Source organism: Buttiauxella sp. AC142, from assembly GCF_979253435.1.
Window position 1 is genome coordinate 3,567,455 of record NZ_CEEDCH010000001.1, and the last position, 57,671, is coordinate 3,625,125.

Consider the following 57,671-nt stretch of genomic DNA (forward strand, 5'->3'; position numbering starts at 1 on the left):
CATCGCGCTGTGGCTAAAGATTGGACCTTGCTGCACATTAATATGGCTCACCCCCAGCTGGCGCGTGTAGGTTTGCCAGTCACGACGAGACGCATCATGCAATAAAGTATGATGCGCTAAATCTTCAGGTGTTTTAATCGGTTTCTCGCCGGTCAAGAGCATTGGTGAGCAGACCGGTAGCAAGTATTCTGCGTATAATTTTTCCACACGCAAGCCAGGCCAGTTACCTCGCCCGTAAAAAATTGCGACGTCGACATCATCCGAAAGTTTATCTTCCTGACGGTCAACCGCCTGAATTCGGACATCAATTCCCGGATAAGCTGTATTAAAGCTAGTAAGACGAGGGACGAGCCAATGAATGGCAAAACTAGGCAACAGGCTGACCGTTAAGGCGCCCTTTGCACTACGCGCCTGTAGCTTACGCGTGGCTTCGGTGAGCTGCGAAAAAATCTCTTTGATGTCCAGATAGTAACTCTGCCCCTCTTCCGTCAACAGCAAAGAGCGGTTGCGGCGGCGGAACAATTTAAGGCCGAGGAAATCTTCCAGGGACTTAATCTGGTGGCTGACGGCGGCCTGAGTCACGAACAGTTCATCGGCCGCTTTAGTAAAACTCAGGTGACGAGCAGCGGCGTCAAATACACGTAAGGCATTTAAAGGGGGCAAACGCTTGGACATAGTTGATTGGCTTAAATGTTAAAGTCTATTAACAAACAGGTGAACTTAGTTAACCTATTAGTTTTTTTTATCTGAGCCATTATAAATTGTCCGTTGAGGATGCACCAGCAAATACCTATAGTGGCGTCACTTCCTGAGCCGGAACGAAAAGTTATCTGAAATGCGTGTTTCGGAGGGCTTTTGGCTTACGGTTGTGATGTTGTGTTGTTGTGTTTGCAATTGGTCTGGCATTCCAGACCCCGGTAGCTAAGCTACCCCTTTTTCACTTCCTGTACATTTACCCTGTCTGTCCATAGTGATTAATGTAGCACCGCAAATTGCGGTGCTTTTTTTTGCTCTAAATTTACTTATCTAACTCAACCATCTCTTTCACGTCAGTACGGTTAATCTGCTGTTTATTCCCATTAGCGTCTTTGTACTGAATCATCCCTGTATCTTCATCGGTTTGCGGTTTGCCATCGGAAACGATAGTCCGACCATCGTTAGTGTGCATCACGTAATTAGGGCCTGAACACGCTGAAAGACCAAAAACCATAACACCTGCTAATACTGCTGCGGCTGCCTTGTTCATATTCTTCTCCTTAGTAGCGTTTAATGCTGATTTGTACTTCAAAATAAACACGGTGAAAGATTCACCTAACATTAATTAGCATAACCGTCTTTTCTGACTTTGCCAGATTAAGCAGACTATTCCGAAGGTTACGTATTCCTTGTGCGATTAAGACAAATGCGCGACGATCGGCGGCATTGGATACGAGGAAAATCATGAAATCATTTAATCCAGCCGAATTTCGCAGCCAGTTTCCGGCTCTGGCTGATGCCGGTGTCTATCTCGACAGCGCAGCAACCACACTTAAACCTCTCGCGGTGATTGAAGCCACCAGGCAGTTTTATAGCCTGAGCGCCGGGAATGTTCATCGCAGTCAATTTGCCGAAGCCCAACGCCTGACAGAACGATATGAAGCCGCTCGCGATAGCGTGGCTGGTTTGCTTAACGCGCCATGTGCTAAAGATATTGTCTGGACGCGTGGCACCACCGAAGCTATTAACCTCGTGGCGCAATGTTATGCCCGTCCGCGTCTACAGCCCGGCGATGAAATCATCGTTAGCGAAGCAGAACATCACGCAAACTTTGTGCCGTGGTTAATGGTCGCAGAGCAGACTGGCGCGAAGATTGTAAAATTGCCGCTGGGCAAAGATTACCTCGCAGATTTAAGCCAACTCCCTGAGCTTCTTAACGCACGCACAAAAATTCTGGCGTTAGGCCAAATGTCTAACGTCACAGGCGGCTGCCCGAACCTGGAAAAAGCGATTACGCTTGCTCATGCAGCGGGCGCGGTGGTTATGGTTGATGGTGCACAAGGTGTGGTCCATTGCCCACCGGATGTACAAGCGCTGGATATTGATTTTTACGCCTTCTCGGCGCACAAACTTTACGGCCCCACCGGCATCGGTGCGCTGTACGGTAAAACTGAGTTGCTCGAAGAGATGTCGCCATGGCTTGGCGGCGGCAAGATGATCACTCATGTCTCATTTGAAGGATTCAAAACTCAGCCAGTGCCGTATCGTTTTGAAGCTGGCACGCCAAACGTCGCGGGTGTGATTGGTCTGAGTGCCGCTCTTGAGTGGCTGGAATCTGTTGATTTACAAGAAGCTGAAGCTTATAGCCGTGGGCTTGCAACACTTGCAGAAGCCGAGCTGGCGAAACGCCCTGGTTTTCGTAGTTTCCGCTGCCAGGACTCAAGCCTGTTAGCATTCGATTTCGCCAATATTCACCATAACGATATGGTGACGTTGCTGGCCGAAGCCGGAATATCCCTACGCGCTGGCCAGCATTGTGCGCAACCGTTGCTCGCCGCGTTAGGTGTCAGCGGCACATTGCGTGCTTCATTTGCGCCGTACAACACACAAAGCGACGTCGATGCCCTGATTAAAGCCATCGACAATGCACTGGAAATTCTGGGGGATTAAATGACAAGTGGATTTTTAGCCGGTCACCCTTTTGGCACTTCAATTACCGCCGATAACCTGCGATCGACGTTTGCGCCATTGCAGCAATGGGAAGATAAATACCGTCAGTTGATCCTGTTAGGAAAGCAGCTTCCGGCACTGCCTGCTGACTTAAAGCAGGAAGATATCGAAATTGCCGGGTGTGAAAACCGCGTCTGGTTGGGGCATTCTCTTCAGGCGAATGGCACGCTGCATTTTTATGGTGACAGCGAAGGGCGAATCGTTCGGGGTTTGCTGGCGGTGTTGCTCACCGCCATTGAAGGGAAAACAGCTGAACAGTTGCTGAATGAAGACCCACTCGCACTGTTTGACGATTTAGGGCTGCGTAATCAATTAAGTGCGTCGCGCAGCAGCGGGCTTGCAGCATTAGCGCAAGCCGTGCAGATTGCGGCTCAGGCAGTCTGAGTTCGCGCCGCTTTCGCCATCATTTTCTTTAAAACATGGGATACCGCCACAAAACCAAAGCTGGCGGTGACCATGGTTGCCGCACCAAATCCAGATGCACAATCCATACGCTTCGGGCCATCAGCCGTACTTTTCATTGCGCAGACCGAACCATCAGCCTGAGGGTAAACCAGCGCTTCGGTGGAAAACACACAATCGATCCCCAGCTTGCCTTTACTGTTCTTCACCACGCCAAAATCGCTTTTTAATCTTTCACGCAGTTTTGCCGCCAGCGGATCCTGAATCGTTTTCGCCAGATCGGAAACCTGAATTTGCGTAGGATCGATCTGCCCGCCCGCCCCACCGGTTGTCACTAATGGGATCTTATAACGACGGCAATACGCGATCAGTGCGGCTTTAGGGCGCACGCTGTCGATGGCGTCAATCACATAACTAAAACCCTGATTAAGCAACTGGGCGGTGTTTTCAGCAGTGATAAAATCATCCACCACCGTGACGCGGCATTCCGGGTTAATTTCACGAATGCGCGCAGCCATCACTTCGGTTTTGGCCTGGCCGACAGTGTCCCGCAAAGCATGAATCTGGCGGTTGGTGTTAGTGACACACACATCATCCATGTCGATAAGCGTAATCGCGCCGATACCGGTACGAGCCAACGCCTCTGCGGCCCATGAGCCAACGCCCCCAATGCCAATCACGCAAACATGCGCATCAGCAAACAATTGCAGAGCATCACGGCCATACAAACGTGCCGTGCCGCCAAAGCGTTGCAGCCAGGCATCGGTCAAAACTACAGACATTACGTTATCCTCGGAAAATCTTTGCGGGTGTTATTGCAGATATAGATGACGGGCTGATTATACAGCCCGTGCGCGGGAAGATTAACCCGTGAATACGCTGTTGGTCGTTCCCGGCGCATTTTTCAGCACCCAAACACGTCCATAATGGTTGTACCAACCTGCGCGATGCCCGGCGTCAGCCCCGATGCCCTGGTAAATATCAAAGTGCTGACCTTTAATCGCACCGCCAACATCCAGCGCCACCATCACGCGTAATTCATATTGCCCACTGAATTTACCGTTGTTATCAAGTAACGGCACTTCCGCAAGAATAGTGGTGCCCGCAGGAATAATTGAACGATCAGACGCAACCGACGCACGTCCAATTAACGGCACCGCACTCGCCCCTTTCACCGGCGCGAAGCTTGCAGGTTTAAAGAAGACGAACGACGGATTCTGTTCGAGCAGCTCCTGCACTTCAGCCTGGCTGTGCGTTTCACCCCAATGGCGAATCGCCTGCATCGACATATCTTCTTTCTTCACTTCACCACGATCGATAAGTACTTTGCCGATACTGCGGTAAGCGTGGCCATTTTTGCCCGAATAGCCGAAGAAGGTTAATGGCTGCCCGTCGCCGAAATCTATATAGCCGCTGCCCTGCACATCCATAATGAAGTTATCCATTAAGGAATTGCTGTAAGCAATAATGTAGCTGTCGCTCAACCCACCCCGGTAAATCTCCGCACGGGACGGCAGGCGACCGCGTTTTGGTGGCATACGGTAGATTGGATACTGGAACTCGCCCTGGCGGGTATAACGCGCCTGTACAACTGGCGTGTAGTAGCCGGTGAATTGCACGTTGCCGTAGTTGTCAGCACCTTCCATTTGCCAGGCATCAAGACCGTACTGGCTCAGCTTGCTGGTATCGCCACCGGCACGCAGCCACTGTTGAACGGCACCGTAAACATCGCTCTTGCTATTATAGAGGCGAGGAGAAGCAGAACGAATCTGGTTAACTTGCTCAGCAAAGTCACCACCGTTTATTGGTGCTCCCACCGCATCCGGTTGGTTTACGAGGGAAAAAGGCTGGGTAAACTTCCCGTCTTTATATTGCTGACCTTTATCTGTCGGTTTTGAGGAGCAGCCCGCCAGAATGGCAACCACTACCCCAGTTACAATGTACTTCGTCCAACGTCCTATCATTACTTCCTCGCCCGGTTACGCCGCTTTATCCCACGCGAAGATAGCAAACACGCTGCAAGATTTAAACGTGTTGCGCCTCGCACAGCCCAGATGTGTTCGTTATTTGTACTTAAATTAAATTATTATCAGTTAGATGAGACAAATCGGGTATTTTTTAAAAAAAGGGTTGCATCAAAAGCCGAGCAGAGTATAGTGCGCTTCCACGGACGCGGGGTGGAGCAGCCTGGTAGCTCGTCGGGCTCATAACCCGAAGGTCGTCAGTTCAAATCTGGCCCCCGCAACCAATTAAAAAGTCGCTGAGTTTAGCGCGGTGATGAAAATCACTAGTAGTGAGTAGTAAATAGTTATACGGACGCGGGGTGGAGCAGCCTGGTAGCTCGTCGGGCTCATAACCCGAAGGTCGTCAGTTCAAATCTGGCCCCCGCAACCAACTAAGTCGCTGAGTATTCGCGCAATGATGAAAATCATTTGGGTAACAAAGAAGTTTACGGACGCGGGGTGGAGCAGCCTGGTAGCTCGTCGGGCTCATAACCCGAAGGTCGTCAGTTCAAATCTGGCCCCCGCAACCAACATTTAAAGCACTCTCAGGAGTGCTTTTTTTGTATCTGAAATTTGGGTTATTTGGTGGATGACGCTTACGCTTATCCCCCTACGAAATGCCGTTGTAGGTCTGATAAGCGTAAGCGTCATCCGACAAAGTATTAGCCGCGCCGCGCTAATCGCGAGCTATCCGCAAAATACGCCTTAATCCCTGCAAGAATTGATTCCGCCACTTCCTGCTGGAATGTCGCAGTACGCAGCTTGCGCTCTTCCTCAACATTACTCAGAAACGCGGTTTCGACCAGAATGGATGGAATATCCGGGGCTTTCAGCACGGCGAATCCAGCCTGATCGACGCTGTTTTTATGCAGCTTGTTCACTTTGCCTAATCTGGCCAGCACTTCTTTACCGAATTTAAGACTGTCGTTAATCGTCAGCGATTGCACCATATCGAACATCGTATGGTCGAGATATCTGTCGCCACTCTTACTCACCCCACCAATTAAGTCGGCGGCGTTCTGCGTTTGGGCAAGGAATTTTGCTGCCGTACTGGTGGCACCTTTGGTTGAGAGTGCAAATACTGACGATCCGCGAGCGGCTCCGGACGTAAACGCATCCGCATGAATGGAAACAAAAAGATCCGCACGCTGCTTCTGCGCTTTTGCCACCCTGACTTTTAACGGGATAAACACATCCTCGTTGCGCGTCATGTAGGCTTTCATATTCGCTTCTTTATCAATCAACGCTTTCAGGCGGCGCGCAATTTTGAGCACGATGTCTTTTTCACGCGTTTTGTTCGGCCCAATGGCTCCGGGATCTTCCCCGCCGTGGCCGGGATCGAGCATGATAACAATTGGCCTGTCACGCCCTGCCTTGCCGGGTTGCGGCCCTTGCTCCGGAGACGGAGGAGTATCTTTATCCAGCTTGCCGTTATTGTAATCTTCGAGCAGCGCCAACAGAGGATCCTGCTCGCTGTTCATATTGGCCGGATATAAATCCATTACCAGGCGTTCTTTAAATTCAGCAACCGGTGCCAGCGCAAAAAGATGCGGGGTGACATTCTGCTTGAGTTCAAAAACCATACGCACCGTTTGTGGATCAAACTGCCCAACACGTGCTGACTTGATGAAAGGATCGTCGCCGCGAATCTGGCCACCAATTCCTTTCAAAACTGAATTTAAATTCACACCTTCTATGTCGACAACCACGCGATCTGGGTTGCTCAATGCAAACTGCTTATACTTAAGCTGCTTGTTCGATTCCAGCGTGACACGAGTGTATGACGATGCGGGCCACACACGCACCGCAACCACCAGGCTTGAGGCAGCAAAGCCAACCTGGCTGACACTCAGTAGCCACATAGCGCCTGCGCCCTGCAATAAGCGGCGACGACTAATTAACGAACGGGAATCTGACATAGCTCTCCTGAGCGGTGTGTTTCCGTGAAACAAATAACCAATTTTATTTTTTGAGCCGAAAACTTTAGCGAAACACGCTCGGGCTGTCACCCTTTAAAGGGTAAACATTCGCAATCAAGCACCTGGCTGCACGGATGCAGAAATTTCTGCTTTGAGGAAATTGCTGCTTGCGCCAGAGGCAATAAAAGAATAAAAATACAGAAATTACGAATAATCATGCATCGAGGGCTTGCCGTGGTGAAGGAACGTAGAACCGAACTGGTACAGGGATTCCGCCATACTGTCCCCTATATAAATGCCCATCGGGGAAAAACGTTTGTCATTATGCTGGGCGGCGAAGCCATTGAACACGAGAACTTTTCCAGTATCGTTAACGATATTGGGCTGTTGCACAGCCTGGGAATTCGTCTGGTGGTGGTCTACGGCGCGCGTCCACAGATTGATACTAATCTGGCTTCGCATAATCATGAGCCTATCTATCATAAACACACGCGCGTCACCGATGCCAAAACGCTGGAACTGGTCAAACAGGCCGCCGGTTTGTTGCAGTTGGATATCACTGCGCGTTTGTCCATGAGCCTCGGCAACACGCCGTTGCAAGGTGCACACATCAATGTCGTTAGCGGTAATTTTATTATTGCTCAGCCTCTTGGCGTGGATGATGGCGTGGATTATTGCCACAGCGGGCGCGTGCGTCGCATCGACGAAGAAGCCATTCATCGTCAGCTTGATAACGGTGCAATTGTATTGATGGGCCCGGTGGCGGTTTCTGTCACTGGCGAAAGCTTCAACCTCACGTCTGAAGAGATTGCCACGCAGTTGGCGGTCAAACTGAAAGCCGAGAAAATGATCGGCTTCTGTTCTTCTCAGGGCGTTATCGATGACAACGGCAATATCGTTTCAGAACTGTTCCCCAACGATGCGCAAAAACGTATTGAAGAGCTGGAAGAAGCGGGTGATTACCACTCTGGCACCGTGCGTTTTCTGCGTGGCGCGGTGAAAGCCTGCCGCAGCGGCGTGCGCCGCAGCCACTTAATTAGCTATCAGGAAGACGGGGCGCTGTTGCAAGAACTCTTCTCACGCGACGGTATCGGGACACAAATCGTGATGGAAAGTGCGGAGCAAATTCGCCGCGCCACTATTAACGATATCGGCGGCATTCTGGAGCTGATTCGCCCGCTGGAGCAGCAAGGGATTCTGGTGCGCCGCTCGCGTGAACAACTGGAAATGGAGATCGACAAGTTCACCATCATCCAACGCGATAACCTGACTATCGCTTGCGCGGCGCTTTATCCATTCCAGGAGGAAGGGATTGGTGAAATGGCGTGTGTTGCGGTTCATCCGGATTACCGCAGTTCATCACGCGGTGAAGTATTGCTGCAACGCATTGCCACGCAAGCGCGGCAAATGGGGTTAAGCAAGTTGTTCGTGCTGACAACCCGCAGTATTCACTGGTTCCAGGAACGCGGGTTTATGCCGGTGGATGTCGAACTGCTGCCGGAAAGCAAAAAAGAGATGTACAACTATCAGCGCCGTTCAAAAGTGTTGATGGCAGATTTAGCATAATTAAAAAGCTAGCCCTTCTGGGCTAGCTAAAACTCTCCATCAACCCGCTACGCCGTTCAGTCCTGGTCACAATTGCCTTTTCTAACACCCGATCATCGGCATACAGCGACAGCTTATTTCGAGCGCGGGTAATCGCCGTATACACCAGTTCACGCGTCACCACAGCGGTGTACTGGTTTGGCAGCACCAGCGCGGCATGTTCAAATTCAGAACCCTGCGATTTATGCACCGTCATGGCGTATGCCGTATCGTGGCCCGGTAAACGACTTGGCTGTACGGATTTAATGGTGCCATCCGGCATCGGGAACCAGACCCTTAACCCCTCGCCTCTATCCAGCGCAATACCAATATCCCCGTTAAACAGCCCCAACGAACTGTCATTACGAGAAACCATAATCGGCCTGCCGTTATACCAGCGCGATGTCGCCTGATTTGGCCGCTCAATTAACCGTTTTTGAATCAGTGCCAGCTCGATGCGGCTATTCAAACCGCTGACGCCAAACGGGCCTTCACGCAAAGCACAGAGCATTTGATAACGCCCAAAAGCTTCAAGAATAGAAGCGGGCTCTGCCTGATTGCGAATCAAGTCCAGGTATGGTCGATACCCTTCCACCGCATCGTCAATCATCGTGGCGTAGTCCGCCGTTTCACGCAGTGGTTGTTTAGAAATATCGCTAAAACCTTCGCTAAATACGGTTTTGACGCGCTTAACATCGCTGGCATTGACCGCAAATGCCAGTTGCCCGATGCCGGATTTACTGTCAAAGCGGTAGCTTTTTTGCAGTAAACACAAACCATCACGCAACGCGCTCGCACCGTTACCTTCTCCAGCAGGAAGCGTATAACCGGTGAGTAGACTCAGCTCTGCTGCACGCTCAGATGAATATCCATGCGTAACATAGTGGCAAATATCCCCGAGCACGGCCCCTGCTTCAACCGACGCCAACTGGTCGCGGTCGCCTAAGAAAATCACTCGCGCATGAGGAGGCATCGCATTGATCAGTTTTGCCATCATCGGCAAATCCACCATCGAGGCTTCATCCACCACCAGCACATCAAGGTGCAAAGGATTTCCGGCGTGGTAGCGCAAGCGTTGGCTGTTCGGTTGCGCACCTAACAAACGGTGCAATGTGCAGGCATCGTTGGGTAATGAGGCTTTTTGCGCTTCATCTAACGGCAAGCGGCGCAACGCCGAACCCAATGATTCCGTCAAGCGGGCTGCGGCTTTCCCCGTCGGCGCGGCGAGTTGAATCCGCAAAGACGGGGCATCCGAAAGCTGGACTAACGCGGCGAGTAATTTCGCCACCGTGGTGGTTTTACCGGTACCCGGCCCACCTGAAATCACCGATATACGACGGGTTAATGCCACGGCTGCGGCCACTTTTTGCCAGTCAGTCTCGGGCAGCGGCTCAAAAAGCTGATTGAGTACGTTAATGACCTGCGATTCATTAAGCGCAATGGGCCGATTTTCCTGCACAAAAAACTGCGCAATGGACTGCTCGTTTTGCCACATTCGGTTGAGATATAAACGCTCGCTAATCAGCTTTAGCGGGGTCGCCCCTTCGTATTCACTCACCGCATTGGAAGCCAGCAATGTCTCGCGCCAGCCGCTTTTCAGGTCGGCAAGCGCAAAAAGTTGTGCCACTAAATCTGGCTGACGCCCGGAAAAAAAGAACTCCGGGACTAAACGTGAAAGCGGAATGCAGACATGCCCTTCACCCGCATCGTGGCTGACCAATGCCGCCGCGAGCATCACCGCGGGCTGATCATCACTGGCAATCATCATGGCAAACTGTGCATCCAGCGCACGCAATAACTTTTGCTCCACCGCCTGCTGTAAAAGCTCAGACATTTTCATGGCGTCACCTCGTCCTTTTGCGCCGCGAATAGTGCGTCCATCTTCGCAATCAGTTGCTCATCCGGGCACGTTGAATATATTCCTTGTGAGGAGCCGTTACTTTCGATGCCACGTAAGAAGAGGTAGATAACGCCGCCGAAGTGAGTCTGGTAGTCATAATCAGGAATTCTGTGCCGTAAATAACGGTGCAAAGCCAGCGTATACAGTTGATATTGCAGATCATACCGATGAGATTGCATCGCCGCCGCCATCGCTTCCCCGGTGTAAGCGCTGCTGTCTTCGCCCAGCCAGTTCGATTTGTAATCCAGCAGGTAGTAGCGCCCCTTCCAGCGGAACACCAGGTCAATAAACCCTTTCAGCATGCCACGCACTTGCTTGAAGTTTAACGGCGGACAACCTTTTGATAACGGGTCATATTCCCGCACGAGGGCATCTAAATGTGCTGCCTGCAAATCACTCTTTATCGGCAAATAGAACTCCATTTCGACCTGCCTGTCTTGCGGAGTTAACTGGCTAAGCGACACGCCCGCGTCATTCAACGGTGCCTGCAAAATAGTGTGCAACCACTCGGTGACAATCGGCTGCCACTGCTCACCAAAACCTTGCTCGCTTAACTGCTTTGCAATCCACGCTTCATCTATTGGCTGAGTAAAATCAATGCCTTCGAACAAGCTATGCAAAAATGTGCCCGGCCCTGCCCCACGTGGAAAGGTGTGCGGAGTAAGTAATGGCTCACTTTGAGTCGGCGCAGCACCTGCGGCATCGACATCCAGGCGCGGCAATAAATCCAGAGCCTGGCTGCTACCATGCTGCTGTAAACCTGAATAACTGGTGACTCGCCAGTTATCAACCACCTGCCTTGTCATGATGCGTGCGCTAAGTTCGGGCAACGCTTCACTCACTGGCTGCCACGGAGTGTAATCATCTGACTTAGGATCTTCGACGCTAATCGACTCGCTCGCCAGTTCCTGCAAGCAAACTTGTAATCCCGCAGCATCTTTCGCTTCGCCTTTTTGTAAAAGATAACCCAACGCCCCGAGGTGCGAATCGCTGTTCCCTTTTTTAGCGCGATTACCTTTAAACAACGGTGCGACGCCGAGACTGCAATGCCAGATTGAGCGTGTCAACGCGACGTACAACAGGCGTAAGTCTTCCGCCAGGCGCTCTTCTTCTGCCAGACTCAGGCTTTCCGCGTCATCACTTAAATCCAGCAAAGGTGAAAACGTGGAACGGTCATGGTACAGGCCGCTGTTTTGCGCCCGATAATTGGCGATGAATGGCAACCAAACCAGCGGGTATTCCAGCCCTTTTGATTTATGGATAGTGACCACCTGAACCAGGTGTCGGTCGCTTTCGAGACGCAGTTGTTGGCTATAGGCGTTACTGTCAGGTTCCGTAACCTGCTGAGCCAGCCAGCGCACCAGCGCATGTTCACTGTCAGTTTGCGCGGCTTCTTCTTGCAACAGCTCGCTGATATGCAAAATATCGGTCAGACGCCGCTCGCCACCCGGGGTTGCCAGCAAGTTTTCTGCAACCTGACGTCGTGCGATAAGCGCTCGTAACATCGGCATCACGCCTCGGCGTAACCAAATTTGCCGATACTCGGAAAACTCTTCAACCAGGCAGTCCCAGGCATTTTCGTCATTGTTCAGCGCTTCTATCATTCGGGCATCCAGCCCCAACATGCTAGTGGCGACGGCGCTGCGCAGCGCCGTTTCTATTTCTGGGGCCAGTACCGCCTGCAAAATCCACAGAATCTCTCGAGATTCTGGCGTTGCGAATACTGAGTCGCGGTTTGAAAGATAAACCGAAGGGATATTCAGGGCGCTCAATGCTTCACGCACAATCGATGCTTCGCCGCGACTACGAACCAGAATGGTGATGTCAGACGACTGTACCGGGCGTGACTCTTCGCCTTTCCACAGCAATGCTTCGCCACGCTGCCCGGCACTCAACCATTCCCGAATTTGTTGTGCGCACTGCATGGCCATAGTTTGTTGGTAATCACTCACACCGCAGCCATCACCCGATTGCGCCCAGAACGACATCGCCGCCTGGTTTTTCCCTTTCAGGGTAAAACGTAAGCCATTGTTCTTCTGGGCGGCTTTCACCGCTAAGAATGGAATTTGCGCGAATAAGAAGGGGTTATCCAACTGCTGGAACAGGGTATTTACGCTGTTTATCATCCCCGGTGATGAGCGCCAGTTGGTGTCCAGCGTGTAGTGGGCGCTTACCTCATGCCGGGCTTTCATGTAGGTAAAAATATCCGCGCCACGGAAAGCGTAAATCGCCTGTTTTGGGTCACCGATAAGCAACAATGCAGTATCAGGCTGATTAATATACAAGCGTCTAAAAATACGATATTGCTGCGGGTCGGTATCCTGAAACTCATCAATCATTGCCGCAGGGAAACGGCTACGGATCGCCGCTGCCAGCGCATCTCCACCGGGTTTATGCAACGCTTCATCAAGGCGGGTTAACATATCGTCAAACCCGAGTTCGCCACGGCGGCGTTTTTCCTGCTGCACGGTGTAGCGGATTTCAGCCATCGCGCGGGCAATGACTAAATCACGCAGGGTCAGCGGTTCGCCCAGCAGATCGTTAATCGCCCGGAAAACAGGATGCTGCGGCGGTTGGCCTTCTTTGGTTTTCTCATCAAGCATCGACTGAGAAAAACGCTCCAGCTGATCGGGTAATTTATAGGTCGTGGTTTCTGTCTGCGCCCACACACCAACAATATTCAGCCAGTTCGGTAAGTTTTTACTGCTATAGCTGCGGCGGTCAATCTTCGCCACACTCAGGATCTGCGCGATGTCATCCGCACAGTCTCGCCATTGTGCTTTTACATCTTCAATGGCATTAATGATTTTTTGATGACGAGCAAGCAGCGTTTCATCATCGGCTGGAGGCTGTTTCAGAATGGGTTGTTCACCTTGCAGCCAGCTATTGATATCTCTGAGCAGTTCTTCCGGGCCAGCCCACTCTTCTGCCATCACCTGGGCGACAGGTTTAGGCAACGGATAACAATGGCGGCGCCAGAAATCAGCACAAGCATGGCGACGTAGCAGCGATTCATCTTCGATGAGTTGTTGTTCAAACAACATGCCTGATTCAAAGGCATTCAGACTCAGCATTCTTTGGCAGAAGCCGTGAATGGTGAATATCGCCGCTTCATCCATTTGCTGTTCGGCCAGACGCAGAACCTGCGCCGCCTGATGCAGGTCAGGAATTTCGGCCAGCAGACTCTGGAACAGAGGATTGTCGGTACGATTGCGTACGCATGCGATGCGTAGCTCATGGATATTGGCTCGAATGCGGCCACGAAGCTCTTCCGTCGCCGCCTGCGTAAAGGTTACGACCAGCAACTCTTCGACAGAAAGCGGCCTGGGATGAGCATGTTTACCTCCCAGGCCTAACAACAGGCGTAAATACAGTGCCGCAATGGTAAAGGTCTTTCCGGTCCCCGCAGAGGCTTCTATCAGCCGCTCCCCCGTAAGAGGCAAGCTAAGGGGATCAAGAGGCTGCGTGGTTCCGGTCATTTTTTACCCTTTGTCTTTCAAGTTGCAGGTATTTTAGCTGCTATCACTTTGAATCTACGAGCGGCAGTGATTGTTGCAGAGCGCTGACCTCCTTCCAGGTTTTCCAACCATCCGGAGCGGCATAGTCTGCTTTACCATTGTGGCTACCAGAAACTTGCGACAGTACCGCCATTCCCTGTTGTTCGATAACAGCCTGATGGAAGAAATCAGCCAGTTTTTGTGGAGTCAGCTTTTTAATTTCGGCGACTACTTTATCACGCGAATCAAAGTCCATGTTTCCACGATCAAAATCTTTGCTCAGCTGCGAAGCTTCCTGGGACAAGGTCTGCGGAGCCTGCATAATTTCACTGATCATTCCCAGCTGCATTTGCGCGAAATCTTCCACGCTCATGCTACGCAGCTTTTTCTCGGCTGTTGGGTAAAACGCTTTGAATCGTTCATACAAATAGGCCGGTTGCTTGTCATTACTTTGCAACAAGAAACCAATGCCCCACTGGCGCCCCACAGACATCGGGAATGCGAACACCGCGTACCCTAACTGTTCCTGAGTCCGCAACTGGTTGTAGAACCACGGTTGAATAATTTGCCCCAGCATTGAGCTGTAAGCGGTACTCACGGTTTCATCGAAACCTTTGGGCACATATACAGCTGCTAATGCGGAATCGGTGCTGCTGCCGGTTTTTTCAAACATGGATAAATGTTGTTTATCCACCAGCACGTCTTTGTTGCGGCACCATTCATTGCCTTTAGTCCCGAGCAGGCTTTGCACCCCATGCGCCAGGTCTGTAGCCTGCTGTGGGGTGATATTACCGAGGACTAAAAACTCAGGTTTAGCATTGGTTTTTAAACCATCGCGGTAATCGAGCACGTCTTTCAACGTTAACGCCGGCAACAGAGCACGACGAGTTTCACGCTGGAAATACGGCACCTGTGAGATCATTTGCACCGGCATAATCGCCTGATCGTAAGCCTTTCCTTTATCTGCCGAGTCCATCATCTGGGCATACCAGGACTTCGCTTGATCCAACTGTTCTTGCGTTGGCGTGTAAGAGAAGTAGCCCTTTAATAACGCTTCAAAAAGCTGCGGCAAACGTTGTGTGTAACCGTTGGCGTTAACCATCAACCCGCTATTAGCATTAGTCGAGAAACCAATTCCGCCGATTGAGGCCTGATTGCTTAATTCATCCAACGCAATTCCAGCCAGATAATCATTGAGAGCAAACAGCACCTGGTTTTTAGCACTATCCATCGCTTGCGGATTACGCAGCACCATGGTCACGTCAGCTTTAGGCTCGCTCGCGAAGTAATGGCTTGGCATATACAACACGCGTAACCCTGGTTCTTTTACCAACAGTTCAGGATGCGCGTAAGTTTTATCAGGTTTAACCAACGTAAAATTGTCAGGAATGTACGGGTTTAATTGTGGCAATTCCAGCTTGATGGCCGCCGCTTTTTGCTTCCAGACATCAAAGACTTGTGGTGTAATTTTGTCGACCTGATAAGGGGCCTCAACAAAATATGCCGTCTTGTTGTGCGGTTCTTTCGGGCTGATATACCAGACTCGCGCGTTCTGCGGCGTCATCATATCTAGCCGAGATTTAATCGCCGCGGGATCGTATTGATCCGCGATATTAACCGCATCCAGCGTATGTTCGACCGGTACACGTAACATGGTGTCTGCCAGCCATTCGACATAATCCATATCGCGTGTAATTGATGGGTAACGGAAATCGAGATCCAGAACATGGGCAAGCTCATCGAAATAGCTTTTATCAACGCCATTTTCGCGCAGCTTATTCAAGTAACTGAAGATTGCCGCAACCACTTCATCACGCTGTGCAAGGCCTTTGTCTGTTAACGACACCGAAATAGCAAATACGCCGCTATTACCGTTGACTAACGGATCGGAATCAGCGCGAATGCTGTCAGCAAGACCCTGTTTTTGCAGCCAATCTGAAAGAGTATTATTGCTGCGATTACCAATCAAATAGCCAATTAACTCATCCGTTTTACTGCGGAATTTATCGCTATTGTTGTCGATGCGGAATTCAACACGCACGACCTTGCGCGGTAATGCTGGCACGTAGTGAATCACAATGCCTTTTTGCGCATCGGTCACTACTGGTACATCAATCACCGGACGTTCAATGTTTTTATTGGGCACCCGGCCGTAGGTTTCTACCGCAATTTTTGCCAGTTCAGGCAATGGTTTATTACTGTAGATAACCGCTTTCATCAAGTTTGCGGAATAGTATTTATCGCGGAAAGCCACCAGCGCATCCAGCAGTTTGCTGCCCGGTTTGTCACGCAGTGTTTCCAGATTGCCGCCAGAAAAACGTGAACCAGGGTGAGCTGGGTTGATGGTTTCGGCACTGACTTGCGCCATGCGCATACCGTCACGAGCACGCGCCAGCGTCAGCTCTGCGTTGACCGCATTACGTTCACGTTCAGCGTACTCAGGCGCAAGGTTCGGCTCAGCGATAGCATCCGACAAGCGATCTACCGCCCCTTCCAGCGCATCGTTTTCCACTTCGAGGTAAAACGCAGTGCGGTAGGTTGCAGTGCTGGCATTGTGGCTGCCACCGTGCTTTTTGAGAAACTCCGACAGGCTGTCAGGCTCTGGATACTTTTTAGAACCCATCAGTGTCATGTGTTCAAGATAGTGAGCAAGGCCGAGATGGTCGTTCGGATCCTCTAACGATCCCACTGGAACAACCAATGCAGACAATGACTTAACAGCTTGCGGGTCAGAAACCAGCAGAACCGTCATACCATTATCAAGGCGTACTGCCTGGTACTGGCGATTGTCTTTTTCGCTTTTACGGATTGTTTCCTGGATAGGCTGCCAACCCGTATCTGCCTGACTTAATGGTGCCCAAAGAGCGACTAACAAGAAAAGCGGTTTTAACCAAGTGCTGCATTTAGGCATTAACGAACCTCATTCACTAACTTACTCATCATTAACAACTTTTAAAACAATCTGTCATTGTCGTTGTTTCTTTTTTCGCCAACCCTGAGCAAGCTGCGCATAATAGATGAACCTGCCGGATTGTGCAATTTTTATACAATTCTTTTAAGCTTTATTGAAGCGAAACAGGGGCAGTAAATAGCGCTCGGCTTCACTGATTATCGCGTCGTAGTAGTCAGGCTCGAGCGTTCGATACAGGCGTTGCAGCCACATGTCGGCGCCTTCCCCGTCGACTCGCTGATTCCCTTCCCAGGCCGCCAACAGCTTACTTTTGGCTTTCTGTTGCGTTTGCTCATCCCATAAAATGGCATCATTCGCGGGTTCGTAACAAGCTTTTATCCATGCCCCTCCACTTATTGGAAGCAATAGCAATGGCTGTACCAATCCTTTCCGATAACCATCAATAAGTTGCTGGAGATAGCTTTTCGCCTGTTCAATATCCATCGGCGGGAATTTCCACTCAGTAGAATCGCGCCCATACAGACGACTTTCTCCTTCTCCTCCCATTGCACACCACACAACATGCTCAATCCACAGTTGTAATCCATGCGCCGAATTGAGGATCGACGGTCGCCAGCGCAGCAAACCATCGGCCTGCACATCCGACAACCAACCTTCCAGACTTGTTCCGTCTATCTGGAGCGAGACTTCCTGGCTGGTGCCATTTTGTCGCTCGGCTCTCACTTTTTGCGCCAGTTCTTCCATTTCTGTTAACTGGGTTTCCCATAAAATTTCACCGAATGCGCCAAACGGTAATATCCCCGCAGCCCGATAGCGGCTGAATAGCAGCTGCGTGTCGCCTTCCTGAACTAGCGTATTGAGCAATTCCTGGTTCATCTGGAAACGTTCAAGGCTATCTAAGGTGAAAGGTTCCGCATCAGGCAGTTCGGTTTCTTCAAGACGGAAGTTAATGCCCAGACGCATCTGGAAAAAAGCGCGGACAGGATGGCGCCAGAAACGTTGCAATTGATCCAACGTGATAACGTCATGTGTTTTGTCTTCAAGTGGCTGAATAAACGGGGTTTGTGCTTGGCCTTGCTCGCTTGCGGCAGGTAGCCATTCATAGGCATAACTTTGCACAGATGCGCCAGAGACAAAATTCCCGGCTTCAAATGGAGTGCGGTGATGCAGTTGCACCAGATGCCTTTTTACACGCTCGCTGCTTTCGTCGCAGGTTTGTTCTGTGTCCTGCGCCAGGCAATGGCTTTGGGAGATGTAATCTAATAACTCATCTACCAGCACTGAAGGGTAACGCTGGCTGTTGTCCTGAATGGAACGCCCGATATAGCTGATATAGAAACGCGCTTGCGCGGAGTTGAGCGCCTCGAGGAACAAGTAACGGTCATCGTCACGGCGGCTACGGTCGCCGCGCTGCGGCTTCTGGCTCATAAGATCAAACCCGAGCGGAGCCAGCGTGCGTGGATAAACGCCATCATTCATCCCCAGCAAACAAACCACTTTGAACGGGATAGAACGCATGGGCATTAAGGTGCAGAAGTTTATCGGCCCTGCCAGGAATCGCTGACTGATGCGCTCCTGGTCGAGGCGCTGTGCCAGTTCATCACGTAACAGCATCAGGGAAACATTTTCCTGATAACACGACTCCAGACCGTATTTAATGATTTCTTGCCACTGCTGCTCAATCAGCGCCAGTGCGCCTTCAGTTTCGATATCAGGCAGGAAGAAGCTGGCTAGCATGTCACGGCAAACGGAAGTCCACTCAGCCAGCGGACGCGCAACGGTAAGCTCATACCGCCATTTATTGAGCTGCATTAACAGATCTGCCAATTGCCCAACCAGTTCGGCAATTAAACCGTTTGATTCATCGTATGGAAGAACTGACTGCCATTCACCCGCCTGGCTATCCATTGCATAACCTAACAGCATGCGCGTTAAACCAAAGCGCCAGGTATGTTGCCCGGTTGCCGGGAGATCCCATTCACGGACATTGTCGTCATCAATACCCCAACGAATTCCGGATTCATTCACCCACTGGCGCAAGTAGCGTAGCCCTTCTTCATTGATTGAGAAGCGAGCAGCCAGTGCGGGAACTTCAAGCAAAGCCAAAACATCCTGCGCAGCAAAACGGCTATCAGGAAGTGAAAGCAGGGAGATAAATGCCTGTAGGGCCGGGTGCGCTTGTCTTGCCCGGCGATCGGAAATCGCAAATGGTAACCGACGCTCCGCTACTGCATTGCCAAATACCGCCTGGATAAACGGACTGTAGCTGTCAATATCCGCCACCATCACGATGATATCGCGCGGGGTAAGGGTTGGGTCAGCATCAAGCATCGCCAGCAACTGGTCGTGCAACACTTCGACTTCACGTTGAGGGCTATGGCATTGATGGAAAGCGACGGAATTATCATCCAGTGAAAGGATTCTTTTGCTGTGGCTATGCTCGAACTCTTCCTGCGTCAAACCTGTCACCGCATTGTTTTGCAGCTCAAGTAAATCGTACTGCAAACTGCGCAATAAACAGTCTGGTTCGATATCAACGAAAACATCAATTTCTTCAAAGCGTTGCATCTCAGCAAGCATGAACGTGTAATCGCGTCCTAATTTTCCCCACGAGGCCAGCAACGGGTTGCCAATATCTTGCTCACCGTCTTCATTAAACAATGAAGACGCCGTGTCGCTATCTTTAAACAACGGAAGAGTAATACCTTGATGCCCATGGCTACGACGCCGGCGGCTAATTAAGCGCGCAAGATAAGCAGGGTCTTTAATATCACCCCAGTAGTAGCGGCACGGGTTAGTAAACAGCAAATGCACGTCAATATGCTTACCCAGTGCTTGTAATGCCTGAAGATAAACCGGAGGCAGGGCTGAAATACCACAAATAAAGACTCGGGCAGGCAAACCTTGCGGGCATTCGTTACTTGATTCCAGAGCGTTAATAAAACGTTGGTACAGGTTTGCACGGTGCCATTCAGGTTGCCGAAGCTCTTGCGTGTGGCGAACCAAAGCAGCCCACAGCGGAGCCTGCCATAACTGGGCCTCGCCCACGTTATCAACCAGTTCGCCTTTCTCCCACTGGCTTAACCAACCTGGGCGGTAAACCAGGTATTGGTCATAAAGGTCTGCAATTCTTGAGGCTAACTGAGAGAGTTTTCGGCCATTTTCATCTTCTGCCAGATATTGGTTTAACAAAGCGAATTCAGGCTGATCCAGCATCGTCGGGATGAGCGTCATTAACTTCCAGCTCATGCTTTGCTTGTTGAAAGCACTTTGCTCAGGAATATTTGGCAGTACGCGCACAAACATGTCCCAGATAAAGCTCGCCGGAAGTGGGAAACTGATGTTAGCCGCGATACCAAATTTATGGGCCAGCGTCATTTGCAGCCATTGCGCCATACCGGTACTTTGCACCAGGACAACCTCGGGTTCAAAAGGGTCAGGCAGCGGTTGCCTTTCCACAATAAACTCCATAATTGCTTCCAGCACATCCAGTCGATTGGAATGGTAAACACGCAACATAGAAACGCTACTCCTGACTTTTCTCTTTCTGCGAGCAATGCAACCGCGACAACTGCCCGGTACGCCCGACAGGGCTGGTAATAATAACATTGATGCTGACACATCCTGCCGTCGATGTCTGCTGCTGGCTGACTCTCCATTCATTTGTGGGCAGAGGCGATTCAGGTTCCCCCATTTCTACAGCTAAGCGCCAGAGCTGGCGGAATTGCCATTGCGACTGAAAACCCTGCTGGAGAACACGGTGGTAGCCCATTAATGCCAGCATAACGACCGAAAACAGCGCCATAGCACACAGCACTTCAATCAGACTAAAGCCGCGCTGTCTTGATTTCATTGGGGTAACTGGCATCGGGAAGCATCCGTTAAAGGGCAAAAGTCGAGCCAACCATGGGGAGTTGATATCCAACGTGAGTTCTCCAACGAACCCCACAGCCAAAGAGTTACTGGTGATTGTTGCCCCGGAAAATTCCCGTAAGCCGCCATCAGAAATTCATTTTTCCCCACAGTTAGTATGCAAGCATTCCAGCCCTGGTGTGACTGGTGCTGGCACTCCCAGGTTGGTGTCGACGTCCAGGATAGCTGACTACCCCAGGCCTGTGCTGACACAGCGGCAGCATATTGTTTAAGAAACCCTATTTCGCTTGCAACCAGGTAGCGCTGTTGATTTAGCTGCTGCTGCAACCCGCTTAGCATTAATATTCCTAAGGCAAACAACAGCAGCACAAAGCCCAGGGTAGCGTTACCTTTCTCTGATTGCCCATTCACAGGTTATAACCGACAACGATATGGCGCAAAGACACAGGGATTTGCTCTTTTTTAAAAGCGGCAACCAGCTCGATAGCTAGCAACGGTGGCAGTGAGTGGCGAGCCAGTCGGGTTACAGAGAATTTTTGTATCATCATTGATGCGGGATCGGAGATTTTTTCCCAACCACTGCCTTCACAACTGGAAGCACCGCGCAAAGCTTCGAGGTTGTTACCATTAAGTCTAAAACCGGTTAATTCAGTTTCATTATGGCCAGACGGTTCCCAGCGTCCGTTGCTGTTATTGTCCCATTGCAACAAGACACACTCGCCCTCTTTACGTATAACCAGCCCCTCACCCTGGCAACTTCCATGACAATAGCCCGCGCGTTGAAGCTGTTTGCCTACACTAAATGCCAGTTGCCAGAGCGATTCTTGCAGTGTCTCTTTCTGATACTGTAGTAATACCGCCTGCTGGAGCACTGGAAATAGCCTCCCGGCCCCAAGCAAAACAAGACTGCTCAAGGCCATGGCAATAAGCGTTTCAAGTATTGTGAAGCCCTGTTGGTTTAGCTGCATTTGTTGTTCCCTTTAACTTCGCAGACGCGAATTCTTCCCTGCGTTGAAAGAATAACTCGCCACTTTCCGGCAGAGCTTTGTAACGTGATATGACCCGGCCACGCTGTGTCCCTAAGCCCGTAAAACCCCATCCCCGGCGTGGTATCTGCAATATCGACATCAGCAAATGGTTGTAGCAATGACCAGCGTTGACTTGCGTTACAGATACTCCCTGCATTGAGTTTGCTTGCCAGACACCACGATTTTCCTGAGCGCTTCACCGCAAGCAAATGGTCGCGATTGTTCCAGTTTGCATCGCTGCGTAACTGTTCAAGTAAATGTCGAATCTGCTGAGTGGTTATCCGCAAGCGCTGCTGTTGCTGCCATTGTTGCCAGCCGTAGACGCCGCCAGCACTGAGCATTGCGACAATGACAATGACTACCATCATTTCTATCAGGCTGAAGCCAGACTGTTTTGTTTTCATGGTGGGAGTGTGCCAGCTGCGAAATTACGCGCCAGCAGCAATAACTCGTTTCTCGAGGCTTCTCGAAGGGAAGTTTTATTGTTGCGTAGAATTGCAGAACTACTGGAAACAGGCTCGTAAAGCCGAAATTGAGGAAAAAAAAACCGGCGCACATAGGGCACCGGTTATGGCAGGTTATTAACCGTTAGATAGCGACTGGAGCTTTGATTGCCGGATGAGGATCGTAACCCTCAATTTCAAAATCTTCGAAACGATAATCAAACAGTGATTCTGGTTTGCGCTTGATTACTAGCTTCGGCAATGCGCGTGGCTCACGAGTTAATTGCAAACGAGTCTGCTCAAGGTGATTGCTATACAAGTGAGTATCACCACCTGTCCAGACAAAATCACCCACTTCCAGCTCGCATTGCTGCGCCATCATATGCACCAGTAAAGCGTAGCTGGCGATATTAAACGGTAGGCCGAGGAAGATATCGCATGAACGCTGATAAAGCTGGCAGGAAAGCTTGCCATCCGCTACGTAGAACTGGAAAAACGCATGGCAAGGAGCCAATGCCATTTTATCCAGCTCACCCACGTTCCACGCCGAAACAATAATACGGCGTGAGTCGGGATCGTTTTTCAGTTGGTTAATTACGGTGGTCAGCTGATCAATATAGCGGCCATCAGGTGTTGCCCATGAGCGCCACTGTTTACCGTACACAGGCCCCAAATCGCCGTTTTCATCCGCCCATTCGTCCCAGATGGAGACATTATTTTCATGCAGATAAGCAACGTTAGTCTCACCTTTCAGGAACCACAGCAGCTCATGAATGATGGAACGTAAATGGCAACGCTTAGTGGTAACCAGTGGGAAGCCATCTTGCAGATTGAAGCGCATCTGATGACCGAAAATCGACAATGTGCCGGTACCGGTACGGTCATCTTTTGGCGTGCCGTTTTCCAGCACATGTTTCATCAAATCAAGATACTGTTTCATGTTTCCTCACGAAAGCTGTTGCTGGGGGCGACGGCGATATGCCCAAACCATCATTGCCACACCAGCGACAATCATCGGAATCGAAAGGATTTGCCCCATGCTGATGTACTGCACCCACTCACCGGTAAACTGCGCATCTGGCTGGCGGAAGAATTCGACGATGATACGGAACGCACCGTAACCAATCAGGAACAGGCCAGATACAGACCCCATCGGACGTGGTTTACGGATAAACAGATTCAGAATGATGAACAGCACGATGCCTTCCAGAACCATTTCATACAACTGAGATGGGTGGCGCGGCAAAACACCGTAGGTGTTAAAGAGCGACTGCCATTCAGGGTGAGTCGCCAGCAGACCGATATCTTCGCTGCGGGAACCAGGGAACAGCATCGCCCACTGGAAGTTCGGGTCAACACGACCCCACAGCTCGCCATTGATAAAGTTACCAAGGCGACCCGCGCCCAGGCCAAATGGAATCAGTGGCGCTATGAAATCAGAAACCTGGAAGAAGGAGCGATGGGTTCGGCGCGCAAACCATATCATTACGCAGATGACACCGACCAGGCCGCCGTGGAAGGACATGCCGCCGTCCCACACTTTAAACAGGTAGAGTGGATCGGCCAGGAAAGATGGCAGATTGTAGAAGAAGACATAACCAAGACGCCCACCGAGGAATACCCCAAGGAAGCCCGCATACAGCAGGTTTTCGACTTCGTTTTTCGTCCAGCCACTGCCTGGCTTATTAGCACGACGACCTGCAAGCCACATGGCGAACACGAAGCCGACCAGGTACATCACACCATACCAGTGCAAAGAGACTGGCCCGATGGAGAAAATCACCGGGTCAAATTCAGGGAAATGCAGATAGCCACTATTCATCTGTCACCACAAACCATTGTTACCCCATCGAAAATAGACGATGGGTTGCAAGTACGCATCTGTGCAGATGCGCTCCGAAGGGAGCGGATCATAGCACAAAGGGCTCAAGGGTTAAGTCGAGGATCTTGTAAAAGATGTGTAATGCCTGATGGGCCAGGTACCTAGCGCCCGCCGCGAATTAACCCACCCATCCCTCTACGTTCCATGAAGGACGCGACCTGATGGCGCACTTCTGTCGCAAGCTGCGCCTCAAGGCTGCGCTGGGCGAGAAGTTGTGCTTCTTCGAGGCTAATGTGGCGCAACAGATATTTGACGCGAGCCACCGAACGGCCGTTCATCGATAAATGGCGATAGCCCATGCCAACCAGCAGTGCCACACACATTGGGTCACCTGCCATTTCGCCACATAAACAAAGATCGATCCCGTTACGTTCCGCTTCTTTGGCAATATGGTTCAACGCTCGTAGCATTGCCGGATGCAGAGAATCGTACAGGCTTGCCACGCGAGTGTTATTACGATCAACTGCCAGCAAATATTGCGTAAGGTCATTGGTGCCAACCGAGATGAAATCAACGCGGCTGGCAAGATGCCCCAGCATAAAGACCATGGAAGGAACTTCAACCATCACTCCAATACGCGGTTTAGGCAGTTCATAACCGAGCACCTCTTCCACTTCACGCCCCGCACGGTCAATCAAGCGACGCGCTTCATCAATCTCGTCAATGCTGGTGATCATCGGCAGAAGAATGCTCAGGTTGCCGGTCGCAGCATTGGCACGCAGCATGGCACGCACTTGCACCAGGAAAATCTCCGGTTGGTCCAGCGTGATGCGAATGCCTCGCCAGCCCAGACACGGGTTTTCTTCACTGATAGGCATGTACGGCAATTGTTTATCGGCACCGACATCAAGCGTTCGCAGCGTGACCGGTTTTTCGTTAAACATCTGCAACATGCCCTGATATTGGGCAACCTGTTCTTCTTCTGAAGGAAAACCACTTTGCAGCATAAAGGGAATTTCGGTGCGATACAGACCAATTCCATCGATACGGCCGCCAAGTTGCTGCTCATGCTCCGGGCTAAGACCCGCATTCAGCATGACCTGGACGCGCTCGCCGCTTTTCAGCGCGGCAGGGCTATCAACGTCGTCTTCAACCAGACGAGTCAGTTCGTTCTCTTCGGTGATGAGACGCTGGTATTCCTGCAACAACACCGTTTCCGGGTCAACGAGCAATTCACCACGATAACCATCGACAACCAATGTGCGGCGATGCAGCACTGAAGGCTGAATATCAGCGCCCATAACGGTTGGAATGCCGAGCGCCCGCACCATAATTGCAGCATGGGAGTTTGCCGCACCATCGCGCACCACCACCCCAACAAGGCGATTTTGCGGAAGTTCGGCAAGTGTCGTTGCGGATAACTCATCCGCCACCAATACAAAACGTTCAGGCCAGGTATTGGGACTTTGAATGGTGTCATCGAGATGGAATAACAAACGCTGACCCAGCGTGCGCAAATCGCCCGCTCGTTCTTTCAGGTAGCTGTCACTTAAACTTGCGAACTGTTCCGCAAACTTTTCGATGACTTTTTTAACCGCCCATTCTGCAACCGAGCCTTTATCGACTTCGTCGAACAATTCACGGCGAAGGCGGGCATCGGTTAACAGGTGTGAATAGAGGTCAAAAATTGCTGCCGTTTCTTTCTGCGCTCCCGCCGCAAAGCGTTTGCTGTAGCGACGAAATTCATTGGAAGCCTCTTCAAGGGCAGCGGTCAGGCGCTCACGCTCAAGTATGGTATCAAGCGTTGACGCTTCAGATACCTGCTCCATTAATGGGAGCGTCGAGTCCATCCAACCTTCGGCAATCGCCACCCCTGGCGATGCAGGTAATGCCCGAATTCGTGTCTGACGATATTGGCCAAACAACGCGGCTAACTGTGATTGAGAAAGAATGGCGGCCATTTGAGTGGCGAGTGTGACGAGGAAGGACTCCTCGCTTTCATCGAATTGACGATGTTCACGCTGTTGAACCACCAGCACGCCCAACAATTGGCGTCGCTGAATAATAGGAACCCCGAGAAACGCGCGGAAACGCTCCTCTTTTACAGCGGGAACATATTTAAAACTTGGGTGTTTTTGCGCATCGGCAAGGTTTATCGGCTCTGCAAGGCGCCCTACCAGCCCGACAATGCCTTCATCAAATGCGAGGGTGATGGTTCGACCACGCGGCTTTTTAAGGCCACGCGTCGCCATCAGGTAAAAGCAACGCCGGTCATGATCTGCGAGATAAACCGAGCATACCTCGGTGTCCATCGCAAGGCAGATATCTGTAACCAGAATATCCAGCGCCTCATTGAGGCGCGGGGCGCTGGCAACCTTCTCGACTATTTCTCGCAAACGGGTGAGCATTTTTCGCGTGAATTAACCTCTTTTACGTCGCCATGCAGGCGCGTTATTACGTGGTGGCGTAACTTCCTGTAGCGGCATTACGACGCTTGCAAACTCTTTCATCACCCGACGATACACATCGCGTTTAAACGAGACGACCTGACGAACCGGATACCAATAGCTGACCCAGCGCCAGCCATCAAACTCTGGGGTACTGCTGGTTTGCATATTGATATCGTTATCGCTGCTTATCAACTGCAAGAGAAACCATTTTTGTTTCTGGCCGATACAAACCGGCTTTGTGTCCCAACGCACCAAACGTTTAGGTAACTTGTAACGTAACCAGTTTCGGGTCGAGGCGAGTATTCGGACATCTTTTCGCTGTAACCCCACTTCCTCGAAAAGTTCCCGGTACATTGCCTGTTCCGGGGATTCGCCAGGATTGATGCCACCTTGCGGAAACTGCCAGGAATGTTGACCAAAACGCCTGGCCCACATCACTTGACCCTGCCGATTACAGATTACGATACCAACATTCGGGCGGTAGCCATCATCATCGATCACCGGACTACCTCAAAACAAACTTAGATTAGGGCGATTGTTTCATACAAGCGCTAGACGGTAAACCACTGTGTAACGGTTGCCTGAAGGAATAACATTTGAATAACTCACAAAATTTGACCGAGTTATAAACATTAGTGGATTTGGAACCGGCAGTTTATTCACTTTTTCTGTGGATATAACTGTGAAGAACTACCTAATACTCTCGGGACAACTTAGGATAACTCTAAAATACGCTTTCAAAGCACAAATAAAATATTCATTAATTTCAATGAAATAAATAAACATTAATTCTCTCACAGCCCAGTAGTGTGATGATCATCACATATGAAGATCTTCCATTGATGAAAGATCGACCAATGACGTTTTTATCCACAGAATGTGCCAACAAGTTAGTCACAATCTGGTGAAAAAATGGGTTTTACCCCCCAGTCAAGGCTGTAAATCGAACCAGTAGTGAGCTTTTTTACCAGTTATCCCATTTTTCTGTGGATAACCCGGTGTAAGATCCTGTTCATTCCCGGTGACCAGAATGGGAAAAGGTTTTTGCAGGATTCGGATATGACAATTTTAATCGATAAAAATGATTCAAAATCAGTAGATTGTCATTCTTATCCCCGACACGCTAAACTATTTCCACACTGTGGGTAAACCACGCTTATTTTTTAACCGATCAACAGCCAGGCACAATGCAAGCTCTACGTCCACTACTTAACCCTCCAGAAAATGAACAGATTTTACTGGCCCAGGCCCAGAAGCTGGCCGGCTTTACGCTGGGTGAGTTAGCGGCTTTGGCCAACTTGTCGATCCCAAACGATCTTAAGCGCGACAAAGGTTGGATCGGCGTCTTGCTTGAACTTTGGCTGGGTGCCAGCGCCGGAAGCAAACCTGAGCAAGATTTCGCCGCATTGGGGATTGAGCTTAAAACTATCCCGGTGGATAGGTTCGGTCGCCCGCTGGAAACCACGTTTGTCTGTGTTGCGCCACTCACCGGTAACACCGGAGTGGTTTGGGAAACCAGCCATGTGCGCCACAAATTGAAACGCGTATTGTGGATCCCTGTCGAAGGTGAACGGCAAATCCCGCTTGCTGAGCGGCATATCGGCACACCGTTGCTGTGGGCGCCGTCCGAAGAAGAAGAGCAACAGTTACGCATGGATTGGGAAGAGTTGATGGATTTGATTGTGCTCGGGCAAGTTGAGCGCATTACGGCCCGTCATGGTGAAGTGCTACAGTTGCGCCCAAAAGCGGCTAACAGCAAGGCGCTAACCGATGCCATCGGGGCAGATGGCGCACCGATTCTAACGTTACCTCGCGGTTTTTACCTGAAAAAGAACTTTACCGCCGCTTTGCTGGCTAATCATTTCTCGTTGTAGCACCAATTAATTTGTGTCCTGCGTTAAGCTCGCGTTTATAATTGGCGTTTTATAATTTCTGGCAGGGCTTTAAATGTTGTTTGCATGGGTTACCGATCCTAACGCGTGGATGGCGCTAGGCACTCTGACGATTCTCGAAATCGTACTGGGTATCGACAATATCATCTTCCTCTCCCTTGTTGTGGCGAAGCTGCCTAAAGCGCAGCAGGCTAAAGCACGCCGTCTTGGGCTCGGCGCGGCGATGATAATGCGTCTGGTCTTGCTGGCGTCTATCGCCTGGATGACGCACTTAATTCACCCGCTGTTTTCCGTAATGGGCCATGAATTCTCGGCACGCGATCTTATTTTGGCATTGGGTGGGTTGTTCTTAATCTGGAAGGCGAGCAAAGAGATTCACGAGTCCATTGAAGGTGAAGAAGAGAGCCTAAAAACAAACGTTCACTCTTTCTTCGGCGCTATCGTGCAAATCATGCTGCTGGATATTATTTTCAGCCTGGACTCGGTGATTACCGCAGTAGGCCTGTCCGATCATCTGTTTATTATGATGGCAGCGGTTGTGATTGCGGTGATGGTCATGATGTTTGCTGCTAAATCGATTGGTGATTTTGTAGAACGCCACCCTTCGGTGAAAATGCTGGCGCTGTCATTCTTGTTGCTGGTCGGCTTTACGCTGATTCTGGAAGGCTTCGATATTCATGTGCCGAAAGGCTACATCTATTTTGCGATGTTCTTCTCAATTGCCGTAGAAACACTGAATCTTATCCGCAACAAAAAGAACCCGCTTTAACCGTCTCAGGGGAGGCGCTCTCGCTTCCCCTCTGTTTCTTTTAAGAATTTACTGCTTACCTTCTGCGCTTTGTCGAGTTATTACTAGACTATATATGTCATTCCATACCACACGAGGCGAATAATGATGAAAAAATGGGCAGTTCTAATTTCCGCTGTCGGTCTGGCATTTGCGGTTTCAGGTTGTAGCAGCGATTACGTGATGGCAACCAAAGATGGCCGTATGATTCTGACTGACGGAAAACCGCAGGTCGATGATGACACGGGTTTAGTGAGTTATCGCGATCAGCAAGGCAATGAGATGCAGATCAACCGCGATGATGTTTCACAAATTATCGAACGTTAATAAATCCAGCATATAAAGGTCAGCGCCTCGCTGGCCTGTCACACTTTTTCTTCGTTTACCCCCTTCCGCTTTTGCTTCCCCTCTGCCATGTTTATAGTCCATTTTTTGTCGGGCGCGTGCCTGGCTGATAAGTCAGAAGAATAAGGAAAGCGGCTATGCAATATCACCGTATCCCCCACAGCTCTCTTGAAATAAGTACGCTAGGGCTGGGAACCATGACGTTTGGTGAGCAAAATAGCGAAGCCGACGCTCATGCACAGCTTGATTACGCCGTCCATCAGGGCGTAAACCTCATTGATGTGGCAGAAATGTACCCGGTGCCACCTCGCCCGGAAACCCAGGGGCTAACAGAAACCTACGTCGGTAACTGGTTAAAGCAGCGCGCTAATCGTGAAAAGCTGGTTATCGCCACCAAAGTCAGCGGCCCGAGCCGCAACAATGATGCCGGCATTCGCCCAAACCAAATTCTGGATCGCCGCAATATCCGTGATGCGCTGGATGCCAGCCTGAAGCGTTTGCAAACCGATTATATCGATCTTTATCAGGTTCACTGGCCGCAACGCGCCACCAACTGCTTTGGCAAACTGGGCTACACCTGGACCGATAACGCCGTCCCGGTCACTCTGCTGGAAACACTCGAAGCACTGACCGAATTCCAGCGTGCCGGGAAAATCCGCTATATCGGTGTTTCCAATGAAACGCCGTGGGGTGTGATGCGCTACCTGCAACTGGCTGAAAAGCATGATTTACCACGCATCGTTACCATCCAGAACCCGTACAGTCTGGTGAATCGCAGCTTTGAAGTGGGACTGGCTGAAATTACCCAGCGCGAAGGTGTCGAATTGCTGGCTTATTCCTGCCTGGGGTTCGGTACGCTGACCGGGAAGTACCTGAATGGGGCGAAACCTGCTGGCGCACGCAACACGCTGTTTAGCCGTTTCACACGCTACAGTGGCGAGCAAACTCAGCATGCGGTTGCAGCTTATGTCGATGTCGCTAAGCGTCATAATCTCGACCCGGCGCAAATGGCGCTGGCGTTTGTACGCCGTCAGCCGTTTGTTGCCAGCACGCTTTTAGGCGCGACTACGCTTGAGCAGTTAAAAACCAACCTTGAAAGCCTGCATCTGGACTTGAGTGAAGATGTTCTTGAAGAGTTAGAAGCGGTGAACCGGATTTATACTTATCCGGCACCGTGATGTGGAAATCTCCTCTCCCCAGGGAGAGGAGAAAACTATTTCTGCCGAATCTGCCAAACCCACAGCCAGCCAATCGCCAGCGCAAACACTGCGCCAAAACCAATGCCAATTCCGACTATCGGCGCGCCGGTTTTTACCGCCAGCGAGTAAAGCCCAAGCATCAGCAACATCGCGGTATTTTCGCCGAGATTCTGCACCGCAATCGCATTCCCTGCGCCGACGGAATGTTTGCCGCGTTCCTGAAGCAGCGCATTGAGCGGAACCACAAAGAACCCGCCCAGAACACCAATCAGCACCAACAACATATAAGACGGCAGCAGTGCGTGTTGCAGCGAGAAGAACAACACGCCGACACCAATTAAGATCCCGGCAGGCATACAACGTGCGACGGTTTTGAGCGTCACAAGTTTCGCTGCAGCCCCCGCCCCCACCACAATCCCTACCGCAACCATGGCGTTCAGATACGTTGGCGTCGCGTTGTCAGTAATACCCAGCGCAACCGGTACCCACAACACTAACAAGAAGCGCAGCGTGACGCCCGCCCCCCAAAACAAGCTGGTGCCGACTAACGAGAAGCGAGTTTCACCGTTTTGCCAAAGCGTGCGGCAAGCCGTGAAAAAACTGCGCGTCATCGGGGTAAAGCGCCATGACTGACCAGGGCGAGCAGGAGCAAGTTTTGGAATAAATATGTTGGCGACAACCGCCCCGGCATACACCAACACACAAACGCCAAGCGCTGCCACAATATGCCAGTCGGCCAGCACGCCACCTGCCATTGAGCCCAGCAAAATCGCGGCAATGGTCGAGGCTTCCATCAGTCCATTCGCCTTCACCAGACGATCGCCCGTGGTGAGTTCACCTAAAATCCCGTATTTAGCTGGCGAATAGGATGCTGCGCCAATCCCCACCAGTGTATAGCCGACGAAGGGATTAAAGCCAAAACAGATCAACGCTGCGCCAGCCAGTTTGAGACTGTTGGCAAACATCATCACTCGCCCTTTGGAAAAACTGTCTGCGACCTGTCCGACAAACGGGGCAAATAAAATATAAGCGCCAACAAAAACCATCTGCAAAACAGGCTGGCTCCAGTCGGGGTAAAACTGCTGTTTCAGCACTGCCAACGTGGCAAACAGCAACGCGTTATCACCAAACGCTGATAAAAATTGCGCGCAGGTTACTGCCATCATACCTCTGGACCAAATGGAGGTATCGTTTACGGCATTATCACGCATGCTCTGTCTCCGGCTGGTCTACCAGTGTTTTCAGACTAACAAAATCAGGTTTGCCGCTCCCAAGAACCGGCAACTGTTTCATGAAACGAATATCACGCGGCACCGCCAGTTCTGGGATCCCATTCGCGCGCGCAAAGTGCAGCAGTTTTTCACGGTTCAGTTCGCTATCCGTGGTGAACATCACCAGCGCCTCACCTTTTGCCACATCGCTTTTAATGACCGTAGCGTGCATTTTCTCTGGTGAAACGCCGAGCGCCAGTTGCTCTACCATTTCCAGCGAAACCATCTCACCGGCAATTTTGGCAAAGCGTTTTGCGCGCCCCTGAATCACACAAAAACCGTGCTCATCGAAACTGACGATATCGCCCGTGTCGTACCAGCCCTGCTCCACCTCGCCTTGTTCATTTTCGGCGCTCGGTGCTTCCAGAACACCCGGGTTTTCCACTCGCAAGTAGCCCTTCATGATGTTCGGCCCTTTCAGTTGCAACCGCCCACCTTCTTCAATTCCCGGTACTGACAACAATCTGGCATCCATCGCTGGCAGAATGCGCCCGACGGTGCCGACTTTTGCGGCCATAGGAACGTTGATAGAAACCACGGGCGCGCACTCAGTCACGCCGTAGCCTTCCAGCACGCGCAGTCCAAATTTATCCTGCCAAAGTTGTTTGGTGCTTTCCTGGAGTTTTTCCGCACCCGCCACCACATAACGCAGGCGGAAGAAGTCGTAAGGATTTGCAAAACGCGCATAGTTGCCAAGGAATGTCGAGGTGCCAAACAACACGGTGCAATTACGGTCGTAAACCAGCTCAGGCACAATGCGATAGTGCAACGGACTTGGGTAGAGAAACACTTCGGCACCCGTCAGCAGCGGCGTAAATAACCCCACAGTCAGGCCGAAAGAGTGGAACAACGGCAGCGCCGACATAAAGCGATCGTTCGCCGTAAAATCAGCAATCGTGCGAATTTGCTCCACGTTCGCCAGCAAACTTTTATGGCTGTGGACCACACCTTTTGGATTGCCTTCTGAGCCGGAAGTAAACAGCACCATTGCGGCGTCTTCTGGCTGTTGTTTTACCTGGGCCAGATGCGGCATCAGTAAATGAGCGAAGATCCAGAGCTTATCTGCCAACGTGACATCGGCTTTTAAGTCTTCCAGAAAGGCCCAACGAACCTGCGTGAGCTGCTCGGGAAGATGCCATAATTTGCCTTTGTCGAGGAACTGACGCGAAGTAAATATCGTCTTGAGCTGTGCGGCTGTAATCGCACTGGTCAGCCCTTTCACGCCCGCGGTGTAGTTCATCATCGCCGGAATTCGCCCACGGGACGACGCACCAAAAATCACCGCGGCGCTGATAGCCGCATTGGGCAGCATCAGGCCAATTGTTTCGCCCGGCGCACTGTATTTATTCAAAATACGCCCGACAAACAAGGTCTTGGTCAGCAGACTGCGATAAGTATCCGGTTTGAAATTGATATCTTCGATACAGTTTTTTCGCTCACCGTAACGATATTGCGCAGCAAGCAATGCCTCATACAATGTTTCACGCGGGCGTACTGCCATTCGTGCTTCCATCATTATCTGATGCAGCATTTCCCCTGCCATTTTCCGGCGTTCACGCGCTCGTGGAGCTTCTGGCATCGGAACGGATGTCGGCGGCAGAATATGCAGGCTGATACGCGGGAACAAACGCCGCTTTACCAAGCCTTTCAGGCGGCTGAAAAATGTCAGCTCAGCGCCATCAATACGGATGGGAATAACGGTCGCGTTTGATTTTGCGGCAACAAACCCGGCACCTTCATAAATTTTCATCAATGAGCCAGTCACAGAAATTCGCCCTTCAGGGAAAATAACCACCGGACGGCCCTGCTCCACCAGCCGCACCAGATGTTTAATCGACATCGGTTTGGTTGGGTCAAGCGGCACGAAATCTATCAACGATTTTAACCAGCGCATGTACCACTGCTGACTAATAGATGAATAGACAGCAAACACTGGCCGGCCAGGTAAAAACAGCGCCAGCAAAATACCGTCAATAAAGGAAACGTGGTTTGGAACAATCAGGACGCGCGGCTGAGAAAGAGATTGCTGCGAGCCATATAGCCGCACTCTGAACAAAATACGAAAAAGTGCACGGAAAAAACCAAATAGCATAGCAACTCCCTTTGTCATGAATAAGCCGCAGGTACTTAAGTGTAGTGGGAGATTACATGACTAAATGGAAAGGAGCGATAGTTTGGGTGAATGCAAAGTCTGAAAAAAAGGCAAAAAAAACCTGCGCATCTGCGCAGGTCGGTGCAAAGAATTTACTTAACAACGTAACTAGAATTCTCACCAATCAATACCTCTGGGACTTGAATTGTGGCGCAGTCAGCGCAAGGCTACCAGTGAGAAAAAGCAAGGGAATTAGCGGAAAGTGCAACCAGTTGTTTAAAACATCGCGTCTTGTTACAGGCTGCCATTTTTTGGACAAAAAAAACCTGCGCATCCGCGCAGGTTGGTGTAATTCATGTGATCAGCATTAGATGCTGACATCACCTATCAATACCTCTGGGACTTCAAATGTAGCAGTGCCTGGTCACTTTTCGCCATGGCGAAATAGCAACAGCGCGATGCAAACTGTAAGCAAAAATTTACTCTGAAATCTTTAAAAATCCATAACATGCCATCTTCTACCGCTACGCTTGATTTTCGTGGTGCTGGTATGTGTAACGATTACACTGAATTTGGTTTCTTTTTAGAGAGGTTTGCGACGCTGACGACAGTTGCGCCCTTGAAGTAACGCGGCTTTTCCGTAACACTTAAAACTGTGTAAACGCTTACCCACTCAGGAAAATCTTCGATGGCGACAATTAAGGATGTAGCAAAACTGGCAGGCGTTTCTGTCGCCACGGTATCACGTGTCATAAATGATTCCCCCAAAGCCAGTGATGCATCACGCCTGGCGGTAAGCAGCGCGATGGAAGAGCTGAATTACCATCCTAATGCGAATGCGCGCGCACTTGCGCAGCAAACCACTGAAACCATTGGCCTGATTGTGGGCGATGTCTCCGATCCATTTTTTGGCGCGATGGTAAAAGCCGTAGAACAAGTCGCCTATCGCACCGGCAATTTTTTGCTGATCGGTAACGGTTATCACAACGAACAAAAAGAGCGACAGGCGATTGAACAACTTATTCGCCACCGCTGCGCGGCCCTGGTCGTTCATGCGAAAAAAATACCTGACGAAGAACTCATTTCTTTAATGAAACAAATGCCCGGCATGGTGGTAATCAACCGAATTTTGCCGGGTTTTGAGCAGCGCTGTGTGGCGCTCGATGACCGCTACGGCGCGTGGCTTGCAACCCGCCATCTGATTCAACAAGGCCATACTAAAATTGGCTACTTGTGTTCCAACCATCAAATTTCCGATGCCGAGGATCGTTTGCAAGGTTATTACGACGCGCTAACGGAGCATGGATTACCGATTAATGATCGCTTAGTGACTTATGGTGAACCGGATGAAAGCGGTGGTGAGCAGGCAATGACGGAACTGCTGGGGCGCGGAAAGAACTTTAGCGCGATTGCCTGTTACAACGATTCCATGGCCGCAGGTGCAATGGGTGTTCTTAATGATAATGGCATTGATGTCCCGAAAGAGATTTCACTGATTGGCTTTGATGACGTGTTGATTTCACGCTACGTTCGCCCACGTCTGACAACGGTGCGTTACCCGATCATTACCATGGCAGAACAGGCCGCGGAACTGGCTTTGGCGCTGGCTGAAAAACGTGAGTTACCCGAAATCACGCATATGTTTAGTCCAACACTTGTGCGGCGGCATTCGGTGATTGCCTATTCGGGCGAGTAAAGAAAATGAAATCAGCCAGATAAAAAATCTGGCTGCAAATAACAAACAACCTTATCCATTCGCACTTTAAATACCAGATTAATTATTAATTAATAAAATATGTAACAAAGCGAAATAAAGTAGAAAAACCTTCCAAAATATTATGATTGCATTTTATTTATATTGAGACCAGGATTTCAGGTTAATAAACTTGCAAATCCTTATCATATAAATCACATCAATGATATTAATGGAATGATATGTCAAACTTAGCCTATTTAACCATAAATGGTCAAACACAAGGCCTGATCTCTGCTGGATGCTCATCATTAGATTCTATTGGTAACAAAGCACAAATCGCTCACATTGACCAGATTATGGTTTATGCCGTCACTCATTCAATGTCCCGAGCACAAAACGTCAATCATCATGAAATGGTGATCATTAAGCCGATTGATAAAGCTTCACCTTTATTAGCCAAAGCGATCAATGATAATGAAATGCTTGTCTGCGTTCTGGATTTATACCGTACCAACCGGGTTGGGATGAATAACCTTTATTATAAAGTCAAACTTACCGGAGCTCGAATTTCGCATAATGAATTCATTGTACCTCACAATCTTCTGGATAACGGAGCCGAACCCCAGGAAAGAATCACCTTCAGCTATGAAACGATAACCTGGGAACATTGTGATGCAGGGACCAGTGCGTATAGTCTGTGGAATGATCGCGTATTTTAAATATTAGTTTTGATAAATAAGGAGGTTGTCATGTCTGAATTAAGAAATTCAAAGAATAAGCCACATGATTACTTGCGCGACGAGCATCAATTTCAAACCTATCCAAGTATGAATCCAGTGTTGCGTGACATGGCGGCTATCAATGGTGATTTTATTACTGAAAGCCGATACATCATGTTGCTAACTATTGAGGAAGCGCAGGGGGTATCAGATGAATTACTTGGTAATTTAGATTATTTCTTCTCCTATCGATTAGGGCCTGGGAATATTAAAGATGGCCTGGATGGATTTCGCACCCTCAGCAAATTAACAACTTACTACAGCCCTACGGGAAAATTAGTTTTTAACTTTAATTGTCTAAAAATAAAAGCCGTAGAATATGTAATTAATGGCAAAGCATACATTAAAATCACTGGATATGCTGGCCTGCGTCGCATACTGACAGGCACCCGTTATGGGGCAACAAACCCACAAATGCTTGAAATGGCTATTGGTATGCGCGGTTTTGGAACCGCCCTTATAAAAGGAATGAAATTTTGTATTTATGCCTCGTTAGCGTTGCGAGGTGTTGAACTGATATTTAAGTCTGATTATCACCTTGTTGATTTTTTGGTTGATATTCCAATGGATATAGCAAAAATAATTGTGTCAAGCGTAGCGATCGGGATTGTCGGTGGGGTGATGACATTTTTCAGCTTTCCAGTTGTAATTATTGCTGGGTTTATCATTGGAATAGGCATTATATTAAATAATCAATTAAATCATCTTGATAACGAAATGGGGCTATCTACAGATCTAAAAAACAAAATTCGTGACGCTATCATTGAGCAGCAAAAAATGAGCGAATGGGATTATCAACATTTGGCTCCATTTTCAAAACCACTACATGAAAGAGGTTTCTAAAATGCGACCATATACCAAATTACAATGGGTAGGCTTTAAATTTGCTGGTATTTTTTTGATGGCCGTATCTTTGATTATGGTATATTACTCTATGTTTTTTATTGAGGAGTATCGACTCTACTCCCTTATTACGCTGGATAATACTATTATTTATGACGGAAGAATAATTACCGCCATTGGAGGGATACCAACTTACATTTACGTATTCTTTTTCTCATTCCGCACAATTTTGCAAAAAGGCGTTGAGCGACTAAAAAAAGGAACGCTCATTGGTAATATCTGGGGATTGTTTAGCCTTGCATGTTTCGTTTTTTTCATGAGCATATCCTGGATAATCCCTCTGGGATTAATGGCGTTAGATTACACGTTATGTGACGAGGAAGGGGACGTTCCTGGACTGTATTACGCCAGTAAGCCAGAAATCTGCAAAACTATTGTTTCTAAACCTTAATTAGTGTGTGGTAAATGTTTAAAGCACGTATTTATAAAGATGAACCACCTTATCCGGGTAATCCAGCCCGTCGCCGATATATTCCCAGCCAAAACGCTCGTAATAATCTTTGCACGCTGAATAAAGATAAAGCTGCGGATAACCCAGTGCGCGGGCGTGTTCAATAACGTGCTGTTGCAGCTTCGCCCCAAGTCCACGTCCGCGCTGGCTTTCATCGATATATAACGCCGCTAACCACGGATAAAGATCCTGGCGGCTAATTAAATCGCAGCGCCATAACCCAACCGTTCCAACCAGTTTCTCACCTTCAACCGCCACAAAAGTTAAAGGCAACTGCCCTTCCCGCTGGCTGGTCGCCACAATTGAAGCGAAAAAGTCCCGGCTGTCAGAAGTGCCAAATGCCTGCCATATCCAGTCTGTAACCTGCTCGGCATATTGCGGCATCGCATACAGCGGGAGAATTTTCACATCAGCTTCCCCTGAAAGATGGGAACGGACTCGAAAAGATAGCCGTCGAAATCGGGCGCATCGGAATCAGATTGCTCGAGCAGGCTATTTTTAACGTTTTCTAAATGCTGCCACATCGCCTGCCATGAACCCATGACATCGCGGCGGCGCAGTGCCGCCAGAATAGTTTGCAGGTCGCCGAGCCACTTCAGGCGATAGCTGCGTGTATCAATATGCGCCCGCAATTGCTGCCACATTGGGCTGCTGTCTAAATGGCGCCAGATACTTTCCACCGTCGCCAGCAACATCTGGTTTTGCGAAGCGCCCGCCAGAACCAGGTGGAACATCTTGCAGTTATCCTGACTCAGATCGTTTATCGCGATCGCGCGCTGCTCTTGCTCGAGAATTCGCTTAAGGTTGTCGATGTCCGCTTTGGTCGCCATTTTTGCGGCGAATGCCGCAATATTACTTTCCAGCAACTGACGCGCCTGGAGCATTTCAAACGGGCCAATATCGCTGCTGAAAAAGGCTTCTTCTTCCGCTTCATTTTCTGCCGGAACGCGCATGACATAAACACCGGAACCCTGGCGAATATCGACTGTGCCTTGCAGTTCGAGCATCAGCAACGCTTCACGAACAATCGTGCGGCTGACGCCATAGGTTTCAGCAATATTACGTTCAGGCGGCAAACGTGAACCGACTGGATACAGTCCTTGCATTATTTGCGCGCGTAGATCCTCACCAATTTCCTGGTATTGTTTTTTTTCTGGCGAAAGCACTACCTTGTCCACGATATCACCCGCATTTGTTGATTCTCAGCGCCATTATGTTCTGACGCTGATTTATGCCCGCTAGCTTATCAAATTATGTACCCAATTATTTCCATTCATCATCAACGTTGAGCTGCAACGTGTGAGTTTCACCCAGCGTCCGATACCAATGCGCAGATTTTTTCGCCCGCCGCTCGCGATTGTTTTGCAGGTTAATTTCAATCAATCCATAGCGATTTTTGAAGGCGTTCATCGGCGATACGTTGTCGGTAAACGCCCACAGCATATAACCCTGGCAGTTAGCGCCATCTTCGCGAGCGCGCAGCGTCTGGTACAAATGCTCGCTGATAAACGCGATACGATAATCATCTTCAATCACGCCGTCAGCATTGCGGAATTGCGCCTCGTTTTCTGTTCCCATCCCGCTTTCTGCGACAAACCACGCAATATTGCGATACTCCGTTTTTATCCGCATCGCCATGTCATAAACGATACGGGGGTAGATTTCCCAACCCCGTGACTTATTCATTCGCCGCCCTGGCAACTCAAACGGCTCGTAATAATATGCTGGATGGAATGGCGTCTCCTGATTCCAGGCGCGGGACGGCGCTTTTACGCGATGTGGATAATATAAGTTGATACCCAGTTCATCGACGGTATTTTCCCGGATAATCGCCAGCTCTTGTTCGGTGTAATCCCACTTAATATCATGTTTTTTCAGTAGTTCGATAAGCTGCTGCGGATACTCGCCGTGCACCAGCGGGTCTAAAAATACGCGGTTGTAAAACAGATCGTATATCTGCGCCGCTTGCTGGTCATGAGCAGCACTGGAGCGCGCATAAGTCACTTCTGGATTAAGAATACAGCCGACGGTTCCGCTATAGCCTTTTTCGCGGAAAAGCTTCACCACTTTCGCCGTGGCGAGGTTTTTGTGGTGGTTCCACTGCATCCATTTATGGGTGTTTTGCTCATACGGCCAGCGCAACGCATCAAGATAAACGCGGGTTTGCACCACAATCGGCTCGTTGAACGTAAACCAGCGATTCACTTTATGCGCGTAACGGGCAAACACTTTTTCAGTGTACAAGACAAAAAGCTCGACCACTTTCTTCGATGCCCAGCCGCCGTAGGTTTCAAATAAAACGGCTGGCAATTCATAGTGCTCAAGACAAATCATCGGTTCGATGCCGTTGCGGCGCATTTCGTCGATTAAGTTGTCGTAATACTGCGCATATTCCTCGTCAATTACGCCCTTTTCATAGTCCGTGAAAAAGCGCGACCAGTTGATAGAAGTGCGGTAGTGCGTTAATCCCGCCTGTTTCATCAACGCCACATCTTCGCGGTAGCGATTGATAAAATCCGTCGCGACCGCCGGGCCGTAGCCTTCATGCCATACATGTCTGTCGTTTTTGTACCAGGCGTCAAGCCAGGAATCCTGCCCTTCTTTTTTGCCGCTCCAGCCTTCGGTTTGCCAGGCCGATGCCGCAGCACCGAGTATAAAATCTGCTGGAATAGTGATTTTTACGTTGCTCATGCCTTCCTCACACGTTTTTGGCAAGTTGTTGCTGTTCGGCCTGTAACTGCGCTTGTTCAGCACGGCGAGAGGCTATTTTCACAAACGGCAGGTAAATCAGAACCGAAACCAGAATACAGCCCAGTTGCGTGACGACCGCGCCCATCGAACCGGCGGTAGAAAGCCAGGCGTTAATCAACGGCGGCGTGGTCCATGGCACCATCACAACGGCTTTACCGGCAAAACCCATTGCCGTTGCGAAGTAGCCAATAGTGCCGGTAACCAGCGGCGTAATAATGAAAGGAATAGCCAGAATAGGGTTGAGCATAATCGGCATACCAAAAATCACTGGCTCATTAATGTTGAAGATCCCAGGGCCGAAAGAGAGTTTGGCGATTTCTTTCATCTCTTTGCGCTTCGTCGCAATCATCACCGCAATCAGCAGCCCAATCGTTAAACCGGAACCGCCAATACTCATATACACATCCCAGAACGGCATGGTGATGATGTTAGGGATCTCTTTGCCTTGCTCAAACGCGCTCATGTTGACGGTAATCGCCCCGAGCAGCAGCGGCTCGCGGATAGGTTTGATCATCTGATTACCGTGAATACCGATAACCCAAAACAGCTGTGCGACAAACATCAGCAGCAAAATCCCCGGCAGGCTTTGCACCACTTTTTCCAGCGGTTGCTGCACCACCTGATACACCGCGTCATACAGGTACATGCCGGTAGTTTGGTGGAAAACAAAACCAAAAGTCGCGATGGCGGTAACGGTAATGATCGAAGGGAGCAGTGCTGAGAAAGAGGCAGAAACGTTAGGCGGAACGGTATCCGGCATTTTGATCTTCAGCCCTTCGCGCTTTTCCAGCCAGCAGTAAATTTCCACCGACAAAATAGCGATAAACATGCCAAGGAACAGGCTACGGGTGTCAGAAAACTGGCGCGCCAGAATGTCTTTCACCATATGCATTTGCCCATCGACCATCATTTCGATGGTGGTTGGCGTCACGCAAATGAAGCAGATAACCGCCAGCAAGCCTGGGAACAGACTTTTGATGCCGTTGATTCTGCCTAATTCGATACCAATCAGGAACACCGCGCCAATGTTTAAAAAGTTAAGCGTGGCGTAGTTAATCGCCGCGGTAATCGGCTTGAGTTGGGCGAGAAATGACAGTGCAGAAAAACTGGCGAGGCCGTTTTTAGGATCCAACACCATATTCGAGATGAGGACCGAGAATGCCCCGACGATAATCACCGGCATTAGGGTAATGAAGGAAGCTTTGATCGCCATAATATAGCGGTAGCTATTGAATTTAGTGGCAAAACTTCCCAGAGAGTCGATTAACTTTTCCTGCAAAGCCATAGGGTATACCTCAGTGTTGTCGTTTTTTTATTATTCAAAGCGATGGAAGACGACCGATTTGGTATACCAAAAATAGAACCAACTCATTAACATTTCCGTGATAAACGTCCCACATTGTTATATTGGAATTCCAATGTGAATAATCTGGTATACCAAATAAATATAAGTTGCATGAATCATTCAAAAGCGTGATCCGGCACGACAATTGCTGCTAGCGCCATGTTTCATCATCACAGCGTGATAAACTAGCGCCATTATGCGACCACGCGGCAAGCGTCTTAATCAGGAATGAATTGATGGTAACAATGCTGGATGTCGCGCTACGCGCAGGCGTTTCCAAAGCAACGGTATCACGCGTGCTTAACGGAATTGGGCAAGTTAAAGAGAGCACCCGCGAGCAGGTGTTTACCGCCATGGAAGAACTGGGCTATCGCCCTAATTTTCTGGCGCGATCACTGGCGAACCGTAGCAGTAATAGCGTCGGTTTGGTGGTGTCGACTTTTGACGGGTTCTACTTTGGCCGCCTGTTACAACAAGCCTCACGGCAAACGGAAGTCTGGGGCAAGCAATTGATTGTCACCGATGGACACGATACGCCGCAAAAAGAACTGGAAGCCGTGCAAATGCTGGTCGATCGCCATTGTGATGCCATCGTGCTGTACACCCGTTTTATGAACGAGCGGACTTTATTGTCGCTAATGAACAGCATTAAAGTCCCGCTGGTCGTGATTAACCGCGATGTTAGCCAGGCGCGCGATCGCTGCGTTTTCTTTGAACAGCAAGATGCTGCGTTTCAGGCGACCGATTATCTCATTGAGCAAGGTCATCGAGATATCGCCTGCATTACCGTGCCTATTTCTACGCCAACCGGCCAGGCACGTCTGATGGGTTACAGAAAAGCATTGCAAAAACATGGCATCGCTTTTAACGAAGACCGAGTGAAATATGGCGATTCAAGCATGGTGCTTGGCCATAAATTGTGTCAGGAATTACTGGAAAGCCAGGTGCCATTTAGCGCCCTGTTTGCCTGTAACGATGATATGGCGCTGGGCGCTTCAAAGGCGCTGCATCAGGCTGGAGTGCGGATTCCGCAGGATATTTCGTTGTTTGGTTTTGATGATGCGCCGAGCGCGCAGTGGCTTGAACCCGCGTTATCCAGCGTTTATCTGCCTATCGACAGCATGATCACCACGGCAATCGATCAGGCGATAAAACTGGCAAACGGCGAGCCGCTTAAAGCTATCCCGCCGTTTGTCGGCAAACTGGTGTTACGCGAGTCAGTCGGCCCTGGCCCGTATTACATTTCCAACGCCAGCAATTCCTGAATGGTCTGACGGCGGCGAATCAGTCGCGCCACACCATTATCAAATAACACTTCAGGCAACAATGGGCGGCTATTGTAATTGGATGACATCGAAGCGCCATACGCGCCGGTGTCATGCAGCACTAAATAGTCACCGACCTGCACCGGCGGCAGCGCACGCGTTTCCACTTTGCCGCCCTCTTGCTGAGTAAACACATCGCCCGATTCGCACAATGGCCCGGCCACGACGGTTTCTACTGTTGGAAGTGAAGCGAGTTCACGTCCGTCTCCTGCCAGAGCGGAAATATGGTGATAGCTGCCGTACATTGACGGACGCATCAAATCGTTAAACCCGGCGTCAATCAGCACGAAGTGGCGCGAACCCATATTTTTAACCGAGCGCACCTGCGCGACCAGAACGCCGGATTCTGCCACCAGGAAACGGCCTGGTTCGATTTCCAGTTTCACCGGGTGTCCCAGACGCTGGGCGATTTTCTCACGCGCCGCATTCCACAAGCCGTAATAGTGATTAGTGTCGATGGTTTCTTCGCCTTCACGATACGGAATGGACAAACCACCACCTGCGGAGATCGCTTCCAGATCCTGACCAAAATCAATCACCTGCTGCACCATCGCGCCACAAACGCGTTCGAGGTGACCATAATCCACACCAGAACCAATGTGCATGTGAATGCCCACCAGGTGCAGTTTGTAGCGCTGGATAACCTCTAACGCCTGCGGCAAATCTGCATGCCAGATGCCGTGCTTACTGTTTTCCCCACCGGTGTTGGTTTTCTGGCTGTGGCCGTGACCGAAACCAGGATTAACGCGCAGCCAGACGCGATGGCCCGGCGACATTTCACCAAGCTGTTGCAGCATATCCACGGAACCCGCGTTCACCGGAATCTGCTGTTCAGCCACCAGCGCCAGCGTCGATGGGTCAATCATATCGGCGGTGAATACGATATCGTCTTTGTTTTCAACCGGGTTATAGCCCGCCGCCAAAGCGCGGACAATTTCACCCTCTGAAACCGAATCCACTTTCACACCCTGCTCGCGCATCAGACGCAGAATGTGAATGTTAGAACACGCTTTTTGCGCAAAACGAATCACATCAAACTGGCGCAATTGGGCAATCTGCTGGCGAATAATCTCAGCATCATAAACCCAGACCGGGCAGCCAAATTCCGCAGGCAATGCCAGCAGGTTTTGCGCATTCAGCGCGGTGTCGGTGTTATTGAGTGGGCGTGGCATGGTGGCTCCGGCAACATTTCATTTTTTTATATTACGCCACACCGCGAAGTGAAGAAAAAATATCGTTTTCCCTGGAGTCTATGCAAAACTGATATGGAAACAGGAGAACGTTATGCCCTCAATAACCTTACGCCATATCGAAATTTTCCACGCGGTGATGACAGCCGGCAATCTGACTGAAGCTGCAGGGCTGCTGCATACGTCGCAGCCGACCGTCAGCCGTGAGCTGGCGCGGTTTGAAAAGCTGATTGGCCTGCAATTATTTGAACGTAGCCGCGGGCGGTTACATCCCACCGTGCAAGGCTTACGCTTGTTTGAAGAAGTGCAGCGCTCCTGGTATGGCCTGGACAGAATTCTGAATGCCGCCGAAAGCCTGCGTGAATTCCGCCAGGGCGAATTGTCGATTGCCTGCCTGCCGGTGTTTTCACAATCTTTTCTGCCGGTGTTAGTGCAGCCGTTTCTGGCGCGTTACCCTGAGTTGAGTCTCAATATCGTGCCGCAGGAATCACCGCTGTTAGAAGAGTGGCTTTCTGCCCAGCGCCACGATTTAGGGTTGACCGAAAATACCGTGACGCCCGCTGGAACCGAACGCCAGACGTTACTGACGCTAAACGAAGTCTGCGTGTTGCCCGCAAGCCATCCCCTCGCCCATAAAAAAGTGCTCACGCCGCAAGATTTTGCCGGGGAAAACTACATCAGCCTTTCGCGCACCGACAGCTATCGCCAATTGCTGGATTCACTGTTTCAGGAGCACGACGTCAAGCGGCGTATGGTGATGGAGACACACAGCGCAGCCTCGGTTTGTGCGATGGTGCGGGCCGGAGTGGGCGTATCGGTCGTCAATCCGTTGACGGCTCTGGATTACGCCTCAAGCGGCGTTGTTGCGCGACGTTTTAGCGTGGCGGTGCCGTTTACCATGAGCCTGATTCGCCCCCTGCACCGCCCTGCTTCCGCGCTGGTCAGCGCTTTTAGCGAGCACTTACAAACCAATATGCAGATTTATATCGAACCGCTAAATGCGCTGCTGGATGCCTGATTTAGTGTTCTGCCGCCGGATGCTGATGCCCGGTGCCATTGCTGAAGTTAATCAAGCAGATAGCCAGGCCAATCGCCGCAAGCCCTGCCGCCGCGACAGGAACCGCCGTCAGCCCAAAACCGTGCGCAATAACAGAGCCGCCAACCCAGGCACCTAATGCGTTGCCAACGTTAAATGCGGCAATATTGAGTGTCGAAACTAAATTCGGTGCATCTTTGCCGTGCAAAACCACGTTGATTTGCAGCGCAGGAACCGTCGCAAATGCCGCCATCGCCCAGAGAAACAGCGTAATTTCAGCCAGCCACAGGCCGTGGCTGGTCCAGCGGAACAGCAGTGAGAAAATAGCAATCAGGCTGAAACTCAGGATCAAACTGAAAGAAACTTTCCAGTCTGCCAGGCGCCCGCCCAAAATATTCCCCACCGTCAGACCCGCACCTATCAGGAAAAGCGTCCAGCTTACGCCTTGATGAGTCACGCCCGTCACCTGCAAAAGCATTGGCGCAATGTAACTAAACAGAGCAAACATCGCGGCGGCAAAAAAGACCGTCATTGCCAGTGAAAGCCACAGTTTGCCGTTCGCCAGCGCGCTGACTTCGCGTTTCAGGTTTGGCGGAGTTTCCTCCTTTTGCGATGGCAAACTGACAATCAGCGCAATAAACGCCACCACGCCAATGATGGCCACGCCCCAGAACGTCGAGCGCCAGCCGTACAATTGCCCAAACCAGGTGCCAATCGGCACGCCCAACACGTTGGCTAACGTCAGGCCTGTGAACATCAGTGCCACTGCCGAGGCTTTGCGATTAGGTGCCACCAGGCTTGCTGCCACAACTGCGCCGATGCCGAAGAAAGCGCCGTGGCAAAGGGCGGTAATAATGCGAGCGAGCATCAGTAAATGATAATTCAGCGCCAGCGCACACAGAATGTTACCGACGATGAAAATCACCATCAGCAAGATGAGTGAGAGTTTGCGCGGTAATTTTGCCGTGAGCAGCGCCATGATCGGTGCGCCAATTGCCACGCCAAGCGCATAGCCACTAATCAGCCATCCCGCCGCAGGAATAGAAATCGACAGATCCCCCGCTACGTCGGGCAACAGGCCCATAATGACGAACTCCGTCGTGCCGATGGCAAACGCACTCATCGCCAGCGCGAGTAAGGAAACAGGCATGGGATTGACTCCAGATTGCAGAAATAACAAAAGGCGGGAGAGTGAACTCAGCCGCCAGTTACTTGAAATATGAACTAAAAAAATATTACTCAGCCAACATGAAATTGACTGCATCAGCGGCGTGAATAGCCGCGGTATCGAATACCGGGAGCGGGCAATCTTGTTGATTAAGCAACAAGCCAATTTCAGTGCAACCGAAAATCACGCCCTGCGCGCCCTGTTCCTGAAGTTGGGTAATAACTTGCTGATAATACTGCTTCGACTCGGCGGTGATTTTGCCCAGGCACAGCTCTTCAAAAATTATCTGGTTAATACGCAAACGCTGCGGTTCATCAGGGATTAAGGATTCGATACCAAACTCAGCCGTCAGGCGACCCCGGTAGAAATCCTGCTCCATGGTGTATTTCGTGCCGAGTAGCGCAACCCGATTCACGCCTTGTGCCGTAATGGCACGGCCCGTCGCATCTGCGATATGTAAAAACGGCAGCGCACACTGTGATTCAATATGATGCGCCACCTTGTGCATGGTGTTGGTACACAGCACGATGCCTTCAGCACCCGCTTTTTGCAGGCCCAGTGCCGCTTGCGCCAGCATATCCCCCGCCCGATCCCATTCACCACTGGCCTGGCAGGCTTCGATTTCATGAAAATCAACGCTGTGCAGCACGATCTTTGCGGAGTGTAAGCCCCCTAAACGGTTTTTAACCCCTTCATTAATCAGACGATAATAAGGGATAGTCGATTCCCAACTCATCCCTCCCAGCAAGCCAATTGTTTTCATCACGTTTCACCTGTTCGTATTTATTCCATTGGTTATATCAGAGAGACGACAAAACGTGAAAGCGTGATCGGCCTTACAAAACACGGGGGTGAACTATCGCAATTGAACTTTTCAGGATACGATTATTTAAATGAAACAATGTTTCACATAACTAAGGATCAAGAAATGTTCACCTTTATTAAAGATACTCAACTGGAAGATTTAGGTGCGGGCGTGAGCCGCCGTATTCTGGCGCATGACGGTAAAATGATGGCGGTACAGGTTAATTTTGAAAAAGGCGCTATCGGCCCGATGCACAACCACCCGCATGAACAGCTAACTTATGTGCTGTCAGGTGAATTTGAATTCACCATTGGCGAAGAAACTCATCGCGTTACCGCAGGCGACACACTGTATAAAGAACCGCATGTGATGCACGGCTGCGTTTGCCTGGAAGCGGGTACTCTGCTTGATACCTTCACCCCAATGCGCGAAGATTTTCTGAAGTAACGGACAAACAAAAACGGCTTCTTTTCAGGAAGCCGTTTTTGTGAAGCGAAATACGCGATTAGATTTCTTCAATATGCATACGTGATGCCAAAGCCCCACGCACCAAAACCAAACCAGATGCAACAATCACCCCCACCAATCCCGCCAGTATAATAATGAGTGCTTTACCCGGGCCGTCTTTTTTGAGTGGATATGATGGCTGCATTTGCAATTGATAAGGCGTGAAATCAACATTGCCAAGATTAATGGATTCTAATTGGCTCAGTGCATGCTCACGGTTTTGTAGTGATGCATTCATCTGCGCAACATCTTTAATCGACTGCTCAATCTTCAACTTCTCGGTCAGCCCTTTAGAACCAAGGGAAACAGAGTAATCAGGATCATCTTTTACTGCCTGACCGTTGCTGTATACCGGTTTTTCCAGACCCGCAGCGTTCGCCACCTGCAATGAGTATCCCAGGCGCTCCAGGTTAACGTTATGTTGGTTTTGGAGGTTAACACGGTCGAGTGCCAGCTTATTTTTTTCAAATGCAACTTTGAGTTCGATTGCATTTTTCACATTGGTAATAACGTCTTTATTCACTTCAGCAGAAACAAAATCAATATAACTTTTCAGCAATTGCTGGGCATCATCTGCGTCAGGCGCGGTAAAGCTGAGAGTCCATGAAGTGTAGGGAAGATTTTCGCTTTTTTTAGGGTCACTGTTGTCGAGCGCCTTAAATTTTGCTGAAACATTGACGATCGCACGGTACAAGTCGCTCTTATCTACATTTGGGTTTTTCAGCAGAGTCTGTACATAAGGAGATTGAGCAAGGAATTTTTCGCGCACTTCCTGAGAATCAAATTTCTTTAAAAATTTATTATAGAGGCGACTAGCATCAAGATTGGTTTCGACACCAAGCACTGTCAAATCAACCACCGCACGGCGTAATTCAATAATATTGCTATTTTCAGGTGGCGTGATAACCGCCTCGCTGGTCCATTTTTGTGGAAGCAGGAAACTGGCGGCCAATCCGCACAATGCGAACAGAAGCGTAATCGTGACTATCTGCTTTTTCGCGGCGTAAAGAGTCGATAATAGGCTCAATAAGTCTATCTCTTCATGCTGTGGTGCCACGAGTGGATAAGATGACGTATTTTCTAAAAGATTGGATTTCATTTCTATGGAAGACATAACTAGCCAGTTTTTAAAATATTAAGAAAAAGACCCGCTTTCGATACTCACACCAGTGAGTGCATTACCTACGTCATATTTTTGGTAAGCAAGTAAGATTTAAACGGCGAGAAAGTAGGTATTTCTGTTCCTTATTCGTGTCATTGTCGGGGCGAATACCCACAGCAGACAACAACCCGACTAATACGTAACATTCAGATAACAAAGAAACAAATTCACACCCAAATATGAAGCCCTTCTTTGAAGCGCCATTATTAACAAGAATTGTCTGAAAGACAACCACCAACTCTTGCAGTTTTTAAATTCGCAAAAATCGTGTTCTCTTTTACCGTTCCGCTGCAAAACCTCGTTCCCTTCACATATTCAAAACAGTGTTTCGACTTTGATCACATTTCCTTCATGAATCGAATGACTCAGTTACAAATCGTAATAAGATTATTTAAAACGCTGTTTTACAAATCAGGAACCACGGTTCGGATGTTTATGAAATCTATAAAACGATATGGATGATGAGCAACTGTAACGGTGATTTAATATTTTAATATCAATCAATTACCAGGGAATGAATATGTATGAATGAAAACAGAATGCTGGGATTGGCATGGATTTCACCCTACATAATAGGGTTGTTAGTCTTTACTGCCTTCCCGTTTGTTTCATCTTTCTTCCTCAGTTTTACTGAGTACGATTTGATGAACCCGCCGGTATTTAACGGTATCGAGAACTATCGCTACATGTTGACCGAAGATTCGCTCTTCTGGAAATCCATGGGTGTGACTTTTGCGTATGTGTTTTTAACCATTCCGTTAAAACTCGCATTCGCACTCGGCATCGCATTTGTTCTGAACTTTAAACTGCGCGGCATCGGTTTCTTCCGTACTGCGTATTACATTCCGTCAATTCTGGGTAGTTCTGTCGCCATCGCAGTTTTGTGGCGCGCACTGTTTGCCATCGACGGCCTGCTGAACAGCTTTATAGGTGTGTTCGGTCTGGACCCGGTGAACTGGCTGGGTGAACCTTCGTTGGCGCTGATGTCCGTTACGCTGCTGCGTGTCTGGCAGTTCGGTTCTGCGATGGTTATCTTCCTGGCGGCACTGCAAAACGTTCCGCAATCACAGTATGAAGCCGCGATGATCGACGGTGCGTCTAAATGGCAGATGTTCATGAAAGTGACCGTGCCTTTGATTACGCCAGTCATCTTCTTCAACTTCATCATGCAGACCACGCAGGCGTTCCAGGAGTTTACCGCACCGTACATCATCACCGGTGGCGGCCCGACTCACTACACCTACTTGTTCTCGCTCTACATCTACGACACAGCGTTCAAATACTTCGATATGGGTTATGGCGCAGCACTGGCGTGGGTACTGTTCCTGGTCGTGGCGGTCTTTGCCTCCATCGCCTTTAAGTCATCGAAATACTGGGTGTTCTACTCCGCAGATAAGGGAGGCAAAAATGGCTGATATCCAACCAAGCCAGCTAGCGGCTAAAAATGCGACGGACCTTGCAGAAGAAGAGATCGCGCAGACTTTGCGCCGTGAAAAAATCAGCCGCACCATCCGTTATATCGTGCTGATTATTGTCGGTCTGTTGATGCTCTACCCGTTAGTGTGGATGTTCTCTGCGGCGTTTAAACCGAACCATGAGATCTTCACCACGCTCGGTCTGTGGCCGTCAAACCCAACCAGCGACGGCTTCGTCAACGGCTGGAAAACCGGTACTGAGTACACCTTTGGCCACTACATGTGGAACACCATGCAGTATGTGATTCCCAAAGTGCTGCTGACCATTATCTCTTCAACGATTGTCGCTTACGGCTTCGCCCGTTTTGATATCCCGTTTAAGAAGTTTTGGTTTGCAACGTTGATTACCACCATGCTGCTGCCAAGCACCGTGCTGTTAATCCCGCAATACCTGATGTTCCGTGAAATGGGCATGTTGAATAGCTATCTGCCGCTGTGGCTGCCAATGGCATTCGCAACCCAGGGATTCTTTGTCTTCATGTTGATCCAGTTCCTGCGTGGCGTGCCACGTGATATGGAAGAAGCCGCGCAAATTGACGGCTGTAACTCCTTCCAGGTGCTGTGGTATGTGGTAGTGCCGATTCTGAAACCGGCCATTATCTCTGTCGCCCTGTTCCAGTTCATGTGGTCAATGAACGACTTTATCGGGCCGCTGATTTATGTGTACAGCGTAGACAAATACCCAATTGCACTGGCGCTCAAAATGTCTATCGACGTGACTGAAGGCGCTCCATGGAACGAAATTCTGGCAATGGCGAGCATCTCCATTCTGCCATCGATCATCATCTTCTTCCTGGCTCAACGCTACTTCGTACAAGGCGTAACCAGCAGCGGAATTAAAGGTTAAGTGAGGGAATATCATGGCTGAAGTTATTTTCAACAAATTGCAAAAAGTTTACTCCAACGGCTTCCAGGCGGTTCATGGTATCGACCTGAAAATTGAAGACGGTGAGTTTATGGTTATCGTCGGCCCATCTGGCTGCGCGAAATCAACCACCCTGCGTATGCTGGCGGGTCTTGAAACCATCAGCGGCGGTGAAGTCAGAATCGGCGACCGCGTGGTGAACAACCTGGCTCCTAAATCTCGTGGGATTGCGATGGTGTTCCAGAACTACGCGCTCTATCCACACATGACGGTGCGCGAAAACCTGGCGTTCGGCCTGAAACTGAGCAAGCTGCCAAAACAGCAAATCGAGTCCCAGGTGAATGAAGCAGCGAAAATCCTTGAGCTGGATGAGCTGATGGACCGCCTGCCGCGTCAGCTTTCTGGTGGCCAGGCACAACGTGTGGCCGTTGGCCGTGCGATTGTGAAAAAACCGGATGTGTTCTTGTTTGACGAACCGTTATCCAACCTTGATGCCAAGCTGCGTGCGTCGATGCGTATTCGTATCTCCGACCTGCACAAACAGCTCAAGAAGAGCGGCAAACCCGCGACCACCGTTTACGTTACCCACGATCAGACCGAAGCGATGACCATGGGCGACCGTATCTGCGTGATGAAACTGGGCCACATCATGCAGGTGGATACACCAGATAATCTTTATCACTACCCGAAAAACATGTTCGTGGCAGGCTTTATCGGTGCGCCAGAAATGAACATTCGCCCGAGCAAACTGATCGAGAAAGATGGCCGTCTGCAAATTAGCGTCGGCAACGATACGCTGGCATTGAACGAGCGCCAGCAATCGCGCTGTGCGGAGTACAAAGATCAGGACATTTTCTTCGGCATCCGTCCTGAGTTTATTTCAATCTCTGATGAACCGTTCGCTGAAAGCCATTCAAGCGGTGAAATGGTGCGTGTAGAGAATATGGGCCACGAATTCTTCATCTACCTGAAAGTAGCTGATTTTGAAATGACCTGCCGCATCCCTTCCGATGAAGCTAAGCCAATGATTGAGAAAGGCCTTCACCGCAAGGTGTATTTCAAGTTTGACATGGAAAAATGTCATATTTTCGACGCTAAAACAGAACAAAACATCTCACTCTGACAGGAGTCTATGATAATGAAAAAAGTGCTGTTAAGTACCCTGATTGCCTCTACCTTAGCAATGGCTGCCGGCTCTGCATTCGCGGCAGATGATGTTGATTTACGTATGTCCTGGTGGGGCGGTAATGGCCGTCATCAGGTCACACTGAAAGCGGTTGAAGAGTTCCAGAAGCAACATCCGAACATTAAAGTGAAATCGGAATACACCGGTTGGGACGGCCACCTTTCGCGTCTGACTACACAGATTGCTGGCGGTACCGAGCCTGACGTCATGCAAACGAACTGGAACTGGCTGCCCATTTTCTCTAAAACCGGCACCGGCTTCTACGACCTGAATACCGTGAAGGGCGATTTGGATCTGGCGCAATTTGATCCGAAAGAACTGCAATCCACCACGGTTGACGGCAAGCTGAACGGGATCCCAATTTCCGTGACCGCGCGCGTGTTCTATTTCAACGACGAAACCTGGAAAAAGGCCGGCATCTCATACCCTAAAACCTGGGAAGAGTTGATGGCTGCGGGCAAAACTTTTGAAAGCAAACTGGGCAAACAGTACTTCCCGGTGGTGTTAGAACACCAGGATACGCTTTCTCTGCTGCGCTCTTACATGGTCCAGAAATACAACATTCCTGAAATCGACACGGCGAAAAAGCAGTTTGGCTACAGCAAAGAACAGTGGGTCGAGTTCTTTGGCATGTACAAAAAACTCATTGATAGCCACGTGATGCCTGACACCAAATACTATGCGTCATTTGGTAAGAGCAACATGTACGAAATGAAGCCGTGGATTGAAGGCGAATGGGCGGGGACTTACATGTGGAACTCCACCATTAACAAGTATTCCGACAACCTGAAACCACCAGCAAAACTTGAGCTGGGTTCTTACCCAATGTTGCCAGGTGCAACTGATGCCGGTCTGTTCTTCAAACCTGCGCAGATGTTCTCAATCAGCAAAACGACTAAGCATCCAAAAGAAGCCGCGATGCTGATCAACTTCTTGCTGAACGAAAAAGCAGGCGTGGAAGCGCTGGGTCTGGAGCGTGGTGTTCCATTGAGCAAAGCAGCTGTTACACAGCTGACGGCTGATGGCGTGATCAAAGATAACGACCCGGCGGTTGCAGGCCTGAAACTGGCACAATCGCTGCCAAACAAACTCTCTACATCGCCATACTTTGACGATCCGCAGATTGTTTCCCTGTTCGGGACTTCTTTGCAGTACATCGACTATGGCCAGAAAACCGTAGAAGAAACGGCTGCTGAATTTGAACGCCAGGGTAATCGTATTCTGAAACGCGCAATGCGCTAATTATTCAGCCTAAGTATTGAAATTCATGCCCTGCCCGTTTCATCGCGTGGCGGGGCATTTTTTTAGATTCTCAGGAGAATCGTTATGGCTAAGGGTAAGAAAATTCAACTTTCCTTCCGCGCCCGACGCGACAAGGAAACCGGTACGGAAGTGCTTCGTTTAACGCCCCCGCACATCATTTGTCACCGCAATTATTTCTATCAAAAATGTTTTAGTCACGACGGGCAGCGGCTGATTTTCGGCGGCGCGTTCGAAGGGCACTGGAATTATTATGCGCTGGATTTAGAAAAACAAATTGCCACGCAGCTAACGGAAGGCGAAGGCGACAACACCTTCGGCGGATTTTTGTCGGCTGACGACCGGTCACTGTGGTATGTGAAAAACACCCGCGAACTACGCCGCGTCGATCTGGAGTCGCTCGAAGAATACGTCGTGTATGAAGTCGATGACGAATGGGTGGCTTACGGCACCTGGGTGGCGAATTCTGATTGCAGCCAACTGGTGGGGATTGAAATCAAAAAGAGCGACTGGTCACCGCTCACCACCTGGCAAAAATTCCGTGATTTCTATTTCACGAATCCGGAATGCCGTTTGATTCGTATTGATTTAAACAGCGGCGAGCAGCAAGTCATTCTGCAAGAAAAACGCTGGCTGGGCCATCCGATTTACCGTCCGTTCGACGACGAAACCGTCGCGTTTTGTCATGAAGGTCCGCGCGATGCTATTGATGCCCGCATGTGGCTGATTAACCAGGATGGCAGCAATCTGCGCAAAGTTCGCCAGCATCAGGAAGGTGAGAGTTTTACTCATGAATTCTGGGTACCGGACGGGTCTGCTCTCTATTACGTCGCGCATAAAGAAGGCGACGCGCACCGCTATTTGTGCAGCGCCGACCCGCAAACGCTGGAGAATCGTCAACTGCGTACCATTCCGCCATGCTCACATTTAATGAGCAACCACGACGGCTCGCTGGTTGTCGGAGACGGCGCACCGCATAAAACGGGAAATATCGATCTTAACGATCCCTTCATTTGGGTGTTCGATCTTAAGAAAGGAACGCAGAAAGCGGTTTGTAGCCACAACACCTCCTGGAAAGTGTTGGATGGCGACCGTCAGGTGACGCATCCACATCCGTCGTTTAGCCCGGATAACCAATGGGTGCTCTACACCTCCGACGAAGAAGGCATGCCTGCGTTGTATTTAGCGAGGGTATAGATATAAAAAAACCTCCTGAAAATCAGGAGGTTTCTACTTCGCTTGCGTTTGTCGGGGGCGCTACGCTTGCCCGACCTACCGAAAGGATTGGATTTTGTAGGGTGGATAAGCGCCAGCGCCATCCACCGTTTACATCAATCCTAAATTAACGCGCTAACCAGCCGCCATCAACCGCAACGGTGTAACCGTTGATGTAATCAGAAGCGGTTGATGCCAGGAACACGATTGGACCTTTCAGATCTTCTGGCAGACCCCAACGACCCGCTGGGATACGCTCAAGGATTGCCGCGCTACGCTCTTCGTCAGCACGCAGTTGCTGAGTATTGTTGGTCGCCATATAACCCGGGGCGATAGCATTCACGTTGATACCGTGTTGCGCCCACTCGTTCGCCAGCAGACGGGTCACGCCCATCACCGCGCTCTTAGATGCGGTGTAAGAAGGAACGCGGATACCGCCCTGGTAAGAAAGCATAGAAGCGATGTTGATGATTTTGCCGCCTTTGCCCTGAGCAATGAACTGGCGAGCCACAGCCTGAGACATAAAGAACACGCTCTTGATGTTCAGGTTCATCACGTCGTCCCAGTCTTTTTCGCTGAAGTTGATCGCGTCTTCGCGACGAATAAGACCCGCATTGTTCACCAGGATGTCGATTTGGCCGAACTCAGCAACCGCACGCTCCAGCAGCGACGGAATACCATCAATCTGACGCAGGTCAGCAGTCAGGCTCAGGAAGCGACGGCCCATCGCGGTCACGCGCTCGATGGTTTCAGTTGGCTCAACAATGTTGATACCCACGATGTCACAGCCCGCTTCTGCCAGACCGATAGCCATACCCTGGCCCAGGCCAGTATCACAACCTGTCACAACAGCAACTTTACCTTCCAGGGAGAACGAATCCAAAATCATGTAGGTTTCCTTTTTTATACGGGCTTGCTGTTAGCGCAAGCATCTCGGGGAAAATTTGTCTGCGCTAACTGCGCCATTCATAAAATCACTTACGGTAAAAACAGTGTTCCGTAATCTTTGATGGAGTAATACTAATCTTGTTGAAACCTCTTTTCAATTATAAATGAAACGATGTTTCAACTTTTGAGAGATAGTTTTCAAATTTGATATTCCGATCACGGTTACCCGCCATTTTCCCCTCCTGATCCATCAGTCTGATAAAAGTATTGTGAATGTTGTCACCGTTTAGTGAATGCAATCACACATATTGAAACAATGTTTTGATAAATTAACACCAGAAGTTCGAACACAAATTTTCGGCAGATATGAATTGCCATTTAAAGGAGAGCATCATGGCTAAAGGTATGCGGGTTAAACTGGTTTATGAAGTGAGCCAGGACCCAGACACAGGCGTCGAAGTCACCCGCTTAACGCCACCGGAAGTAACGTGTCATCGTAATTACTTCTATCAAAAATGCTTTACTCAGGATGGCAGTAAACTCCTGTTTGCTGGCGAATTTGACGGCAACTGGAACTACTATTTGCTGGATATCGCAGCCGCCGAAGCGGTGCAACTGACTGAAGGAATGGGCGACAACACCTTTGGTGGCTTCCTCTCTCCGGATGACAAATCCCTCTATTATGTGAAGAACGAGCGCACGCTACTGGAAGTCAATCTTGAAACATTGGTTGAACGCGAAGTGTATCGCGTACCGGAAGATTGGGTGGGTTACGGCACCTGGGTGGCAAACAGCGATTGCACCAAATTAGTCGGTATCGAAATTTCCAAAGACGATTGGGTTCCGTTGAACGACTGGAAAATCTTCCATGACTTCTTCCACAAAGGCCCAAATTGCCGCTTACTGCGCGTTGATTTGCAAACCGGCGAAAGCGCCGTTATTCATCAGGAAAAAAACTGGCTCGGTCACCCGATTTATCGCCCGTTCGATGACAACACTGTCGCGTTCTGCCACGAAGGCCCGCATGATTTGGTCGATGCGCGGATGTGGATGGTCAACGAAGACGGCAGCAACGTGCGTAAAGTTAAAGAACACGCAGAAGGCGAAAGCTGCACCCATGAATTCTGGGTACCAAACGGCTCATCGCTGATGTACGTTTCTTATCTGAAAGGCCAGCAAGGCCGCACTATTTATAGCTACAACCCGGACAACGGAATTAACGAAGAAGTGATGCAGATGCCTGCATGTTCTCATTTGATGAGCAACTTTGACGGCACGCTACTGGTAGGCGATGGCTCAGGTACGCCGGTCGATGTTAAAGATACCAGCGGTTATACCATTGATAACGATCCTTATTTGTATGCATTCGACGTGGCGAAGAAAGCTTATTTCCGCGTTGCCCGTCACGATACTTCCTGGGCGACATTTGCTAATAGCCGCCAGGTGACGCATCCGCATCCTTCCTTTACACCAGACGACAGCGCAATATTGTTTAGCTCAGATAAAGACGGTAAACCGGCACTGTATATTGCAAAAATGC

The 57,671-nt window shown here is 49.9% G+C and carries 49 protein-coding genes and 3 tRNA genes (2 of these 52 running past the window's edge); 24 read left to right on the forward strand and 28 right to left on the reverse strand.

The genetic code is table 11. The annotated features are described in order from the left end of the window. Both gcvA and AC0IWZ_RS16615 read right to left on the reverse strand, forming a co-directional pair. Positions 1-675: the 5' portion of a glycine cleavage system transcriptional regulator GcvA gene (gene gcvA / locus AC0IWZ_RS16610; protein ID WP_034498034.1), read on the reverse strand. The gene continues 243 nt to the left of window position 1, outside the view; the window shows 675 of its 918 coding nt (coding positions 1-675); the start codon lies at positions 673-675; its stop codon lies off the left edge, out of view. Positions 676-1,018: 343 nt separating this feature from the next. Further along, a complete protein-coding gene (locus AC0IWZ_RS16615) occupies positions 1,019-1,246 on the reverse strand; it encodes a YgdI/YgdR family lipoprotein (protein WP_034498036.1) in 228 nt (75 codons plus the stop codon). A gap of 194 nt (positions 1,247-1,440) precedes the next feature. On the opposite strand from AC0IWZ_RS16615, the gene csdA reads away from it, so the two are divergent. Together csdA and csdE are read left to right on the forward strand one after the other, a co-directional pair. Further along, a complete protein-coding gene (csdA, locus tag AC0IWZ_RS16620) occupies positions 1,441-2,646 on the forward strand; it encodes a cysteine desulfurase CsdA (RefSeq protein ID WP_410373924.1) in 1,206 nt (401 codons plus the stop codon). After that, a complete protein-coding gene (gene csdE / locus AC0IWZ_RS16625) occupies positions 2,647-3,090 on the forward strand; it encodes a cysteine desulfurase sulfur acceptor subunit CsdE (RefSeq protein WP_410373923.1) in 444 nt (147 codons plus the stop codon). It abuts the gene before it with no gap. On the opposite strand, the gene tcdA is transcribed toward csdE, so the two are convergent. Both tcdA and mltA read right to left on the reverse strand, forming a co-directional pair. Further along, the gene (gene tcdA / locus AC0IWZ_RS16630; RefSeq protein WP_471678895.1) at positions 3,078-3,890 is read right to left on the reverse strand and encodes a tRNA cyclic N6-threonylcarbamoyladenosine(37) synthase TcdA; all 813 of its coding nucleotides are present in this window, start codon (positions 3,888-3,890) and stop codon (positions 3,078-3,080) included. The genes csdE and tcdA overlap by 13 nt on opposite strands. A gap of 81 nt (positions 3,891-3,971) precedes the next feature. Further along, positions 3,972-5,072: a murein transglycosylase A gene (gene mltA / locus AC0IWZ_RS16635; RefSeq protein WP_034498043.1), complete on the reverse strand. Its 1,101-nt coding sequence runs from the start codon at positions 5,070-5,072 to the stop codon at positions 3,972-3,974. A gap of 207 nt (positions 5,073-5,279) precedes the next feature. Here mltA and AC0IWZ_RS16640 point away from each other — a divergent pair. From AC0IWZ_RS16640 to AC0IWZ_RS16650, 3 genes are all read left to right on the forward strand, one after another. After that, positions 5,280-5,356: transfer RNA gene (locus AC0IWZ_RS16640), tRNA-Met, on the forward strand. Positions 5,357-5,425: 69 nt separating this feature from the next. Continuing rightward, positions 5,426-5,502: transfer RNA gene (locus tag AC0IWZ_RS16645), tRNA-Met, on the forward strand. A gap of 62 nt (positions 5,503-5,564) precedes the next feature. Then, a tRNA-Met gene (locus AC0IWZ_RS16650) sits at positions 5,565-5,641 on the forward strand. A 132-nt stretch (positions 5,642-5,773) separates the two neighbouring features. On the opposite strand, the gene amiC is transcribed toward AC0IWZ_RS16650, so the two are convergent. Then, positions 5,774-7,030 (reverse strand): N-acetylmuramoyl-L-alanine amidase AmiC, encoded by a 1,257-nt coding sequence (amiC, locus tag AC0IWZ_RS16655; protein WP_034498045.1) that lies wholly within the window; start codon positions 7,028-7,030, stop codon positions 5,774-5,776. Between the two features lie 234 nt (positions 7,031-7,264). Here amiC and argA point away from each other — a divergent pair, with 234 nt between their 5' ends. After that, the gene (gene argA, locus AC0IWZ_RS16660; protein ID WP_034498150.1) at positions 7,265-8,596 is read left to right on the forward strand and encodes an amino-acid N-acetyltransferase; all 1,332 of its coding nucleotides are present in this window, start codon (positions 7,265-7,267) and stop codon (positions 8,594-8,596) included. A gap of 22 nt (positions 8,597-8,618) precedes the next feature. Here the strand turns inward: argA and recD are convergent, their stop codons facing one another. The 12 genes from recD to rppH all read right to left on the reverse strand — a co-directional run bounded on the left by recD (position 8,619) and on the right by rppH (position 27,039). Then, positions 8,619-10,454, reverse strand: coding sequence for an exodeoxyribonuclease V subunit alpha (recD, locus tag AC0IWZ_RS16665; protein ID WP_471678894.1), 1,836 nt, complete (start codon positions 10,452-10,454; stop codon positions 8,619-8,621). Continuing rightward, positions 10,451-13,993, reverse strand: coding sequence for an exodeoxyribonuclease V subunit beta (gene recB, locus AC0IWZ_RS16670; RefSeq protein ID WP_471678893.1), 3,543 nt, complete (start codon positions 13,991-13,993; stop codon positions 10,451-10,453). The genes recD and recB overlap by 4 nt, the downstream gene beginning before the upstream one ends. A gap of 43 nt (positions 13,994-14,036) precedes the next feature. Further along, positions 14,037-16,922, reverse strand: coding sequence for a pitrilysin (gene ptrA / locus AC0IWZ_RS16675; RefSeq protein ID WP_471678892.1), 2,886 nt, complete (start codon positions 16,920-16,922; stop codon positions 14,037-14,039). A gap of 144 nt (positions 16,923-17,066) precedes the next feature. After that, complete coding sequence (gene recC / locus AC0IWZ_RS16680) at positions 17,067-20,441, reverse strand: exodeoxyribonuclease V subunit gamma (RefSeq protein ID WP_471678891.1); 3,375 nt, start codon at positions 20,439-20,441, stop codon at positions 17,067-17,069. Positions 20,442-20,448: 7 nt separating this feature from the next. After that, positions 20,449-20,790: a prepilin-type N-terminal cleavage/methylation domain-containing protein gene (locus tag AC0IWZ_RS16685; protein WP_034498054.1), complete on the reverse strand. Its 342-nt coding sequence runs from the start codon at positions 20,788-20,790 to the stop codon at positions 20,449-20,451. Continuing rightward, on the reverse strand, positions 20,772-21,134 hold the full coding sequence (locus tag AC0IWZ_RS16690) for a DUF2509 family protein (RefSeq protein WP_081908423.1): 363 nt from the start codon (positions 21,132-21,134) through the stop codon (positions 20,772-20,774). The genes AC0IWZ_RS16685 and AC0IWZ_RS16690 overlap by 19 nt, the downstream gene beginning before the upstream one ends. Positions 21,135-21,202: 68 nt before the next feature. After that, entirely contained in the window at positions 21,203-21,763 is a 561-nt protein-coding gene (locus AC0IWZ_RS16695) for a prepilin peptidase-dependent protein (RefSeq protein WP_034498056.1), read from the reverse strand. Then, positions 21,754-22,227 (reverse strand): prepilin peptidase-dependent protein, encoded by a 474-nt coding sequence (locus tag AC0IWZ_RS16700; protein WP_034498059.1) that lies wholly within the window; start codon positions 22,225-22,227, stop codon positions 21,754-21,756. The genes AC0IWZ_RS16695 and AC0IWZ_RS16700 overlap by 10 nt, the downstream gene beginning before the upstream one ends. A gap of 184 nt (positions 22,228-22,411) precedes the next feature. Next, positions 22,412-23,206 carry a thymidylate synthase gene (gene thyA, locus AC0IWZ_RS16705; protein WP_034498061.1) on the reverse strand — a complete coding sequence of 265 codons (795 nt, stop codon included), beginning with the start codon at positions 23,204-23,206 and terminating at the stop codon, positions 22,412-22,414. A gap of 6 nt (positions 23,207-23,212) precedes the next feature. Continuing rightward, the gene (gene lgt / locus AC0IWZ_RS16710) at positions 23,213-24,088 is read right to left on the reverse strand and encodes a prolipoprotein diacylglyceryl transferase (protein WP_034498063.1); all 876 of its coding nucleotides are present in this window, start codon (positions 24,086-24,088) and stop codon (positions 23,213-23,215) included. Between the two features lie 161 nt (positions 24,089-24,249). Beyond that, positions 24,250-26,496, reverse strand: a complete 2,247-nt coding sequence (gene ptsP / locus AC0IWZ_RS16715; protein WP_034498065.1) for a phosphoenolpyruvate--protein phosphotransferase — start codon at positions 26,494-26,496, stop codon at positions 24,250-24,252. A gap of 12 nt (positions 26,497-26,508) precedes the next feature. Next, positions 26,509-27,039 carry an RNA pyrophosphohydrolase gene (rppH, locus tag AC0IWZ_RS16720; protein WP_034498067.1) on the reverse strand — a complete coding sequence of 177 codons (531 nt, stop codon included), beginning with the start codon at positions 27,037-27,039 and terminating at the stop codon, positions 26,509-26,511. Positions 27,040-27,725: 686 nt separating this feature from the next. On the opposite strand from rppH, the gene mutH reads away from it, so the two are divergent. The 4 genes from mutH to AC0IWZ_RS16740 all read left to right on the forward strand — a co-directional run bounded on the left by mutH (position 27,726) and on the right by AC0IWZ_RS16740 (position 30,740). Beyond that, entirely contained in the window at positions 27,726-28,412 is a 687-nt protein-coding gene (mutH, locus tag AC0IWZ_RS16725) for a DNA mismatch repair endonuclease MutH (protein ID WP_034498068.1), read from the forward strand. A 73-nt stretch (positions 28,413-28,485) separates the two neighbouring features. Then, positions 28,486-29,199, forward strand: coding sequence for a TerC family protein (locus tag AC0IWZ_RS16730; RefSeq protein WP_034498070.1), 714 nt, complete (start codon positions 28,486-28,488; stop codon positions 29,197-29,199). 126 nt (positions 29,200-29,325) lie between these two features. Then, the gene (locus tag AC0IWZ_RS16735) at positions 29,326-29,544 is read left to right on the forward strand and encodes a YgdI/YgdR family lipoprotein (protein WP_034498072.1); all 219 of its coding nucleotides are present in this window, start codon (positions 29,326-29,328) and stop codon (positions 29,542-29,544) included. Between the two features lie 155 nt (positions 29,545-29,699). Continuing rightward, positions 29,700-30,740, forward strand: coding sequence for an NADP(H)-dependent aldo-keto reductase (locus tag AC0IWZ_RS16740; RefSeq protein WP_034498074.1), 1,041 nt, complete (start codon positions 29,700-29,702; stop codon positions 30,738-30,740). Between the two features lie 35 nt (positions 30,741-30,775). On the opposite strand, the gene lplT is transcribed toward AC0IWZ_RS16740, so the two are convergent. Together lplT and aas are read right to left on the reverse strand one after the other, a co-directional pair. After that, a complete protein-coding gene (gene lplT / locus AC0IWZ_RS16745) occupies positions 30,776-31,972 on the reverse strand; it encodes a lysophospholipid transporter LplT (protein ID WP_471678890.1) in 1,197 nt (398 codons plus the stop codon). Continuing rightward, the gene (gene aas, locus AC0IWZ_RS16750; protein ID WP_471678888.1) at positions 31,965-34,124 is read right to left on the reverse strand and encodes a bifunctional acyl-ACP--phospholipid O-acyltransferase/long-chain-fatty-acid--ACP ligase; all 2,160 of its coding nucleotides are present in this window, start codon (positions 34,122-34,124) and stop codon (positions 31,965-31,967) included. Before aas ends, lplT begins: the two co-directional genes overlap by 8 nt. 56 nt (positions 34,125-34,180) lie before the next feature. On the opposite strand from aas, the gene AC0IWZ_RS16755 reads away from it, so the two are divergent. From AC0IWZ_RS16755 to AC0IWZ_RS16775, 5 genes are all read left to right on the forward strand, one after another. Then, positions 34,181-34,495, forward strand: a complete 315-nt coding sequence (locus tag AC0IWZ_RS16755) for a hypothetical protein (protein WP_471678887.1) — start codon at positions 34,181-34,183, stop codon at positions 34,493-34,495. A gap of 317 nt (positions 34,496-34,812) precedes the next feature. Then, positions 34,813-35,820 (forward strand): HTH-type transcriptional regulator GalR, encoded by a 1,008-nt coding sequence (galR, locus tag AC0IWZ_RS16760; protein ID WP_034498080.1) that lies wholly within the window; start codon positions 34,813-34,815, stop codon positions 35,818-35,820. 239 nt (positions 35,821-36,059) lie between these two features. Then, positions 36,060-36,539, forward strand: coding sequence for an Hcp family type VI secretion system effector (locus AC0IWZ_RS16765; RefSeq protein WP_471678886.1), 480 nt, complete (start codon positions 36,060-36,062; stop codon positions 36,537-36,539). A 30-nt stretch (positions 36,540-36,569) separates the two neighbouring features. After that, the gene (locus tag AC0IWZ_RS16770; protein ID WP_471678885.1) at positions 36,570-37,442 is read left to right on the forward strand and encodes a hypothetical protein; all 873 of its coding nucleotides are present in this window, start codon (positions 36,570-36,572) and stop codon (positions 37,440-37,442) included. Between the two features lies 1 nt (position 37,443). Continuing rightward, the gene (locus tag AC0IWZ_RS16775; protein WP_471678884.1) at positions 37,444-37,893 is read left to right on the forward strand and encodes a hypothetical protein; all 450 of its coding nucleotides are present in this window, start codon (positions 37,444-37,446) and stop codon (positions 37,891-37,893) included. 18 nt (positions 37,894-37,911) lie between these two features. On the opposite strand, the gene AC0IWZ_RS16780 is transcribed toward AC0IWZ_RS16775, so the two are convergent. From AC0IWZ_RS16780 to AC0IWZ_RS16795, 4 genes are all read right to left on the reverse strand, one after another. Then, positions 37,912-38,361: a GNAT family N-acetyltransferase gene (locus AC0IWZ_RS16780; protein ID WP_471678883.1), complete on the reverse strand. Its 450-nt coding sequence runs from the start codon at positions 38,359-38,361 to the stop codon at positions 37,912-37,914. Further along, positions 38,358-39,131: a GntR family transcriptional regulator gene (locus AC0IWZ_RS16785; protein WP_115627424.1), complete on the reverse strand. Its 774-nt coding sequence runs from the start codon at positions 39,129-39,131 to the stop codon at positions 38,358-38,360. The genes AC0IWZ_RS16780 and AC0IWZ_RS16785 overlap by 4 nt, the downstream gene beginning before the upstream one ends. 85 nt (positions 39,132-39,216) lie before the next feature. Beyond that, complete coding sequence (locus AC0IWZ_RS16790; protein ID WP_471678882.1) at positions 39,217-40,644, reverse strand: glycoside hydrolase family 1 protein; 1,428 nt, start codon at positions 40,642-40,644, stop codon at positions 39,217-39,219. 7 nt (positions 40,645-40,651) lie between these two features. After that, positions 40,652-41,989 carry a PTS sugar transporter subunit IIC gene (locus AC0IWZ_RS16795; protein ID WP_034498095.1) on the reverse strand — a complete coding sequence of 446 codons (1,338 nt, stop codon included), beginning with the start codon at positions 41,987-41,989 and terminating at the stop codon, positions 40,652-40,654. A gap of 296 nt (positions 41,990-42,285) precedes the next feature. On the opposite strand from AC0IWZ_RS16795, the gene AC0IWZ_RS16800 reads away from it, so the two are divergent. After that, positions 42,286-43,314 carry a LacI family DNA-binding transcriptional regulator gene (locus AC0IWZ_RS16800; RefSeq protein ID WP_034498097.1) on the forward strand — a complete coding sequence of 343 codons (1,029 nt, stop codon included), beginning with the start codon at positions 42,286-42,288 and terminating at the stop codon, positions 43,312-43,314. On the opposite strand, the gene lysA is transcribed toward AC0IWZ_RS16800, so the two are convergent. After that, positions 43,287-44,546 carry a diaminopimelate decarboxylase gene (gene lysA / locus AC0IWZ_RS16805; protein ID WP_471678881.1) on the reverse strand — a complete coding sequence of 420 codons (1,260 nt, stop codon included), beginning with the start codon at positions 44,544-44,546 and terminating at the stop codon, positions 43,287-43,289. The two genes, AC0IWZ_RS16800 and lysA, sit on opposite strands and share 28 nt — an antisense overlap. 112 nt (positions 44,547-44,658) lie before the next feature. Here lysA and AC0IWZ_RS16810 point away from each other — a divergent pair, with 112 nt between their 5' ends. Then, positions 44,659-45,582, forward strand: a complete 924-nt coding sequence (locus AC0IWZ_RS16810) for a LysR family transcriptional regulator (RefSeq protein ID WP_471678880.1) — start codon at positions 44,659-44,661, stop codon at positions 45,580-45,582. Position 45,583: 1 nt separating this feature from the next. Here AC0IWZ_RS16810 and AC0IWZ_RS16815 read toward each other — a convergent pair whose 3' ends face one another. Continuing rightward, positions 45,584-46,750 carry an MFS transporter gene (locus AC0IWZ_RS16815; RefSeq protein ID WP_471678879.1) on the reverse strand — a complete coding sequence of 389 codons (1,167 nt, stop codon included), beginning with the start codon at positions 46,748-46,750 and terminating at the stop codon, positions 45,584-45,586. Positions 46,751-46,835: 85 nt separating this feature from the next. Next, entirely contained in the window at positions 46,836-47,531 is a 696-nt protein-coding gene (locus tag AC0IWZ_RS16820) for an aspartate/glutamate racemase (RefSeq protein WP_034498104.1), read from the reverse strand. A gap of 165 nt (positions 47,532-47,696) precedes the next feature. Between AC0IWZ_RS16820 and AC0IWZ_RS16825 the strand changes: the two genes are divergently transcribed. Further along, the gene (locus AC0IWZ_RS16825; protein WP_034498106.1) at positions 47,697-48,020 is read left to right on the forward strand and encodes a cupin domain-containing protein; all 324 of its coding nucleotides are present in this window, start codon (positions 47,697-47,699) and stop codon (positions 48,018-48,020) included. A 58-nt stretch (positions 48,021-48,078) separates the two neighbouring features. Here the strand turns inward: AC0IWZ_RS16825 and wzz(fepE) are convergent, their stop codons facing one another. Further along, a complete protein-coding gene (wzz(fepE), locus tag AC0IWZ_RS16830; RefSeq protein ID WP_410373907.1) occupies positions 48,079-49,194 on the reverse strand; it encodes an LPS O-antigen length regulator Wzz(fepE) in 1,116 nt (371 codons plus the stop codon). A gap of 572 nt (positions 49,195-49,766) precedes the next feature. Between wzz(fepE) and AC0IWZ_RS16835 the strand changes: the two genes are divergently transcribed. The 5 genes from AC0IWZ_RS16835 (at position 49,767) to AC0IWZ_RS16855 (ending at position 55,225) form a co-directional block, all read left to right on the forward strand. Beyond that, entirely contained in the window at positions 49,767-50,657 is an 891-nt protein-coding gene (locus tag AC0IWZ_RS16835) for a carbohydrate ABC transporter permease (protein WP_034498111.1), read from the forward strand. Further along, complete coding sequence (locus AC0IWZ_RS16840) at positions 50,650-51,564, forward strand: carbohydrate ABC transporter permease (RefSeq protein WP_034498113.1); 915 nt, start codon at positions 50,650-50,652, stop codon at positions 51,562-51,564. Before AC0IWZ_RS16835 ends, AC0IWZ_RS16840 begins: the two co-directional genes overlap by 8 nt. A gap of 13 nt (positions 51,565-51,577) precedes the next feature. Beyond that, positions 51,578-52,705: an ABC transporter ATP-binding protein gene (locus AC0IWZ_RS16845; protein ID WP_471678878.1), complete on the forward strand. Its 1,128-nt coding sequence runs from the start codon at positions 51,578-51,580 to the stop codon at positions 52,703-52,705. A gap of 15 nt (positions 52,706-52,720) precedes the next feature. Continuing rightward, entirely contained in the window at positions 52,721-54,010 is a 1,290-nt protein-coding gene (locus tag AC0IWZ_RS16850) for an ABC transporter substrate-binding protein (protein WP_471678877.1), read from the forward strand. A gap of 84 nt (positions 54,011-54,094) precedes the next feature. Beyond that, a complete protein-coding gene (locus AC0IWZ_RS16855) occupies positions 54,095-55,225 on the forward strand; it encodes an oligogalacturonate lyase family protein (protein ID WP_034498118.1) in 1,131 nt (376 codons plus the stop codon). A gap of 145 nt (positions 55,226-55,370) precedes the next feature. Here the strand turns inward: AC0IWZ_RS16855 and kduD are convergent, their stop codons facing one another. After that, on the reverse strand, positions 55,371-56,132 hold the full coding sequence (gene kduD / locus AC0IWZ_RS16860; protein WP_034498120.1) for a 2-dehydro-3-deoxy-D-gluconate 5-dehydrogenase KduD: 762 nt from the start codon (positions 56,130-56,132) through the stop codon (positions 55,371-55,373). A gap of 392 nt (positions 56,133-56,524) precedes the next feature. On the opposite strand from kduD, the gene AC0IWZ_RS16865 reads away from it, so the two are divergent. Beyond that, on the forward strand, positions 56,525-57,671 hold the 5' portion of the coding sequence (locus tag AC0IWZ_RS16865) for an oligogalacturonate lyase family protein (protein ID WP_034498122.1). It continues 29 nt past the right edge of the window; the window shows 1,147 of its 1,176 coding nt (coding positions 1-1,147); the start codon lies at positions 56,525-56,527; its stop codon lies off the right edge, out of view.

Bases quoted from the DNA above. Each gene is read 5' to 3' on its own strand.
- AC0IWZ_RS16615 (WP_034498036.1), bottom strand. From the start codon at position 1,246: ATGAACAAGGCAGCCGCAGCAGTATTAGCAGGTGTTATGGTTTTTGGT.
- csdA (WP_410373924.1), top strand. From the start codon at position 1,441: ATGAAATCATTTAATCCAGCCGAATTTCGCAGCCAGTTTCCGGCTCTG.
- csdE (WP_410373923.1), top strand. From the start codon at position 2,647: ATGACAAGTGGATTTTTAGCCGGTCACCCTTTTGGCACTTCAATTACC.
- tcdA (WP_471678895.1), bottom strand. From the start codon at position 3,890: ATGTCTGTAGTTTTGACCGATGCCTGGCTGCAACGCTTTGGCGGCACG.
- mltA (WP_034498043.1), bottom strand. From the start codon at position 5,072: ATGATAGGACGTTGGACGAAGTACATTGTAACTGGGGTAGTGGTTGCC.
- amiC (WP_034498045.1), bottom strand. From the start codon at position 7,030: ATGTCAGATTCCCGTTCGTTAATTAGTCGTCGCCGCTTATTGCAGGGC.
- recD (WP_471678894.1), bottom strand. From the start codon at position 10,454: ATGAAAATGTCTGAGCTTTTACAGCAGGCGGTGGAGCAAAAGTTATTG.
- recB (WP_471678893.1), bottom strand. From the start codon at position 13,993: ATGACCGGAACCACGCAGCCTCTTGATCCCCTTAGCTTGCCTCTTACG.
- ptrA (WP_471678892.1), bottom strand. From the start codon at position 16,922: ATGCCTAAATGCAGCACTTGGTTAAAACCGCTTTTCTTGTTAGTCGCT.
- recC (WP_471678891.1), bottom strand. From the start codon at position 20,441: ATGTTGCGTGTTTACCATTCCAATCGACTGGATGTGCTGGAAGCAATT.
- AC0IWZ_RS16685 (WP_034498054.1), bottom strand. From the start codon at position 20,790: ATGCCAGTTACCCCAATGAAATCAAGACAGCGCGGCTTTAGTCTGATT.
- AC0IWZ_RS16690 (WP_081908423.1), bottom strand. From the start codon at position 21,134: ATGCTAAGCGGGTTGCAGCAGCAGCTAAATCAACAGCGCTACCTGGTT.
- AC0IWZ_RS16695 (WP_034498056.1), bottom strand. From the start codon at position 21,763: ATGCAGCTAAACCAACAGGGCTTCACAATACTTGAAACGCTTATTGCC.
- AC0IWZ_RS16700 (WP_034498059.1), bottom strand. From the start codon at position 22,227: ATGAAAACAAAACAGTCTGGCTTCAGCCTGATAGAAATGATGGTAGTC.
- thyA (WP_034498061.1), bottom strand. From the start codon at position 23,206: ATGAAACAGTATCTTGATTTGATGAAACATGTGCTGGAAAACGGCACG.
- lgt (WP_034498063.1), bottom strand. From the start codon at position 24,088: ATGAATAGTGGCTATCTGCATTTCCCTGAATTTGACCCGGTGATTTTC.
- ptsP (WP_034498065.1), bottom strand. From the start codon at position 26,496: ATGCTCACCCGTTTGCGAGAAATAGTCGAGAAGGTTGCCAGCGCCCCG.
- mutH (WP_034498068.1), top strand. From the start codon at position 27,726: ATGCAAGCTCTACGTCCACTACTTAACCCTCCAGAAAATGAACAGATT.
- AC0IWZ_RS16730 (WP_034498070.1), top strand. From the start codon at position 28,486: ATGTTGTTTGCATGGGTTACCGATCCTAACGCGTGGATGGCGCTAGGC.
- AC0IWZ_RS16735 (WP_034498072.1), top strand. From the start codon at position 29,326: ATGAAAAAATGGGCAGTTCTAATTTCCGCTGTCGGTCTGGCATTTGCG.
- AC0IWZ_RS16740 (WP_034498074.1), top strand. From the start codon at position 29,700: ATGCAATATCACCGTATCCCCCACAGCTCTCTTGAAATAAGTACGCTA.
- lplT (WP_471678890.1), bottom strand. From the start codon at position 31,972: ATGCGTGATAATGCCGTAAACGATACCTCCATTTGGTCCAGAGGTATG.
- aas (WP_471678888.1), bottom strand. From the start codon at position 34,124: ATGCTATTTGGTTTTTTCCGTGCACTTTTTCGTATTTTGTTCAGAGTG.
- AC0IWZ_RS16755 (WP_471678887.1), top strand. From the start codon at position 34,181: ATGACTAAATGGAAAGGAGCGATAGTTTGGGTGAATGCAAAGTCTGAA.
- galR (WP_034498080.1), top strand. From the start codon at position 34,813: ATGGCGACAATTAAGGATGTAGCAAAACTGGCAGGCGTTTCTGTCGCC.
- AC0IWZ_RS16765 (WP_471678886.1), top strand. From the start codon at position 36,060: ATGTCAAACTTAGCCTATTTAACCATAAATGGTCAAACACAAGGCCTG.
- AC0IWZ_RS16770 (WP_471678885.1), top strand. From the start codon at position 36,570: ATGTCTGAATTAAGAAATTCAAAGAATAAGCCACATGATTACTTGCGC.
- AC0IWZ_RS16775 (WP_471678884.1), top strand. From the start codon at position 37,444: ATGCGACCATATACCAAATTACAATGGGTAGGCTTTAAATTTGCTGGT.
- AC0IWZ_RS16790 (WP_471678882.1), bottom strand. From the start codon at position 40,644: ATGAGCAACGTAAAAATCACTATTCCAGCAGATTTTATACTCGGTGCT.
- AC0IWZ_RS16795 (WP_034498095.1), bottom strand. From the start codon at position 41,989: ATGGCTTTGCAGGAAAAGTTAATCGACTCTCTGGGAAGTTTTGCCACT.
- AC0IWZ_RS16800 (WP_034498097.1), top strand. From the start codon at position 42,286: ATGGTAACAATGCTGGATGTCGCGCTACGCGCAGGCGTTTCCAAAGCA.
- lysA (WP_471678881.1), bottom strand. From the start codon at position 44,546: ATGCCACGCCCACTCAATAACACCGACACCGCGCTGAATGCGCAAAAC.
- AC0IWZ_RS16810 (WP_471678880.1), top strand. From the start codon at position 44,659: ATGCCCTCAATAACCTTACGCCATATCGAAATTTTCCACGCGGTGATG.
- AC0IWZ_RS16815 (WP_471678879.1), bottom strand. From the start codon at position 46,750: ATGCCTGTTTCCTTACTCGCGCTGGCGATGAGTGCGTTTGCCATCGGC.
- AC0IWZ_RS16820 (WP_034498104.1), bottom strand. From the start codon at position 47,531: ATGAAAACAATTGGCTTGCTGGGAGGGATGAGTTGGGAATCGACTATC.
- AC0IWZ_RS16825 (WP_034498106.1), top strand. From the start codon at position 47,697: ATGTTCACCTTTATTAAAGATACTCAACTGGAAGATTTAGGTGCGGGC.
- AC0IWZ_RS16835 (WP_034498111.1), top strand. From the start codon at position 49,767: ATGAATGAAAACAGAATGCTGGGATTGGCATGGATTTCACCCTACATA.
- AC0IWZ_RS16840 (WP_034498113.1), top strand. From the start codon at position 50,650: ATGGCTGATATCCAACCAAGCCAGCTAGCGGCTAAAAATGCGACGGAC.
- AC0IWZ_RS16845 (WP_471678878.1), top strand. From the start codon at position 51,578: ATGGCTGAAGTTATTTTCAACAAATTGCAAAAAGTTTACTCCAACGGC.
- AC0IWZ_RS16850 (WP_471678877.1), top strand. From the start codon at position 52,721: ATGAAAAAAGTGCTGTTAAGTACCCTGATTGCCTCTACCTTAGCAATG.
- AC0IWZ_RS16855 (WP_034498118.1), top strand. From the start codon at position 54,095: ATGGCTAAGGGTAAGAAAATTCAACTTTCCTTCCGCGCCCGACGCGAC.
- kduD (WP_034498120.1), bottom strand. From the start codon at position 56,132: ATGATTTTGGATTCGTTCTCCCTGGAAGGTAAAGTTGCTGTTGTGACA.